Annotated in this window: 52 protein-coding genes and 1 tRNA gene (2 of these 53 running past the window's edge); 30 read left to right on the plus strand and 23 right to left on the minus strand. The window is 59.5% G+C overall.

What is annotated here, in order from left to right; genetic code table 11:
* Positions 1-23, plus strand: partial view of a hypothetical protein gene (locus tag BMZ40_RS19135; protein ID WP_143075553.1) — the final stretch only. The gene continues 319 nt to the left of window position 1, outside the view; the window shows 23 of its 342 coding nt (coding positions 320-342); the start codon falls outside the window, past its left edge; the stop codon is at positions 21-23.
* Between the two features lie 58 nt (positions 24-81).
* Positions 82-2,526, plus strand: coding sequence for an EcoAI/FtnUII family type I restriction enzme subunit R (gene hsdR, locus BMZ40_RS05880; protein ID WP_092373183.1), 2,445 nt, complete (start codon positions 82-84; stop codon positions 2,524-2,526).
* 166 nt (positions 2,527-2,692) lie between these two features.
* Here the strand turns inward: hsdR and ltrA are convergent, their stop codons facing one another.
* Complete coding sequence (gene ltrA, locus BMZ40_RS05885; RefSeq protein WP_245751041.1) at positions 2,693-3,949, minus strand: group II intron reverse transcriptase/maturase; 1,257 nt, start codon at positions 3,947-3,949, stop codon at positions 2,693-2,695.
* A gap of 720 nt (positions 3,950-4,669) precedes the next feature.
* A complete protein-coding gene (locus tag BMZ40_RS20150; RefSeq protein ID WP_143075554.1) occupies positions 4,670-4,873 on the minus strand; it encodes an Acb2/Tad1 domain-containing protein in 204 nt (67 codons plus the stop codon).
* Between the two features lie 68 nt (positions 4,874-4,941).
* Here BMZ40_RS20150 and BMZ40_RS05895 point away from each other — a divergent pair, with 68 nt between their 5' ends.
* Positions 4,942-5,517 (plus strand): DUF6680 family protein, encoded by a 576-nt coding sequence (locus tag BMZ40_RS05895; protein WP_092373186.1) that lies wholly within the window; start codon positions 4,942-4,944, stop codon positions 5,515-5,517.
* A 142-nt stretch (positions 5,518-5,659) separates the two neighbouring features.
* Here the strand turns inward: BMZ40_RS05895 and BMZ40_RS05900 are convergent.
* Positions 5,660-5,745, minus strand: a tRNA-Leu gene (locus BMZ40_RS05900).
* A gap of 139 nt (positions 5,746-5,884) precedes the next feature.
* Here BMZ40_RS05900 and BMZ40_RS05905 point away from each other — a divergent pair.
* Positions 5,885-6,094 (plus strand): hypothetical protein, encoded by a 210-nt coding sequence (locus BMZ40_RS05905; protein ID WP_092191288.1) that lies wholly within the window; start codon positions 5,885-5,887, stop codon positions 6,092-6,094.
* Here BMZ40_RS05905 and rsmG read toward each other — a convergent pair.
* Positions 6,065-6,709, minus strand: a complete 645-nt coding sequence (rsmG, locus tag BMZ40_RS05910; protein WP_092373187.1) for a 16S rRNA (guanine(527)-N(7))-methyltransferase RsmG — start codon at positions 6,707-6,709, stop codon at positions 6,065-6,067. The genes BMZ40_RS05905 and rsmG overlap by 30 nt on opposite strands.
* A 159-nt stretch (positions 6,710-6,868) precedes the next feature.
* On the opposite strand from rsmG, the gene BMZ40_RS05915 reads away from it, so the two are divergent.
* The 7 genes from BMZ40_RS05915 to htpX all read left to right on the plus strand — a co-directional run bounded on the left by BMZ40_RS05915 (position 6,869) and on the right by htpX (position 15,218).
* The gene (locus BMZ40_RS05915) at positions 6,869-7,792 is read left to right on the plus strand and encodes an ACP S-malonyltransferase (protein ID WP_092373188.1); all 924 of its coding nucleotides are present in this window, start codon (positions 6,869-6,871) and stop codon (positions 7,790-7,792) included.
* Between the two features lie 12 nt (positions 7,793-7,804).
* The gene (argS, locus tag BMZ40_RS05920) at positions 7,805-9,460 is read left to right on the plus strand and encodes an arginine--tRNA ligase (RefSeq protein WP_092373189.1); all 1,656 of its coding nucleotides are present in this window, start codon (positions 7,805-7,807) and stop codon (positions 9,458-9,460) included.
* 21 nt (positions 9,461-9,481) lie between these two features.
* Positions 9,482-10,186 carry an SPOR domain-containing protein gene (locus tag BMZ40_RS05925; RefSeq protein WP_092373190.1) on the plus strand — a complete coding sequence of 235 codons (705 nt, stop codon included), beginning with the start codon at positions 9,482-9,484 and terminating at the stop codon, positions 10,184-10,186.
* Between the two features lie 54 nt (positions 10,187-10,240).
* Positions 10,241-11,116 (plus strand): agmatinase, encoded by an 876-nt coding sequence (gene speB / locus BMZ40_RS05930; protein ID WP_092373191.1) that lies wholly within the window; start codon positions 10,241-10,243, stop codon positions 11,114-11,116.
* A gap of 2 nt (positions 11,117-11,118) precedes the next feature.
* Positions 11,119-12,288 carry a class I SAM-dependent RNA methyltransferase gene (locus BMZ40_RS05935; RefSeq protein ID WP_092373192.1) on the plus strand — a complete coding sequence of 390 codons (1,170 nt, stop codon included), beginning with the start codon at positions 11,119-11,121 and terminating at the stop codon, positions 12,286-12,288.
* Positions 12,289-12,378: 90 nt separating this feature from the next.
* Positions 12,379-14,133, plus strand: a complete 1,755-nt coding sequence (locus BMZ40_RS05940) for a long-chain-fatty-acid--CoA ligase (protein ID WP_092373193.1) — start codon at positions 12,379-12,381, stop codon at positions 14,131-14,133.
* A gap of 242 nt (positions 14,134-14,375) precedes the next feature.
* The gene (gene htpX / locus BMZ40_RS05945) at positions 14,376-15,218 is read left to right on the plus strand and encodes a zinc metalloprotease HtpX (protein WP_092373194.1); all 843 of its coding nucleotides are present in this window, start codon (positions 14,376-14,378) and stop codon (positions 15,216-15,218) included.
* Positions 15,219-15,295: 77 nt separating this feature from the next.
* On the opposite strand, the gene BMZ40_RS05950 is transcribed toward htpX, so the two are convergent.
* Positions 15,296-16,006 carry a DUF3047 domain-containing protein gene (locus BMZ40_RS05950; protein ID WP_245751042.1) on the minus strand — a complete coding sequence of 237 codons (711 nt, stop codon included), beginning with the start codon at positions 16,004-16,006 and terminating at the stop codon, positions 15,296-15,298.
* Between BMZ40_RS05950 and BMZ40_RS05955 the strand changes: the two genes are divergently transcribed.
* Positions 16,005-17,546, plus strand: coding sequence for a flagellar hook protein FlgE (locus tag BMZ40_RS05955; RefSeq protein ID WP_092373195.1), 1,542 nt, complete (start codon positions 16,005-16,007; stop codon positions 17,544-17,546). The two genes, BMZ40_RS05950 and BMZ40_RS05955, sit on opposite strands and share 2 nt — an antisense overlap.
* Here BMZ40_RS05955 and BMZ40_RS05960 read toward each other — a convergent pair whose 3' ends face one another.
* A complete protein-coding gene (locus BMZ40_RS05960; RefSeq protein ID WP_143075555.1) occupies positions 17,547-18,362 on the minus strand; it encodes a histidine racemase CntK family protein in 816 nt (271 codons plus the stop codon). It lies immediately after the preceding gene.
* A gap of 157 nt (positions 18,363-18,519) precedes the next feature.
* Here BMZ40_RS05960 and BMZ40_RS05965 point away from each other — a divergent pair, with 157 nt between their 5' ends.
* From BMZ40_RS05965 to BMZ40_RS05975, 3 genes are read left to right on the plus strand one after another with little or no spacing between them, the layout of a single operon-like run.
* On the plus strand, positions 18,520-19,311 hold the full coding sequence (locus tag BMZ40_RS05965; RefSeq protein ID WP_092373197.1) for an undecaprenyl-diphosphate phosphatase: 792 nt from the start codon (positions 18,520-18,522) through the stop codon (positions 19,309-19,311).
* Positions 19,312-19,316: 5 nt separating this feature from the next.
* Positions 19,317-19,937: a class IV adenylate cyclase gene (locus BMZ40_RS05970; protein ID WP_143075556.1), complete on the plus strand. Its 621-nt coding sequence runs from the start codon at positions 19,317-19,319 to the stop codon at positions 19,935-19,937.
* Complete coding sequence (locus BMZ40_RS05975; RefSeq protein ID WP_092373198.1) at positions 19,927-21,138, plus strand: aminopeptidase; 1,212 nt, start codon at positions 19,927-19,929, stop codon at positions 21,136-21,138. The genes BMZ40_RS05970 and BMZ40_RS05975 overlap by 11 nt, the downstream gene beginning before the upstream one ends.
* Before the next feature lie 21 nt (positions 21,139-21,159).
* Here the strand turns inward: BMZ40_RS05975 and BMZ40_RS05980 are convergent, their stop codons facing one another.
* Positions 21,160-21,510: an Hpt domain-containing protein gene (locus tag BMZ40_RS05980; protein ID WP_092373199.1), complete on the minus strand. Its 351-nt coding sequence runs from the start codon at positions 21,508-21,510 to the stop codon at positions 21,160-21,162.
* Between the two features lie 172 nt (positions 21,511-21,682).
* Between BMZ40_RS05980 and BMZ40_RS05985 the strand changes: the two genes are divergently transcribed.
* The 9 genes from BMZ40_RS05985 to BMZ40_RS06025 all read left to right on the plus strand — a co-directional run bounded on the left by BMZ40_RS05985 (position 21,683) and on the right by BMZ40_RS06025 (position 31,038).
* Positions 21,683-22,213, plus strand: a complete 531-nt coding sequence (locus BMZ40_RS05985) for a metal-dependent transcriptional regulator (RefSeq protein ID WP_092373200.1) — start codon at positions 21,683-21,685, stop codon at positions 22,211-22,213.
* 189 nt (positions 22,214-22,402) lie between these two features.
* Positions 22,403-22,654 carry a FeoA family protein gene (locus tag BMZ40_RS05990; protein WP_092191255.1) on the plus strand — a complete coding sequence of 84 codons (252 nt, stop codon included), beginning with the start codon at positions 22,403-22,405 and terminating at the stop codon, positions 22,652-22,654.
* A complete protein-coding gene (gene feoB / locus BMZ40_RS05995; RefSeq protein WP_177193041.1) occupies positions 22,638-24,815 on the plus strand; it encodes a ferrous iron transport protein B in 2,178 nt (725 codons plus the stop codon). Before BMZ40_RS05990 ends, feoB begins: the two co-directional genes overlap by 17 nt.
* Positions 24,815-25,069 carry a FeoA family protein gene (locus BMZ40_RS06000; protein ID WP_092191251.1) on the plus strand — a complete coding sequence of 85 codons (255 nt, stop codon included), beginning with the start codon at positions 24,815-24,817 and terminating at the stop codon, positions 25,067-25,069. Before feoB ends, BMZ40_RS06000 begins: the two co-directional genes overlap by 1 nt.
* Entirely contained in the window at positions 25,066-25,767 is a 702-nt protein-coding gene (locus BMZ40_RS06005) for a TIGR04283 family arsenosugar biosynthesis glycosyltransferase (protein ID WP_092373202.1), read from the plus strand. Before BMZ40_RS06000 ends, BMZ40_RS06005 begins: the two co-directional genes overlap by 4 nt.
* Positions 25,768-25,770: 3 nt before the next feature.
* Positions 25,771-26,433: a TIGR04282 family arsenosugar biosynthesis glycosyltransferase gene (locus BMZ40_RS06010; RefSeq protein WP_092373203.1), complete on the plus strand. Its 663-nt coding sequence runs from the start codon at positions 25,771-25,773 to the stop codon at positions 26,431-26,433.
* Positions 26,421-27,377, plus strand: a complete 957-nt coding sequence (locus BMZ40_RS06015; protein ID WP_092373204.1) for a phosphotransferase family protein — start codon at positions 26,421-26,423, stop codon at positions 27,375-27,377. The genes BMZ40_RS06010 and BMZ40_RS06015 overlap by 13 nt, the downstream gene beginning before the upstream one ends.
* 125 nt (positions 27,378-27,502) lie before the next feature.
* Positions 27,503-27,844 (plus strand): translation initiation factor, encoded by a 342-nt coding sequence (locus BMZ40_RS06020; protein WP_092373205.1) that lies wholly within the window; start codon positions 27,503-27,505, stop codon positions 27,842-27,844.
* Positions 27,844-31,038 (plus strand): PAS domain S-box protein, encoded by a 3,195-nt coding sequence (locus tag BMZ40_RS06025; protein ID WP_092373206.1) that lies wholly within the window; start codon positions 27,844-27,846, stop codon positions 31,036-31,038. Before BMZ40_RS06020 ends, BMZ40_RS06025 begins: the two co-directional genes overlap by 1 nt.
* Before the next feature lie 72 nt (positions 31,039-31,110).
* Here BMZ40_RS06025 and greA read toward each other — a convergent pair whose 3' ends face one another.
* The 3 genes from greA to ilvB all read right to left on the minus strand — a co-directional run bounded on the left by greA (position 31,111) and on the right by ilvB (position 33,767).
* A complete protein-coding gene (gene greA / locus BMZ40_RS06030) occupies positions 31,111-31,599 on the minus strand; it encodes a transcription elongation factor GreA (RefSeq protein ID WP_092373207.1) in 489 nt (162 codons plus the stop codon).
* A gap of 205 nt (positions 31,600-31,804) precedes the next feature.
* Positions 31,805-32,095: an acetolactate synthase small subunit gene (ilvN, locus tag BMZ40_RS06035; protein WP_092373208.1), complete on the minus strand. Its 291-nt coding sequence runs from the start codon at positions 32,093-32,095 to the stop codon at positions 31,805-31,807.
* Entirely contained in the window at positions 32,088-33,767 is a 1,680-nt protein-coding gene (ilvB, locus tag BMZ40_RS06040; protein WP_092373209.1) for an acetolactate synthase large subunit, read from the minus strand. The genes ilvN and ilvB overlap by 8 nt, the downstream gene beginning before the upstream one ends.
* Before the next feature lie 437 nt (positions 33,768-34,204).
* On the opposite strand from ilvB, the gene BMZ40_RS06045 reads away from it, so the two are divergent.
* Positions 34,205-34,756: a hypothetical protein gene (locus BMZ40_RS06045; protein ID WP_092191233.1), complete on the plus strand. Its 552-nt coding sequence runs from the start codon at positions 34,205-34,207 to the stop codon at positions 34,754-34,756.
* 215 nt (positions 34,757-34,971) lie between these two features.
* Here the strand turns inward: BMZ40_RS06045 and BMZ40_RS06050 are convergent, their stop codons facing one another.
* Complete coding sequence (locus BMZ40_RS06050; protein ID WP_092373210.1) at positions 34,972-36,513, minus strand: NAD(P)/FAD-dependent oxidoreductase; 1,542 nt, start codon at positions 36,511-36,513, stop codon at positions 34,972-34,974.
* A 25-nt stretch (positions 36,514-36,538) separates the two neighbouring features.
* Positions 36,539-37,204 carry an HAD family hydrolase gene (locus tag BMZ40_RS06055; protein WP_092373211.1) on the minus strand — a complete coding sequence of 222 codons (666 nt, stop codon included), beginning with the start codon at positions 37,202-37,204 and terminating at the stop codon, positions 36,539-36,541.
* A gap of 210 nt (positions 37,205-37,414) precedes the next feature.
* On the opposite strand from BMZ40_RS06055, the gene BMZ40_RS06060 reads away from it, so the two are divergent.
* Together BMZ40_RS06060 and BMZ40_RS06065 are read left to right on the plus strand one after the other, a co-directional pair.
* Positions 37,415-37,726: a J domain-containing protein gene (locus BMZ40_RS06060; protein ID WP_143075557.1), complete on the plus strand. Its 312-nt coding sequence runs from the start codon at positions 37,415-37,417 to the stop codon at positions 37,724-37,726.
* Between the two features lie 159 nt (positions 37,727-37,885).
* On the plus strand, positions 37,886-39,586 hold the full coding sequence (locus tag BMZ40_RS06065; RefSeq protein WP_092373213.1) for a potassium channel family protein: 1,701 nt from the start codon (positions 37,886-37,888) through the stop codon (positions 39,584-39,586).
* Between the two features lie 50 nt (positions 39,587-39,636).
* Here BMZ40_RS06065 and BMZ40_RS06070 read toward each other — a convergent pair whose 3' ends face one another.
* The 4 genes from BMZ40_RS06070 to BMZ40_RS06085 form a co-directional block, all read right to left on the minus strand.
* Positions 39,637-40,809 (minus strand): iron-containing alcohol dehydrogenase, encoded by a 1,173-nt coding sequence (locus tag BMZ40_RS06070; RefSeq protein WP_092373214.1) that lies wholly within the window; start codon positions 40,807-40,809, stop codon positions 39,637-39,639.
* 126 nt (positions 40,810-40,935) lie between these two features.
* On the minus strand, positions 40,936-41,829 hold the full coding sequence (gene epsC, locus BMZ40_RS06075) for a serine O-acetyltransferase EpsC (RefSeq protein WP_092191217.1): 894 nt from the start codon (positions 41,827-41,829) through the stop codon (positions 40,936-40,938).
* A 2-nt stretch (positions 41,830-41,831) separates the two neighbouring features.
* Positions 41,832-42,761: a cysteine synthase A gene (gene cysK / locus BMZ40_RS06080; RefSeq protein WP_092373215.1), complete on the minus strand. Its 930-nt coding sequence runs from the start codon at positions 42,759-42,761 to the stop codon at positions 41,832-41,834.
* Between the two features lie 108 nt (positions 42,762-42,869).
* The gene (locus BMZ40_RS06085) at positions 42,870-43,175 is read right to left on the minus strand and encodes an HU family DNA-binding protein (protein WP_092373216.1); all 306 of its coding nucleotides are present in this window, start codon (positions 43,173-43,175) and stop codon (positions 42,870-42,872) included.
* A gap of 159 nt (positions 43,176-43,334) precedes the next feature.
* Between BMZ40_RS06085 and BMZ40_RS06090 the strand changes: the two genes are divergently transcribed.
* Positions 43,335-47,900, plus strand: coding sequence for a glutamate synthase-related protein (locus tag BMZ40_RS06090; protein ID WP_092373217.1), 4,566 nt, complete (start codon positions 43,335-43,337; stop codon positions 47,898-47,900).
* 82 nt (positions 47,901-47,982) lie between these two features.
* Here BMZ40_RS06090 and BMZ40_RS06095 read toward each other — a convergent pair whose 3' ends face one another.
* The 5 genes from BMZ40_RS06095 to BMZ40_RS06115 all read right to left on the minus strand — a co-directional run bounded on the left by BMZ40_RS06095 (position 47,983) and on the right by BMZ40_RS06115 (position 51,858).
* Positions 47,983-48,297, minus strand: a complete 315-nt coding sequence (locus tag BMZ40_RS06095; protein WP_092373218.1) for a hypothetical protein — start codon at positions 48,295-48,297, stop codon at positions 47,983-47,985.
* 75 nt (positions 48,298-48,372) lie between these two features.
* Positions 48,373-48,972 (minus strand): GNAT family N-acetyltransferase, encoded by a 600-nt coding sequence (locus BMZ40_RS06100; protein WP_245751043.1) that lies wholly within the window; start codon positions 48,970-48,972, stop codon positions 48,373-48,375.
* A gap of 230 nt (positions 48,973-49,202) precedes the next feature.
* Positions 49,203-49,931: a GNAT family N-acetyltransferase gene (locus BMZ40_RS06105; RefSeq protein ID WP_245751044.1), complete on the minus strand. Its 729-nt coding sequence runs from the start codon at positions 49,929-49,931 to the stop codon at positions 49,203-49,205.
* 532 nt (positions 49,932-50,463) lie between these two features.
* The gene (locus tag BMZ40_RS19510) at positions 50,464-50,631 is read right to left on the minus strand and encodes a hypothetical protein (RefSeq protein WP_177193042.1); all 168 of its coding nucleotides are present in this window, start codon (positions 50,629-50,631) and stop codon (positions 50,464-50,466) included.
* Positions 50,632-50,859: 228 nt separating this feature from the next.
* Positions 50,860-51,858, minus strand: a complete 999-nt coding sequence (locus BMZ40_RS06115; protein WP_092373221.1) for an MBL fold metallo-hydrolase — start codon at positions 51,856-51,858, stop codon at positions 50,860-50,862.
* Between the two features lie 920 nt (positions 51,859-52,778).
* Here BMZ40_RS06115 and BMZ40_RS19145 point away from each other — a divergent pair.
* Complete coding sequence (locus tag BMZ40_RS19145) at positions 52,779-53,192, plus strand: hypothetical protein (protein ID WP_143075558.1); 414 nt, start codon at positions 52,779-52,781, stop codon at positions 53,190-53,192.
* Positions 53,193-53,283: 91 nt separating this feature from the next.
* Positions 53,284-54,330: a DUF3466 family protein gene (locus BMZ40_RS06120; protein WP_092373222.1), complete on the plus strand. Its 1,047-nt coding sequence runs from the start codon at positions 53,284-53,286 to the stop codon at positions 54,328-54,330.
* 280 nt (positions 54,331-54,610) lie between these two features.
* Here the strand turns inward: BMZ40_RS06120 and cas7c are convergent, their stop codons facing one another.
* A complete protein-coding gene (gene cas7c, locus BMZ40_RS06125) occupies positions 54,611-55,489 on the minus strand; it encodes a type I-C CRISPR-associated protein Cas7/Csd2 (RefSeq protein WP_092373223.1) in 879 nt (292 codons plus the stop codon).
* Positions 55,476-57,023: the 3' portion of a type I-C CRISPR-associated protein Cas8c/Csd1 gene (gene cas8c, locus BMZ40_RS06130; RefSeq protein WP_092373224.1), read on the minus strand. It continues 246 nt past the right edge of the window; the window shows 1,548 of its 1,794 coding nt (coding positions 247-1,794); its start codon lies off the right edge, out of view; it ends in the stop codon at positions 55,476-55,478. The genes cas7c and cas8c overlap by 14 nt, the downstream gene beginning before the upstream one ends.

Consider the following 57,023-nt stretch of genomic DNA (forward strand, 5'->3'; position numbering starts at 1 on the left):
AGTTACCCCTCTTTCGCCAATAAATCGACTAGCATTATCAGCATCCTAAGTGGGTAAAATCAGCACACTAGCGAGACCCAAATGAACGAAGCCGAAACCCGCCTCCTGCACATCGACCCGGCCCTCAAGGCCGCCGGCTGGGGTGTGGTCGAAGGCAGTCGCATCCGACCCGAGTATCCCATCACATTGGGCCGAATCCAGGGTGCGGGGCGGCGGGCAAGGGCTCTCACGGCCGATTACGTTCTGGAGTATCGCAATACCAAGCTGGCCATCGTGGAGGCCAAGGCTTGGGACAAACCACTGACCGAAGGGCTGGCCCAAGCCAAGGACTACGCCGGTAAGCTGGCCGTCCGTTTCACGTATTCCACCAACGGACAGGGCATCTATGCCGTAGACATGGAGTCGGGCAGCGAAGCAGAAATATCCGCCTATCCCACGCCTGAAGAGCTCTGGGGGCGGACCTTTGCCGTACAAAACCTCTGGCGGGACCGCTTTAAGGCCGTGCCCTTCGAGGACCGGAGCGGGTATTTTCAGGGTCGGTATTATCAGGACATCGCCGTTGAGCGGGTTCTGACCGCCATGGCCGACGGGCGGGACCGCATCTTGCTGACGCTGGCCACAGGCACTGGCAAAACCTTCATCGCCTTTCAGATCGTCTGGAAGCTCTTCCACAGCCGCTGGAATTTGCAGGATTGGCGGCGGGATGAAAAACCGAGCCGAAGACCGCGCATCCTGTTTCTGGCCGACCGCAACATTCTGGCGGATCAGGCCTACAACGCCTTTTCCGCCTTTGCCGAAGACGCCTTGGTGCGCATCGCGCCGGATGAGATCAGAAAGAAAGGCAAGGTGCCCAAGAACGGCAGCATCTTCTTCACCATCTTCCAGACCTTCATGTGCGGGCCGCCTACAGACGGAGAGCTGAGCCCCTATTTTGGGGATTATCCTCCCGATTTCTTCGATTTCATCGTCATCGACGAATGTCATCGCGGCGGCGCCAAGGACGAAAGCAGATGGCGCGGCATCCTGGAATACTTCGCCCCGGCCGTGCAACTTGGCTTGACGGCTACTCCCAAGAGGGACGTCAACGCCGACACCTACGCCTATTTCGGAGATCCGGTCTTCATCTATTCGCTGAAAGACGGCATCAACGACGGATTCCTTACGCCGTTCCGCGTCAAACAGATCGCCACCACTTTGGACGAATATGTCTACACGTCCGACGACATGCTGATCGAAGGCGAAATCGAAGACGGAAAGATTTACGGTGAGGCGGATTTCAACCGCATCATCGAAATCAGGGCGCGGGAGAAGAAACGGGTCGAAATATTCATGGCCCTCATTGACCAGCGTGAGAAGACTCTGGTTTTTTGCGCGAACCAGGATCACGCCCGGGCTGTGCGTGATCTGGTCAACCAGCTCAAATCCTACGGGGACCCAAACTATTGCCAACGCGTCACGGCCGATGACGGGATGCTTGGTGAACAGCATCTGCGAGCCTTTCAGGACAACGAAAAGACCATTCCCACGGTTCTGACCACATCGCAAAAATTGTCCACCGGCGTGGATGCCCGCAACATCCGTAACATCGTGCTCATGCGGCCCATCAATTCCATGATCGAGTTCAAGCAGATCATCGGACGCGGCACGCGCCTGTACGACGGCAAGGAATATTTTACGATTTACGATTTCGTGGAGGCCCATCACCACTTCAACGATAAGGAATGGGACGGCGAACCCGTAGAACCGGAAGCGTGTGATGTCTGCGGCAAATACCCATGTGTCTGCATCAAGGAGCCCCCGGCCCCGTGTCTGATATGCGGCGAGCAACCATGCGTCTGCCCCAAGCCGCTCTGTCCGGAATGCGGCCAACAGCCATGCGTATGTCCCAAGCAGCCATGCCCCAAATGCGGGTACAATCCCTGCCAATGCGTCAAAAGGGCCAAGATTAAACTATCCGACGGCAAGGAACGCACCATCCAACACATGGTGGCCACAAGCTTCTGGCATCCGGATGGAACGCCAATGTCCGCCGCGCAGTTCATGGAAGCGCTGTTCGGAAGATTGCCGGAATTCTTCCAGGACGAAGACGAACTGCGCAGCATCTGGAGCGTTCCGTATACCCGTCGCAGGCTCTTGGACGGTCTGGCGGAAAAAGGCTTTGGCAGGGAACAGTTAGCTGAAATGCAAAAGATCATCGACGCAGAAAAAAGCGACATTTTCGACGTGCTGGCTCATGTAGCCTACGCCGATGTACCCCTGACCCGAGAAGAAAGAGCGGCCAGGGCCAGGATCAGTATCCAGCAGTATTTCAACAGCAAACAGCAGGCCTTCCTGGACTTTGTCCTGGGCCACTACGTGAATGTCGGCGTGGAAGAACTGGACCAGACAAAGCTGACCCCTCTCTTGCGACTGCGCTACGGGAACTCGCTGAAGGATGCCATGGCCGATCTGGGCAAGGCGGAAGAGATCAACAAAATCTTTGTCGGGTTTCAGAGGTACTTGTATCAAACCGGACTGAGCGCCTGAAAAGAGACGCATCCGGCTTAAGCGTGCTTTGTGATGTGAATTCTTGGTCCTGAATGACGTCTTGAGGAATTTGGAGAAAGTGACGTTCCAGATGAATCGGGTAGGAGGCGGGGTCACCCCCGCCGTCCTCCCACACCACCGTGCGTACGGTTCCGTACACGGCGGTTCATGTAACACATTGAAGTTTACGGTAGTGATCAAGCAGTGACACGAGTCCTAATTTGTCGAAGTACTTCCTGGGTAAGGCCTCGTTCATGTGCGAGGCCCCCGAGTTCCACCACGGTCCATGCCCGTTGGTGGCGGACTTCCACGACCGTTCTTCGCTCAGCCCCCTCTGCATCAGTTTCCCGGCCCGTGTATATGACCTCTTCCACTGACGCCAAAGGATCAAACGCAGACGACGTCGTACCCACCCATCAAGTTCCTCGAACACGTTCTTCACTTCGGCCAGCTTGAAGTAGTTCACCCAGCCACGCAGCTTCAGCGAGAGTAAGTCAATCACCTTTTGCAGGGATCGACCGCGCCCCTTGCGGCATTCTTCGCGTACCGAGTCTTTCAACCGGGCGACCACCGCAGGAGCCACTTTCAGCCGTGGTTGTTTGTGAAACGTCATGCTGTACCCAAGGAACTTTCGGTTCCAGGGCCGGTCCACCGCGCTCTTGGCGGCGTTCACCTGAAGCTTCAGTCGGGTTTGCAGATACCGACTGACCGAGGCCATGACGCGCTCCCCCGAGCGGCGGGTGCGCACATAGATGTTGCAGTCATCCGCGTACCGGCAGAACGCATGACCTCGGCGTTCGAGTTCCTTGTCCAGATCGTCCAGCAGGATGTTCGACAGGAGCGGAGAAAGGGGACCCCCTTGCGGAGTTCCTTCCGATCGCTGGCTACACATTCCGCCCGTCATCAGCCCCGCTTGCAGGAACCGGCGGATAAGGCCAAGCACCCGCTTGTCCCCGACCTTGCGCCTCACACGTGCCATAAGCACATCATGGTTCACCCGGTCGAAGAACTTCTCCAGATCCATGTCCACCACGAATCGTTTGCCGGCGGCGACATGCTCCCGTGCCCTCAGCACGGCCTGATGCGCGCTTCTACCGGGACGGAACCCGTAGCTTGAATCGGAGAAGCCGGGATTGAAGATCGGCGTGAGCACCTGGTGCAGCGCCTGTTGGACCAGACGGTCCATGGCCGTAGGGATGCCCAGTTGCCGGGTACCGCCTCCAGGCTTGGGGATCTCGACCCCCAGGACCGGTTGCGGTTCGTAGCTCCCGTCCAGAAGTGACTTCTCGATATGAGGACCGTAATACCCCCAAACATCCTCGACACGCATGCCGTCGACGCCGGGGACACCCTTGTTGCTGCGCACGCGCTTGGCCGCCGTGCGCATGTTCTCGCGTTCGACCACCGCTTCCATCACGTCCATAGCCTTCGGCCAGGAGAGCCCCATCCTTCCCGTGACCCCATACGCACCACGCACCTGCTCTCGGGGATTCCGTCCCCTACCCTCGGTCATGGCGGCAGAATGTCTCTGCCCTTCTGCGCTACTGCTGGTCATCGAAATTCCGGCTCCTGCCCCATGTTACATGTTTGGTCCTTCAGTCCGGTCGAGGGACCTACTATGACCTCTGCTGACTTCTGGGCGCTCATCCCCGCGCCTCTCGACGCCGGTAGCACATGGCAAACGCCCAGATCTCCCCGGGTAATGCACACCCACCTTCCCCCTTATGCCCGCCGCATTTACGTCCGCGCCTTCCGTACAGGTACTGGACTTTGAAGATAATTGCCTTCTCATCCGACGCGACCGCCTCACATGCGATTTCTGTTCGTCGAGCCAGGGTTTTGCCTGCGGCTTCCTTCAGATTCCACCTCGCGGTGGACACCCTTGCCGTCCGGCTAACGCTTCCCCCTGTCGGGTGCGTAGAGGACTTTCACCTCCAAGTGAGTGCGCCCTGCCGGGCGCACAATAAAAAAGGTCCACGAATCTTTAAATTCGCGGACCTTTGTCATTCCTGGTACGGAGGCGAGACTCGAACTCGCAAGGGGTTGCCCCCGGAGGATTTTGAGCCTACACGAATTTTGATCATAACCATTTAGTTTTATAGTTAGTTTTCAAAGTTCGCTGGGATATGACTGGGATTTGTCTTTAATTGACTTGGTTAAAAACAATGCTTTTATTAGCCCACATTGAAACTTCCTCAAGCTTGGTAATTGCCAGAGAGCGCTCACGACTTGGATTAAGTGAAAGCAGAATGTCGTTAAGCTCCTTGCATTTGTCCCTTACGATTGTTATTTGCTCCACCGACAAATCAGTCGGCTTCACATAAACAAATGGATTTTTGTCTTCCATATAATTATGTTTATGGCAGCTTATTTGCTGCTTAATTTTATTTTACAATAAATTATAGGAGAGCGGAAGTGGATAACTCATTTTGGCAGATAATTAGTATATGCTCTAATGTTGCTGCAATTATTGCTTCACCGCTTGTCGCTTTATACATAGCAGACAGAATTAATAAATCAAATCAAGAAAGAGAAAGAAAAATAAACATCTTTCGTCAGCTAATGGCTACTAGACATCAAATACTTGGAAAGCAGCACGTTGAAGCGCTTAACATGATCCATTTTGAATTTTCTCAAGAAAAAAATGAAGAGAGAGACGTGTATGAAGCGTGGAAAGAATTGCACGATCATTTCAGCGATATTAATAATTTTGGTGAAAGAACAGAAATAACAGCACCAGAAAGGGAAAGACTACACTTAGACCTTCTTTCGAAAATGGCTAAATGTCTTGGCTATAAGTTTGACAGAGTCATTATAAACAAGGGCCATTACTATCCTGAATATTTAAGTCAAGTCGATGCAGACCTTTCTATGATCAGAAAAGGGCTAACTCGAATTTTTTCATTTGACACGCCATTATTTCCTGTTTGGATTTCAAATCTGCATCCACCTGAAACAAACGACACTCAAAAAGAAACCTTATCTGACTAAGTTTTTAATCAAACGCAGTGGACTTTATGGGCTTTGGCTGGGATTTACTGGAAAAATGCTGTTTTCGTATCGTTCTGATACAAAAGAAAAACCCGATAAACTTTCCTTGTTGGATAATTTATCGGGTAATTTCAAGGTCTTATGGTACCGGAGGCGAGACTCGAACTCGCAAGGGGTTGCCCCCGGAGGATTTTGAGTCCTCTGCGTCTACCATTCCACCACTCCGGCGTGAGGAGTCGTTCTTATTGAAGCCGATGTTCAAAGTCAACCGGATTCTTGATAAAAATCCATGTCCGCGAGCTTTGACCATGCGGGGCTCTTGTGGCAGGTAAGGCCGGTTGAACCTCGCAAGCCCAAGGATGCCCCAATGCTAAGTGAAAAATTCCTGAACGAATTCGAAGAATACCTGACCTCCGGCCAACTGGAGGAGGATTACGGCTATTCCGCCGAGGATCGCAAGATCGAGATTCTTGAATACCTCGAACGCTTCATGGACCTGGCCGAGGAGGTCGACAAGGTTGCGACGCGCCTGCTCATGCCCCATCTCTCAGAAGTCATGCCCCCCAAGGGCGAATAGCCGGAAATAACGTTTCTTCCCGGCCACCGGATACTCCCGAACCAGCTCCAGGCTGTAGCCTTCCACCGTGTCGGTGGACGACTCGTTGCTCATCACCAGCACCCGTCCCTGCGGGGCAAGGCAGCTTTTGACCTCGGCGAGGAGTTTCCGCCATGGCATGAAGGCCCGACTGACAATGAGATCCGCCGCGCGCCGCGCCGGGGGCAGGGCCTCCATGCGGGCGCAAATGACCTTGGTCAGCGGCAGTTTCATGTGTGCAACGGCCTGTTCCATGAAGATGGCGCGTTTTTGCCGTGGCTCCACCAGATAATATTCGCCCGACTGCCAGAAGACGCGCAGCGGGATGCCCGGCAGACCTGCTCCCGCTCCCAGATCCAAGGTCTGGGTGGGCTGGGTCCCCAAAGTGTACAGCAGATCGGCCAGATGCCAGGAGTCCTGGATCAGGGTGTCCAGGATCTCGGTCCAGGTCGAGGGGCCGACCAGGTTCATGCGGGCGTTCCACTTGACGAGCAGGCCAAGATAGACGCTCAAAAGGCGAGCCTGGTCATCGGTCAGGACCCGCCCCAGGCCTTTGGCCCTGGCGGCGACTTCACGGGCTTCGGGATGAGAATTCATATGCATTCCTTGTACACGGCAGGGATGGGGTGCGCGAGGCGGCACTTTTCAGGAGCCGCTTCAAGGGACACTGCCCGGAAGGCGCGGCCCCGGGGGATTTTCCCTTTACCTGCGTGGGGGCTGCGGATACAAGCAGCTCAGTTTTTGATTGGAGGAACAATGAGTACACAGAGCATCATTTTTCCCGGACAGGGCTCGCAAGAGCCTGGAATGGGCCGGGATCTGGCGGAACACTGGTCCGAGGCCATGGACTTGTGGAAAAAAGCCGAACGCCTGAGCGGCCTGCCGCTGCGCGAAATATATTGGGACGGCGACGAAAACGCCATGGCGGTGACGCGGAATCTGCAACCCGCCCTGACTGTTGTCAACATGAACCTGTGGTGTTTTCTGGCCGAAAAGCTGAGCCCCGCCGGAGTCGCCGGGCACAGCCTGGGTGAATTCGCGGCCCTGTTCGCGGCCCGGGTCCTGTCCGTCGACGAGATTCTGGAACTGGTCTGCCTGCGTGGCAAGCTCATGGACGAGGCCACGAACCAGGACGGACGCATGGCCGCCATCCTGAAGCTCAAGCAGGCCGTGGTCGAGGAACTGGTCGCGGCAGCCGCCAGCCTGACCGGACAGGAAATCCGCATCGCCAACTACAACACCCCGGGCCAGTTCGTGATCAGCGGACACGCCCAGGCCGTGGACCATGTCTGCGCGAACGCCAAGCCCCACAAGGGCCGGGCCCTGGTGCTGCCGGTCAGCAACGCCTTCCACTCCCCGTACATGAGCGAAGCCGGAGACGAACTGGCCAAATTCATGGACAGGCTGGATTGGCACGACCCGAAAATCCCGGTCTATCTGAACGTCACGGCCAGACCCGAAGCGGACGCGCGGGTCCTGAAAGAAACCGTGAAGCGCCAGATGACCTCTTCCGTGCACTGGACCCAGACCATCGAGAACCAGTATGCCGACGGCATGCGCTCCTTTGTGGAGCTGGGTCCCAAGGGCGCCCTGTCGCGCATGGTTTCGCAGATACTTAAAGACCGGGACGGGGTCGAAACCCTGTCCATCAGCACTCTTGAACAAGCCGCTAGCCTTTGAGGAGATTCTGGCATGAAAGCCAAAAACTATATTCTTGAAAAATTGACCGCACTCATGGCCGCCAAGGGCGCAGCCCTGCCTGCCAAGACCACCATCGAAGCCCCCAAGAGCGAGCAGCACGGCGACATGGCCACCAACATCGCCATGGTCATGCCCCGGGAGAAGGGGCAGAATCCCCGCGCCGCGGCCGAAGAGCTCAAAGCGGAGCTGCTGGCCATGTGCCCCGAGATCGAGGACATCGAGATCGCCGGGCCGGGCTTCATCAATTTCACCTTCAAGCCCGTCTTCTGGCAGGAAGTGGCGCTGGCGGCGCTCGAAGGCAACGAAGATTTCGGACGGATCAATATCGGCCAGGGTCGCAAGGTGCAGGTCGAATACGTGTCCGCCAACCCCACCGGCCCGCTGCATATCGGGCACGGACGCGGCGCGGCCGTGGGCGACAGCCTGACCCGCATCCTGCGCTTCACCGGACATGAGGTCGAGACCGAGTACTATCTCAATGATGCCGGCCGCCAGATGCGCCTGTTGGGTCTGGCCGTGTGGGTGCGCTACCAGCAGGCCTGCGGCATCGAGATCCCCTTCCCCGAAGATTGCTACCGGGGCGATTACATTAGGGACATCTCGAACGCGTTGCTGGCCGAACGCGGCAAGGCCCTCCTGGACCTGCCCGAGGAAGAAGCGCTGGACCTCTGCTATGAGCGCGGCATGACGGACATCCTGAACGGCATCAAGCAGGACCTCATCGATTTTCGCGTCGAACATCAGCACTGGTTCTCGGAAAAGAGCCTGGTAGACGGCGGCCAGGTCGAGGCATCGCTGAATCGTCTTCTGGCCGAGGGCCGGGCCTATGAAAAAGACGGCGCCCTGTGGTTCAGATCCACCGATCACGGCGATGACAAGGACCGCGTCCTCAGAAAGTCCGACGGCCTTTTGACCTATTTCGCCTCCGACATCGCCTACCACGACAACAAGATCGCGCGCGGCTTCGACATGATGGTCGACATCTGGGGCGCGGACCATCACGGCTACGTGCCGCGCATGAAGGCGGCCATCGAGGCTCTCGGCAAGGACCGCGAATCCCTTCAGGTCATCCTGGTGCAGCTTGTGAACCTGATCCAGGGCGGCGAACAGATCGCCATGTCAACCCGCGCCGGCAAGTTCGAGACCTTGGCCGATGTCTGCGCCGAGGTGGGCGTGGATGCAGCGCGTTTCATCTTCCTGTCGCGCAAGAGCGATTCGCACCTGGACTTCGACCTGGACGTGGTCAAGCAGCAGTCCATGGACAACCCGGTCTACTACGTCCAGTACGCCCATGCCCGCATCAGCTCGCTCATGCGCAAGGCCGAGGAACAGGGCGTGGCCCTGCCCGAGCCGTCCGGCGCGCTCATGGCCCTCTTGACCACGCCCGAGGACAAGGCGCTGTTCAAGGCCCTCGACGCCTTCGAGGACACCCTCGAACTTGCGGCCCGAACCCTCTCGCCGCATCATGTCAGCTATTACTTGATGGAACTTGCAGGGCTGCTGCACCGCTATTACACTGTGCATCACATTCTGTCCGGAGATGACCATGCACTCTTGCAGGCCCGCATCCTTCTCTTCCGGGCCGTGGCCGGAGTGCTCAAGGCCGGTCTTGATCTGCTTGGAGTAAGCGCGCCCGAGCGCATGTAGCCCGATCGGACTCACGGAACCATGATCACACGCAAATCAAGCACCACCAAAAAAAAGGACAAGAACAAGCTCAGCTTTCATCTGGGCCTGTCGGGGTTCCTGTCCCTGGCCGTGCTCGTGGTTATCGGCATGGCCTGGTCGTTCATTCTCGGCGTCATCGTTGGGCGTGGCTACCAGCCTGAAAAGATGGCCATGGAAATGGCCCAAAAGGTTCTCCCCGAAGACTTCCCCCTGCTGACCGAAAAGAACGAGGAAGTTCTGAAGGGAGAGGAGCTCGAATTCTTCGACAAGCTGAAGCAGGGACCCACTTCCGTGGCCCCGGCTCCGGCCCCGCAAGCCAAGGCTCCGACGCCTCCGCAGCCCAAGCCTCAGGCCGCCCCCGCGCCCAAGCCGGAGCAGTCGCCCATTGAGGCGGCCCTGCAATCCGCTGCCGCCGTGGTCGGTCAGAGCCCTTCGGCAGTGGCAAAACCAGCCAAGGAAGAGGTCTTTGTCTTCAACTATCAGGTCGCGGCCCTTGCTTCCATGGAGCAGGCCCAGACCTTCCTGAAAAAGCTCGATCCCGCGAAATTCAAGACATCCGTGGTCACGGCCACCCACGAGGGCAAGACCTGGTACCGGGTCTACGTGCATCATCAGGGCACCGTGGATTCGGCCCTGGCCCTGAAGGAACAGCTCAAGGGCAGCGGCATCGGCGGCGTTCTGCTGCGCTCCCGCACCCCGCTCTGATCCCGCGCCTTGCCACGGCCCCAGGGCATACCATCCTCTTTGACGGAGACAACAATGCATCACGAATTCTTTGACCTCGGCCCCCGGCAGGGACGAAACATCCACGTACTGCCCGTTCCTTACGAAGGCACGGTCAGCTACGGCACGGGCACGCGCCTGGGTCCGGAGGCCCTGTTCCGGGCCAGCGTGCAGATAGAATCCTATGATGCGGAGCTGGACCTCGATCTGACCGATCTGGCCCACTTCACCCCGCTGCCCGTGATCCATCCCCCGGCCACCGGCCCCGAAGGACTGCATCAGGCCATACGCGAACAGCTCGCGGAACTCGACGCGGCCAAGGATTTCGTCCTGACGCTGGGCGGCGAGCACTCGGTGCCCCTGCCCCTTTTCGAATTCTACCACGCGGCCCATCCCGATCTGGTCCTGCTGCACATCGACGCCCACGCCGATCTGCGCGCAACCTACGAGGACAGCCCGTATTCCCACGCCTGCATCATGGCCCGGGCCCGGCAAATGGGCATCCCCCTGGCCCAGATCGGCATCCGCTCCCTGTGCCGGGAGCAACGGGACTACATGCGCGCGCAGAACCCGGCGGAGCTCATGACCCTCTTCGCCTGGGACCTGCCCGCTCCCGGCGAGGCGGCCGAACGCATCCGGGCCTTTGTCGGAAACAGGCCCATGTACATCTCCTTCGACGTTGACGGCATGGACCCAAGCGTCATTCCCGGCACCGGCACGCCCGAGCCCGGAGGCATTTCCTACGCCTGGATGACCCGCTTCTGGAAGGAGCTGTGGCTCGACGGGCTGGGCCCGAAGCTGGTCGGCATGGACATGTGCGAACTCGCGCCCATCCACGGCTCTCAGGCTTCGGAAACGGCCGCCGTCAAACTCATCCAGCGCATCCTGACCGCCTGGCTCGGACTCGCCTAGATATGAACAGCGTGGGCGATCTGCTGACCCTCACGGTCGAAAAACTACTCTGGCGCGGACGTGGGCTGGCCCGTCTGGACTCCGGACAGGTGGTCATGATCGAACCCGGGGTGCTCCCGGACGAGGTCGTGAGCGTGCGCGTGACCAAGGCCGCCAAGGATTTCCTGCAGGCCGAGGCCGTGAGAATCCTAACCCCCTCGCCCCTGCGCGGAGTTCATCCCTGCCCTCACGCAGCGGACTGCGGCGGATCGCGCTTCGGCATGGTCGCCCCGGAAACAGGCACCCAGCTCAAAGCGGACATCCTGCGCGACGCCCTGCCCCGCGCCCTTGGCCGGGATCATGGCCTGCGCATCCCCGAGCTGCGCGTCGTGCCCAGTCCTGGGGGCTGGCGCTACCGCCTGCGCGGCCAGATCCATGTCCGCTCGGGCCGTCCCCACGCCATGGGACACGCCAGCAACGACCTTGTGCCCCTGACCGACTGCCTGCTCCTGTGCGAACCTCTGGCCAAGGCCATGCCCGGCCTTGCGAAAACCCTGCCGGACGGCCGCTTCACCATCGCGGCCAGCCCGGACACAGGGCAGACCGCAACGGAACAGGACGACGTGCTGCTGCCCTTTTCCTTTCCCGAGTTCGGCCTGACCCTGCAACTGCCGCCCAGTACGTTCTTCCAGGCCAACTGGGCACTGAACCAGCAGTTGGTGCGCAGCACCGTGGACGCCCTGGACGGCTTCGAGCGCGTCGCCGACCTCTTCTGCGGAGCGGGAAACTTCGCCCTGCCCCTGGCCAGCCGTGGCAAGACCGTGCTGGCAGTTGAAGGCTCCCTCCCGGCCGTGACCACCGGCACGCGCAACGCCGAGCGCCTGAACCTTGACTCCGTCACCTTCCGCGACGCGAATCTGGCGCGGCCCGCCGCCTGGAAGATGGTTGGCGACTTCGCCCCCCGCGCCGCCATCCTGGACCCGCCCCGCACCGGAGCCAAGGGCATCGGCAGCACCCTGCTCGGCATGCAGGGCCTTGAACGCCTGGCCTGGGTCTCCTGCGACGTGGTCAACACCATCCGCGACGCAAAACCGCTGCTTGCAGCCGGCTGGCGCATATCCTCCCTGACTCTCTTCGACATGTTCCCCGGCACCTGGCACATGGAAGTGCTCATGATCCTGGACCGTCCCTGAGATCCTCGCACCGCCCCGGCCTGCGAGACTTGCGCCAATACGCGGAGAACTGTAGGACATCCTTCACACTTCACAGCCGACGGGGGGCACATGATTGAAGAGGGGATAAACAGGCTCTGGCTCAAGCACTACGATCAGGAAGTCAGTCCGAACCTGGACTACGAAACCGTTCCGCTTTTTGAAATTCTGGAGAATGCGGCGGCCAGCTATCCGGACCGCCAGGCCATCATCTTCAACAACTGGAGCGTGAGCTACAAAAAGCTCAAGCGCCTCGTGGATCTTGCCGCCGCCAACCTGAAGAAGGTCGGGGTCAAGGCCGGTGAACGGGTGGCCATCATGCTGCCCAACTGCCCGCAGACGGTCATCAGTTACTGGGCCTGCCTCAAGATCGGGGCCGTGGTGGTCATGACCAACCCGCTCTATATGGAAAAGGAGCTGCTCCACCACTTCAACGATTCCGAAGCCAAGACACTCATCACCCTGAACCTGCTCTGGAAACGCGTGGACGCCCTGCGCTCGAAGCTGCATCTGCGACGCATCTTTGTGACCTCCATCGCCGACTGCCTGAATTTTCCGCTGAACACGCTCTACACCATCAAATCCAGACGCGAATACAAGCTCGAACCCATCCCTTTCGACAATTCGCACGTGCTGCCCTGGAAAGGCCTGCTGAAAAGGGCGACCATCGAAGCGCCGCATCCGGTCGATCCGGTCACGGACCTGGCCGCGTTGCAGTACACCGGAGGCACCACGGGCGTGTCCAAAGGCGTCATGCTGACCCACGCCAACCTCGGCTACAACGCCCAGCAGGCCCGGGCCATCCTGCATAGCATCAAGGACTCGGGCGAGGTCATGCTCGGCCTGTTGCCCTTTTTTCATATTTATGGGCTGACCGTCTGCGTCAATTTCGGCACCCTCATCGGCGCGACGCTGGTGCCCATGGCCAAGTTCGTACCCCTGGACGTGCTCAAGACCATCCATAAGAAAAGGCCGACCATCTTTCCCTGCGCGCCTTCGATCTTCATCGCCCTGCTCCAGCAGAAAAACCTGCACAAATACGACCTGTCCTCGGTGCGCTACTGCATCTCCGGCTCCGCGCCCATGCCCGTGCCGGTCATGGAAAAATTCAACACCCTGAGCAACGGGGCCAACATCATCGAAGGCTTCGGACTGACTGAGGCGTCCCCCATCACGCACCTGAACCCCCTGCGCGGCAACAGCAAGAACGGCTCCATCGGCCTGCCCTTTCCGGACACCGACGCCGCCATCGTTGACATGGAGGTTGGCTCCCTGCCCCTGCCCGTGGGCAAGATCGGCGAGCTCGTCATACGCGGCCCGCAGGTCATGCGGGGCTACTGGAAACGTCCCGACGAGACGGCCAGCGTACTGCGCAACGGCTGGCTCTATACCGGCGACATCGCCTACATGGACGAGGAAGGCTATTTCTTCATCGTCGACCGCAAGAAGGATCTGATCATCACCGGCGGATACAACGTCTATCCGCGCGAGATCGATGAGGTCCTGCACGAGCACCCGGCCATCAAGGAGGCGGTCAGCGTCGGCATCACGCACAGAACCCGTGGCGAGATCATCAAGGCCTACATCGTGCTGCACGAAGGCCAGACCCTGACCAAGGCCGAAATTATCGCCTTCTGTAAGGAAAAACTGGCCAACTTCAAGGTCCCGAAACAGGTCGAATTCCGGGACGAGCTGCCCAAGAGCATTGTCGGCAAGGTTCTGCGCCGGGTCATCCGCGAAGAGGAAGACCGCAAGGCCCACGACCACTGCGAGTGCAACGGGAACAACGACGACATCGAAACAAACGAGGATGAAAAGGATCAATAGCGCCCTGTAAAGCATCGCCCGGCGGCTCTTGACACCCTCCGGCCCGGTACTTAGTTTACCCTCTTCAAAGGGGAGTAGCTAGCGGTTCCCGGGCCATCCCGGCAACCGACCCGTGGTTCGTCAGTACGGCTTCAAGGCCCGGCCCCGGGAATCCGACACAGTTCGAGATCAGCCAGACCTTTATCCACATGAACACGGGTAAAGGTCTTTTTCTTTACCCCGGATTTAAACGGAGAAAAAAAATGAACCTGCTCAAGACCACGTTTCTCTTGACCCTGCTGACGTTGCTGCTTGTCGCCATGGGCGGCGCCATCGGCGGCAAGTCCGGGATGATGATCGCCTTTCTCATTGCCGGCGGCATGAACTTCTTTGCCTACTGGAATTCGGACAAGATCGTCCTCAAGATGTACAAGGCCCGCGAAGTGACCCGTGCCGACAGCCCGGATTTCTACGGCATCGTGGAAAACCTGGCGCGCAAGGCGAACCTGCCCATGCCCAAGGTCTACGTCATCCCCTCGGACAGCCCCAACGCCTTCGCCACCGGGCGCAATCCGCAAAATGCCGCCGTGGCCGCCACCACGGGCATCATGCGCATCCTCTCGCGCGAGGAGCTTGAAGGGGTCATGGCCCACGAACTGACTCACGTCATGAACCGCGACACCCTCATCGCGACCATCGCCGCGACCATCGCCGGAGCCATCTCCATGCTCGGCAGCATGCTCCAGTGGGCGGCCATCTTCGGCATGGGACGCGGCGACGACAAGGAAGGCGGCGGCAGCGTGCTCGGCAGCCTGGCCATGGCCATCATCGCTCCCATCGCGGCCATGCTCATTCAGATGGCCGTGTCCCGCTCGCGTGAATTCATGGCTGACGAAGGCGGCGCGAAAATGTGCGGCAACCCCAAGGCCCTGGCCCGAGCACTGGTGAAGCTGCAGCAGTCCGCATCCGGCGCGCCCATGCAGGAAGCAACCCAGGCCACCTCGCACATGTTCATCGTCAATCCGCTCACGGCGTCCAAGATGGCCAGCCTCTTTTCCACCCATCCCGCGACCGAGGACCGGGTAGCCCGCCTCATGGCCATGTAGGCCCGTGTTCATATCTCAGAAAAAGAGCCCTCTCCACGGCATATGGAGAGGGCTCTTTGTTTTTGTTGCGTCCCGGACTAGCGGGCCGAAAACCGGGGCTGTCCGTACCAGGCCCGGGCCCACCGTCCGGAATTGTCCGTATCGGTCATGATGGCCACGGCGTCGATTTTTTCGATATCCTCGCCGAAAGCCAACTTCCAGTCATCGCGAATGTTGCGTTTCTCGGTCATCATCCCGCCCAGAGCGCTTTCACCGCTGCGCACCGCGATCATGTGCGCGTTCGAGGTGAAGGCATTGGGCCACATGCTCCCCTTGGGCTCGGTGCTGGCCCAGACGTAGGACAGCGCCCTTGTCTTCCAGAAGGCCAGGCCCCCCTTGGCCACCACGTAGATCCTGGCCGGATAGTCATCGCCGTTTTTCTCGCGCTCGTTGATGCCCAAAAGCACATTGTCCACCTTCCAGGACCAGTTCAGCCACGGCGTGTCGCGAAGATCGACGGACTGCTCGAAAAAAAGCCCCGAGGCCGTGCCGTTGCTCTCGGCCAGCAGCAGTTTCTCCTTTTGCAGCGGTGTGTAGACGGTGCGCCCTGCGAATTCCTTCTCCTTCCAGCCCGGATGTCCCGGCGCATACAGGGCGGGCAGGTCGCCCGCAAGGGCCACGCACGCCCAGCCCAGGATCATTGCCCCGAGCAAAAGCAGCAGCCATGGAACCATTCCTGCACTTTGCAAGGCAGGCGGGAAATTTCTGCCTGATCGGTCACGCATTCTTTCAGTCCCGGAGGCATTCATGGGTATCTCCTCATCCCTTTATATCGGCACCACGGGGATCATGGCCCAGCAGAAGAACATGTCGGTCATTTCCGACAACATCGCCAACGTAAACACGGTTGGCTTCAAATCTTCGCACATGATCTTCAACACCCTGATGAGCCAGCAGATGGGCTCGGCCAGCGTCGGCAATCAAGTCGGCCAAGGCGTCGGCGTCAGTTCGATTCTGTACGACATGTCCCTGGGATCGCTGGAGCCGACCAACACGGCCACGGACATCTCCATCAGCGGCAAGGGATTTTTCATCGTCTCGGCCGACGGAAGCAGCGATCAGCGCTACACCAGGGCCGGCAACTTCCGCTTCGACGCGGAAGGCTATCTGCGCGACCCGCAGGGAAACATCCTGCAGGGCTACCGGATGCCCGCCGAATCGATCCTGGATACAGTCCCGGTCATCCCGCCTGCGGCAGGCGCGCCCATCACGGACATCCGCCTCGACATGCAGGAAGGCGGAGGTCCCGTCTCGGAACCCGAGGCGACCACGGAAATGCGCATGATGATCAACCTGGATTCTTCCTCGCAGGAGCGAAACGCCAGCGCCACCAGCCCGTTCACGGCCCTGTTCGACAGCTGGGACGCCACGCAGCTTGAGCCTCTGGACTCGGGGGCCTACTCGTACGAGTCAGCCATGAAGGTCTTCGATTCCGACGGCAACGCGCATGTAGTCAGGGCCTTCTTCGATCCCGTCGCGGACGGCACGAGCGTTTCCAACGGTAACCGCATGTGGGAATTTCTGGTCACCATCCCACCCGCCGAGGACGCCTCCGGCCTGGGCACCAAGAAAGGCGTGCTCATGGCCGGAACCCTGACCTTCACGGCATCGGGAGAGCTTTTGAACATGAGCGCCTTCGAGGGCTCCTCCGACGACAAGAGCAGCTGGATCCCGGTCGGTTTGTCCGAAGACGGCTACCCAGTCCTGAACGCAAACCTGGTCGGAGCGGAGCCCATCTCAAGCGCTTTCGACATGGGGCTGCGCTCGAATTCAGGCTGGAATCTTCCGGCGGGAATGAGCACCATGGCCGATCTGGGCACGGCGGCCTCGGATTTGCCGTCCCTGCTGAACGCGGACAGACAGACCCTCTCGACCACCAATTTCAACACCGGCTCAAGCACTCTCTACCAGTCCCAGAACGGGTACGAGCGCGGATTCCTGCAGTCGGTCAGCGTGGACACCAAAGGGGTGCTCGTCGGCTATTTCTCCAACGGCCAGAATCAGGGCCTCTACAAGATCCCCATGGCCGACTTCATCAATCCGCAGGGGCTCTTTCGCGAGGGCGGAAACCTTTTTTCCGCCACCAAGGACTCCGGAGCCGTCTCTCTTGGCTGGGCCGGTGAAGGCAGGCTCGGAAGCGTCATCACCAGCAGTCTGGAAAGTTCCAATGTCGATCTGGCCACCGAATTCGTGAACATGATCATCACTCAGAAAGGCTTCGACGCCAACAGCAAGGTCATCACCACGGGTGATCAGGTCGTGCAGACGGCCATTCAGATGAAGAGATAACTAGAGGAAGGCCTCGCCCCTGGCGACCAGGGTCACGGGGCCGAAAATCCAGGCGCCGGGGCCGTCAACGCCCACACGTACCCCGATCTCGCCGCCGCTGGGCTGCGTGACTCGCAGGTCGGTGGGAAAATTTTGCCCACGCCCCAGCCACAGCGCCAGGGCCAGGCTTCCGGAGCCGCAACCGGTCTCGTAATGCGTAGACGCGGTGGAACGCACCCATACCACGGGCTTGATGGCGCACGCCGGACAAATCCGGTACCAGATACAGCCCACGGCCTCCGCATCCAGAGCGTAGCGCGCCCGCAGGGTAGCGCTGGCCTGCTCGACATCCTCGGAAAACGGGTGCAGTTCCTCGTCAAGACACAGATGCGTTATGCCCGGCAGACGCACCAGCCCGATGCCCGGCTCCAGCTCCGAAACTCCGCCCTTGCCTTCTTCGGCACACGCTTCCGGCAGCGGCATCTCGACCCAGCACTCGCCCCCGTCAGCAGCGACCCGCAACGCCACCGGCCGGTCAACACCCGAGACCATGACCTCCCCGCACAAATCATCCCCGGTTCGGATCAACCCCACCTGTTCCCGGGCCATGACCGCCGCGGCCGCCCGACAGGCGTTGCCGCAGAATTCGCCGCCCATCATGTCGAGGCGTACCGGATCGGCCGCAAGATCCAGAAATCCGACCTGTTCGGCCTGCACGTGCCCGGCGCCCATGAGGGTGCGGGCCACCGAAGCCCGTTCCAGCGGCTCCACGGGATCGAGAATCAGGATGGTCGGGTTGCCGCCCGGAACGGCCTTGTAGAATCGCAGTGCACGCACGTCTCTCTCCATTGCGTTCGAAAAATTGACCAGGGCGGGAGTAGCCCCGGCAGCGAGGCAAAAAGGATAGCCGATGGAGTCCCGCCGGGCAAGGCGGTATTGACCCCTCTGTCGCCCGTGAGTAGGACGGTCTTTTCACTTTCATCCCCGAAATCACATGACATCATACCTGAACGCCATCATCCTGGGCATCGTCGAAGGCCTGACCGAATTTCTGCCCGTCTCCTCCACCGGCCACCTGATCATCGCGGGACACCTGCTCGATTTCACCGGCCCCAAGGCCGAGACCTTCAGCATCGTCATCCAGCTTGGCGCGATACTGGCCGTGGTCGCCCTCTACTGGCCGACCTTCTGGGGCCTTGTGCGCCCCAACGAGCGTCCTTTCAGCGGCATGCGCGGCCTGGTCCTGCTTTTTCTGACCTCGCTGCCGGCGGCATTGCTCGGGCTCTTCGCCCACTCGGCCATCAAGGAACATCTTTTTTCCCCGGTCACCGTGGCCTTTGCCCTGGCGGTCGGGGCCGTGGCCATTCTCTTGGTTGAAAGAATGCCCGCCAAAAACCAGGTCAAAGGACTCGACGCGATAACCCCGACCCTGGCCCTGGGTATCGGCTGCTTTCAGTGCCTGTCCCTGTGGCCCGGTTTTTCGCGTTCCGCCGCGACGATCATGGGCGGCATGATCCTGGGCGCCGAGCGCCGCACCGCCGCCGAGTACTCCTTTGTCGCCGCCGTGCCCATCATGTTCGCAGCCACGGGCTACGACATGCTCAAGAGCTGGCGGCTGTTCAGTCCTGACGACTTTCTGATCCTGGGCGTCGGCTTTGCCGTGTCCTTCGTGTCGGCCTGGCTCGCGGTCAAAGTCTTCATCGCGTTGCTGGGACGCCTGACCCTGCGCTCCTTCGCCTGGTATCGCCTGGCCCTCGCTCCGGTGGTGCTCTGGATCTTCTGGTGAACGGGGTGAGCATCGAACACGAGGCCAAATTCAGGCTCGGCGACTGCCGGGACATGGAGCCCCGTCTGCGAAAGCTTGGCCGCCTGCGCACGCCATGGCATTTCGAGTCCAACACCGTTTACGACCGAGACGGCGAACTGGCCGCATCCGGACGCCTGCTGCGCCTGCGCCGCGCCCTGACCTCGACCCTGACCTTCAAGGAACCCGCGCCCGGCGCCGGGACCAGCGGAGTCAAGAGCCGCATCGAACGGGAAAGCGACATCGCCGACCCGCGCGCCATGGACTCCATACTGCGCGGGCTTGGCTATGCGCCGCGCCTGCGCTACGAAAAATTCCGCTCCGTGTGGGAACTCCCGCAGGGCCTTGTCTTTCTGGACATCCTGCCCTTCGGCCATTTTCTTGAAATCGAGGCGCGTCCCGATTGCATCGGAACCATCGCGCAGGAGATGGGCCTCGATCCCGGCCACGCCATGGACAAAAGCTACCACAGCCTGCACCAGTCCTGGCGCAGACAACAAGGCCTTCCCCCCATGGAGGATTTCGTCTTCGACGAAGCCGAACACCACCGACTGACCACCAGCCTGGGCTGCATCGCCCGGCCTCAAGGAGAATACAATGCTGACTGATATCCAGCTCGAAAAATACGCGAAAGTCCTTTTCTGGGGCATGCAGAAAGCCCGTGTCACACCATTTGCCCCGGGAGACATAGTCCTTGTCCGCACGGACCTTGCGGCCCTGCCCCTGGCCGAAAAGATGCAGGCCCTGATCCTTGCGCAGGGGCTCAACCCCGTGCTGCGCATGAGCCCACCGAGCGCGCTGGAGAAAGGCTATTTCAGCCTCGCCGAACAGGAGCAGCTCTCCTTTGTGGTCCCCGGGGACCGCGAGCTCTATGAACGCCTCGGCGGCCTGATTTCCCTGCTTGCCCCGGACTCCATCACGCACCTCCGGGACATCCCGCCGACCAAGATCGTCACCTTCTCCCTGGCCCGCAAATATCTGCGCGACATCCTGGACAAACGCGAGGCCACCCGCCAGTTCGGGTGGACGCTCTGCCTCATGCCCACCCCGGCCCTGGCCGAAAACGCAGGGCTCACCCCCGAGGATTACGCGGCCCAGATCATCCGCGCCTCCTACCTGGACGAGGCCGATCCCGTAGCCACCTGGGAGGGGATTTTCCGTCAGGCCCACGGCGTCAAGGCATGGCTCAACGACATGGACGTGGACTACTACCACGTGCAGTCCGCATCCACGGACCTAAAAGTCCATCCCGGCGAGTCCCGCTGCTGGATCGGCATCTCGGGCCACAACATCCCCAGCTTCGAGCTGTTCATCTCTCCGGACTGCCGCCTGACCGAGGGCACCTACCACGCCGACCAGCCCTCCTACCGCAGCGGCAATCTGGTCAGCGGCGTGACCCTGGAATTTTCCAACGGCATGGCCCGGGTGGTCAAGGCGGATCAGGGTGAAGGGTTCGTGCGCTCGCAGCTGGAAATGGACCCCGGCGCGTGCAGGCTCGGGGAATTTTCGCTGACCGACAAGCGCTTTTCACCCATCAACGCCTTCATGGCGCACACGCTTTTCGACGAGAACTTCGGCGGAGACCACGGCAACTGCCATGTCGCGGTGGGAGCATCCTATGCCGACACCTACGCAGGAGACCCGACGGAACTGACGGATGAACGCAAAAAGGAACTGGGTTTCAACGATTCGGCCCTGCATTGGGATCTGGTAAACACCGAACCGAAAAAAGTGACCGCTTTCCTGCGGGATGGCAAGAAAACGGTCATTTACGAGGATGGCATGTTCACCATGCCCGACTTGGCCTGAGATCAGGCGGCAAAATCCGGATCAGGCTCCGGCGCAGAACTCGCGCATGGATTCAAGGGTCTGGTCGCAGGCCAGGACCAGCTCTGAACGCAAAAGAGCCATCTGCGCCTGCGATCCGGCCTTGGCGGCCTGCTCCAGCTCGGCGGCGAGCTGACAGAGCCGGGCCGCCCCCACTGTGGCCGAAGCGCCCTTCAGGGAATGCGCGGTGCGCTCGACCTGATAGAAGTCGCCTTGACTTGCGTACTCGTCCAGACTGTGGAGTTTTCGGGGAGCGTCATCCATGTAGAGCTGAAAAAGACTGGTCAGAAGGTCCCGGTCCCCGGACATGCGCTCCAGCGTCTCTTCAATGGAAAGTAGCGGTATGTTTGACAAATTTCTCTCCTGAATGTTCAAGCCGTATCGATCTTCAAAGTCTACTTTTTTTTTGATTATCTGAAAAGAACTTTGGCCTCACGTCTTTTTCCGACACATCTTCTCCTTGCCTCTTGCGCGCGAAATTTGTAGTCTTATCTAACATTTTTCGCAACAGCAAAAGGACTACACCATGGACCACATGTCCTCCAATCTGGAAGACTATCTCGAAGTCATATTTTCCCTGGAATCGCTCAATTCCGAGGCCAGGGCCAAGGATATCGCGGACGCCATGGGTGTGCAGAGGGCTTCCGTCACCAACGCGCTACAAAAACTCTCCCAGCGCGGGCTGATCAATTACCAGCCGTATAGTTCGGTGACCCTTACTCCCGAGGGATTCCGCACCGCCACCCGCATCGTGCACCGCCACAAGGTACTCTACGACTTCCTGCACACCTTCCTGCAGATCCGTCCCGAAGTGGCGGAGGACACGGCCTGCAAACTCGAACACCACATCGACGACGAGAGCCTGGAGACCCTGACCAAGTTCGCCCGCTTCATCATGACCTGCCCGCGCACGGGCAAGGACTGGCTGGAGGCGTTCACCCGATCCTGCAACGAACGCGGAACGTGCACCAACTGCGCCGAATGCATCAAGTCCTGTCTTGACCGACTGGACGACAAATGTCTGGACAGTTCCGAGCCGCGTTCGAAAACATCCTGAAATCGTCATGCATGCGCTGCGAAAATCCCATGAAATACACGACCGGACTTCCAAAATCCCTCGCGATTACCGGCTGTTGAACTCATTTCACGGCCCGGGGACGCCCTGCAACGCTTGACAAATTAGACGTACTAAATATTGTCTCTCGGTCTCGAACACGAGCCCGAAAGACCGCATCAAGGAGAGCCTGTGCCTACCATTGTCAATTTGCGTGAAATGCGCGTGGATCAACACGGCATCATAAGGACCATCGGCGCGCAAGGAGAGCTTGGCCGCCGTATCCGCGACATGGGCCTTGTTCCCGGCACGGAAATCACCGTCATCGGCCGGGCTCCGCTCAAAGACCCCGTGGCCCTGCGGCTCAAGGGCTTCACCCTGACCCTGCGCAACAGCGAAGCCGATTTCATCACCGTCGAACTCCCGGATGCCGAACTTGTCTGAACCCGTCATTGCAACCATCGCCCTGGCCGGCAACCCCAATGCAGGCAAGACCACCCTTTTTAACTCCCTGACCGGCTCGCGGCAGCATGTCGGAAATTATCCGGGCATCACCGTGGAGAAGAAGGAAGGGTATGTCGACACCCCGCACGGCCTGACCCGCGTGGTGGACCTGCCCGGCACCTATTCCCTGACCGCCTATTCCCAGGAAGAGCTCGTGGCCCGGGATTTTCTCATCCACGAGCGGCCCCAGGGCGTCATAAACGTCCTCGACGCCACCAGCCTGGAGCGCAACCTGTACCTGACCGTGCAGTTCCTGGAGATCGGCATCCCCGTGACCGTGGCCCTGAACATGGTCGACGCCCTGGAAGCCAAGGGCATGCGCATCGACTCGGACCGTCTGGCCAGCCTCATGAACGTACCGGTCGTGCGCACCGTAGCGCGTTCCGACAAGGGTGTCCGCGAAGCCCTGGACGCGGCCATGAACCACCCGCAAAAAGCCTGGCAGCCGCTGCACATCTCCTACGGGCCGGACCTTGACCCCGTGCTCAAGGAAATGACGGACCTGATCGAAGCCCGGGATTTTCTGACCCAGACCTACCCCCCGCGCTGGTTGGCGCTCAAATTTCTGGAAAACGACCTGGTCGTGCGCCAGCTTTTCGAGGCCGATTCCGAGTTGCACCGGGACATGCGCGACATGGCCGACAATGTCGCCCGGCACTGCGAGAAGACGCTCAAGACCCAGCCTGAATTCATTGTCGCCGACTACCGCTACGGCTACATATCATCCATATTGCGCCAGGGCGTGCTGACCATCCAGCCCGACCTGCAGGGCCGCGCTGACCTGTCGGACAAGATCGACAGCGTCCTGACCCATCAACTGGCAGGGCCGATCATCATGCTCGGCATCCTCTACGGCCTCTTCAGCGTGACCTTCGCCATCGGCCAGGTGCCCATGGGCTGGGTCGAATCCTTTTTCGAATGGCTCTCCTCCCTGGCCATGCAGATGCCCCCGGGTCTGACCAGATCGCTGGTCGTGGACGGGATCATCGCTGGTGTCGGCGGCGTGCTGGGTTTTGTCCCGCTCATCCTGATCATGTTCCTTGGCATCACTTTTCTCGAGGATTCCGGATACATGGCGCGCATGGCCTACATGCTGGACCGGGTCTTTCGCATCTTCGGGCTGCACGGCAGCTCGGTGGTGCCCTTCATCATCTCTGGAGGCATTCCCGGAGGCTGCGCCGTGCCCGGCGTCATGGCCGCGCGCACCCTGCGCAGCCCCAAGGAGAAGCTAGCCACGCTCCTGACCGCCCCCTTCATGGTCTGCGGCGCCAAGGTGCCCGTCTTCATCCTGCTCGCGGCGGCCTTCTTTCCGGAACATGGAGCCCGGGTCATGTTCCTGATCACCCTAGTCGGCTGGGCCGCGGCCCTCGTGGTGGCCAAGATGCTGCGATCGTCCGTCATTCGCGGACCGTCCACGCCCTTTGTCATGGAACTTCCGCCCTACCGCATGCCCACGACCATGGGCATGATCCTGCACACCTGGGAGCGCGGCTGGCAGTATATCAAAAAGGCAGGAACGGTGATCCTGGCCATCTCGGTCCTGATCTGGGCCATGATGACCTTTCCGGCCCTCTCTCCGGAAGCGGCCGCACCCATCGAGTCCCAGATCCAGACCCTGGAGCGGCGTCTGGCTACGGAACCGATTGAGGAAATCCGTCTGGCACTGCAAAACGACATTTCGGAACTGAACCTGCACATCAAGGAAGAGACCCTGGCCAACTCCCTGGCCGGACGCCTTGGACGCGCCATCGAGCCCGTCACGGCCTGGGCCGGGTTCGACTGGCGGACCAATATTGCCCTGGTGGGAGGAATCGCGGCCAAGGAGGTCATCGTCTCCACCCTGGCCACGGCCCACGCCCTGAGCGACGACGAGGCGCAGGCCTTCTCCGCGCGCATCGCCTCGGCTCCAAGCTGGAACACCAGTGTGGCGGTGAGCCTCATGATCTTCGTGCTGCTTTATTCCCCCTGCTTCGTGACCGTGGTCGCCATCGCCCGCGAGGCTTCGTGGGGCTGGGCCGTTTTCAGCGTCGTTTTCAACACGGGCTTTGCCTTTGTCCTGGCTGTGGCCACGTATCAGCTCGGCATGAGGATGGGGTGGTAATGTTTTTCTGCAAACTCAAAGACACGGCAAACGGGGTGCGCACCCTCTGCGACCTCAAGGACGGCGAAAAGGCGGTGGTCCGCTGCCTGGTCAAGTCACAGGGCTGCCACCTCAGCAAGCTCGCGGCCATGGGCATAACTCCGGGCACGCAGATCGAGATGATCTCCAACGCAAGCGGCCCCCTCATGGTGCTGGTCCGCTCATCGCGCCTGTGCCTGTGCCGCAGCCTGGGCAAGTCCATCGTGGTGGAATGAAGATCTCCGTCGTCATTCCGGTCTACCGCGAAGAGGGCATCGTGGCCTTTCTGGAAGACCTCCTGCGACGGACACAGATCGAACGGACAAGCGACGAAGTCGAAATAACGGTCGTCGACGGCGCGCCCGAAGCCGACACCCTGGCCCGTATCGGCGACATGCCCGTATCACGGCTGTCCTCCCCGCCCGGCCGGGGAGCGCAGCTCAACCGAGGGGCTTTGGCCTCCGGGGGCGAAGTCCTGCTTTTCCTGCATGCCGACACCATCCTGCCCGAAAACGCCTTCAGCCTCATCCGCCAGACCCTGCACGACAAATCCGTCTCCGGCGGAGCCTTCAGCCTGAGCTATGTCCCCCGCACGCCAGGACTGTCCTTCATCACCGCGCTGGCCAACCTGCGCTCACGGCGCACTCGCGTGCCCTACGGAGATCAGGCCATCTTCGTGCGCCGCAGCGTTTTCGAGGAGCTGAACGGACTTTTGCCAATACCGATCATGGAAGACCTCGAATTCATGACCCGCCTGCGCAGACACGGACACAATATCCGCATCCTGGCCATGCCGGTGCGCACCTCGGCCCGGCGTCAACTGCATGAGGGCATCCTGCGCTGCACCCTGCGCAACCTCTGCCTGCGCCTGCTCTACCACTGCGGAATTCCGCCACGAATCCTGGCCGGTCTGTACCGCAGGCACGGAGGTTAAGCCGTGCGCGTACTCGTCTTCACCAAATATCCGCAGCCAGGCCGGGTCAAGACCAGGCTGGCCCGGACAGTGGGGGCACAGCTTGCCGCGAGCCTGCAGGAAGCGTTCATCCACGATGAACTGCACATGCTGGCCGAGCTTGGCGCAAGCGTGACCCTGTGCTGCGACCCTTTTCGCCCCCTGGCCGACTACGAGCGCCTGTTCGGCCCGAATTTGCGCTACATGGCGCAACAGGGCGCGGATCTTGGGGAGCGCATGCTCCACGCCCTGCACGCGGCTCTGCTGGAAAGCGACGGCGCGGTGCTCATTGGAAGCGACCTGCCCGATCTTCCGGCATCGCACCTGACAGAGGCCTTCGCAGCCCTGAAGAGCACGCAGGTTTGCCTTGGTCCGGCCACCGACGGAGGATTCTACCTTCTCGGCCTGCGAGAGCCTCTGCCTTCCGGCATTTTCGAGGGAGTGAACTGGAGCAGTGAACTGGTCCTGAAGCGAACCCTGGACAACTGCCGCGCCAAAGGTCTGACCCACCATCTCCTGCCGCCCTGGCCGGACGTGGACACCGCCCACGATCTGGCCGCCTATGCCGCCCGCAACCGAAACAAAGAGACCCGCTCCATGGACCTCATCCGCAGCCTGGGATTGCCGGAGGAAGCATGGAAGACCTGATCCGCTCCTTTCTTGTCGATCACGACTGGGTGCAGGATGCGCCGAAAGTCAGCTTCCTGGCCGCCGGCGAGTACAATCAGAATTTTCTGGTGCAAAGCGGAGACACGCGCCTCGTCTTTCGCATCAATCGTGGCAGCCAGCTCGGTCTTGCCGATCAAATCGGATATGAATTCAAGGTTTTGCAGTACATCGAGCCCTCCGGAGTGACACCGCGCCCCCTGCGTGTGCATCCGGATCCCCGTCCTTTCGGGGGCGGCGTCATGCTCATGCAGCATCTGCCCGGAGAAGCACTGGTCTACGAACGCGACCTCGCGCGCGCGGCGAACATCTTCGCCCGCATCCACGCCCTGCCGCCCTGCCCGGATTTGCTGATCCAGGAGGACCCCATCGCGGCCATCGCCTCGGAGAGCCTGGCGCTCATAAACCGCTATCCTGATCACGCCCTGACCAAGCAGCGCGGCAAACTGCTTGACTATCACCAGCACATCGTACGCCTGGGCGAGGACAACCGCGCCCTCTTCGCGGCCGATCGTCTTTGCGTGGTCAACACGGAAGTCAACTCCGGGAATTTCCTGATCTCCCCGGGGAGTGCGTATCTGGTGGACTGGGAAAAGGCCGTGATCTCCAGTCGCCACCAGGATCTGGGCCATTTTCTGTCGCCCACGACCACCCTGTGGAAAACCGAGACGATCCTCACCCAGGAACAGAAGGACAAGTTCCTGAAAGCCTATCACCGCCATCTGACTGATCCTCCGGCCCTCGAAGAACTCATGCGCCTCGGCCGGATCATGGAGCAGGTCATCATCCTGCGCGGCCTGTCCTGGTGCTTCATGGCGCACCACGAGTACACTCATGCCGCCAAGCCCCTGACCGATGCCCTGACCCGAAGAAAAATCGAGCTCTACATGCGCGACCTCGATCGAATCATCGCTTCCGCTCCTTGAGCCGATCCTGTACGCTCGGCCGCTGTATGACGAACATCTTGTCATCAGACCGACTTTGACGCATTGTCCTACACCGGTGCCAAAGCCGCCTCGATTTTCTCCATGAACATGCAAAGGATGCCTTCATGTCCCGCGATTCCTTCAAAACCGTCTACTCCACGGAAAAACCGACATGCCGCAAATGCGGACGTGTGGACTGCGTCTGCGGCCAGACCCGGCCTCCGGCCCAGGGTCCGGTACGGGTCGGCCGGGAAACAAAAGGCCGCAAGGGCGCGGGAGTCACGGTCGTGACCGGACTTACCCTGCCTGAAACAGAGCTCAAGGCGCTGCTGTCGGACTGCAAGAAGCGCCTGGGCTGCGGCGGCACTCTGCGGAACGGAGTCCTGGAATTCCAGGGAGAGCACCGCGACACCCTGCTGGCCTTTTTGAAAGATCGCGGCATCGCCGCCAAGAAGTCGGGGAGCTGATGACGGCAAGCATCTCCCTGCAACGTCAACTCGACCACCTGAACCGCGCCCAGCGTCACGCCTCCATCGGCTCCTTCGAGCATGACATGGATACCGGCGCGACCTTCTGGTCCGATGAACAGTACCGCCTGCTCGGATTCAATCCGGGCACGGTGACCCCATCCCTGGACAAGTTCCTTCACCTCCTCGAATCCGGCAGCCGGGCACGCTTCCTGCGCAGGGTAAGCGTCTGTTTCGCCACAAGACGCGAACTGCGCACCGAACTGCGCTACACCCCGCAAAACGGCTCCCCGCGCTTAGCCCAGATCCGCGCCGAATTCGAACCCGACGCAAGCGGTCAGCTGCGCATCATCCGGGGCACCTTTCAGGACGTGACCGCGCGCAGAGCTGTGCAGTCCGCGCTACGCCAGAGCGAGTCGCGCTACCGGACCATTTTTGAAAATGCCCTGGAAGGAATTTACCAGACCACACCCGAAGGCACATTCCTGAGCGCCAACGCCTCCATGGCCAAAATCCTGTGCTACGACGACCCCGACGACTTGATGGCAGGCATACAGGACATCGGCCGCGATCTCTACGCCGACCCCGCCGACCGCAGACGCTATATGGAGCTTCTGGAAGAGCATGTCCGGGTCATGGGCTTCGAGACGCAGGTGCGGCGCAAGGACGGCAGCCTGATCTGGGTGACCCTCAACTCCACCTTGATCCGGGATGCAGGCACCGGTCGGCCCTGTCTGATCGGAACCATGGAAGACATCAGTACACGCAAGCGCTACGAACTGTCGCTGATCGAATCGGACCAGCGCTTTCGCAACCTGCTACAACAGATAAGCTGCATCGCCGTGTCCCTCGACAATCAAAACCGGATCATCTTCTCCAATCCCTTTCTGCAGCAGCTGACCGGGTGGAACGCGGCGGAACTTGGCGGCCGCGACTGGTTCGAGGTCTTCATCCCCCCGGACCAACGCGAAGCCATGGCCAGAGTCCTCACGGACACGCAAGAACCGGAAAGCATGGACGCGGAAATCCTGACCCGCCTGGGAGCGCGCCGCCTCATACGCTGGAACACCGTGCCCGACATCAACGTGCAGGGCGAAACCACGGGCGTGACCTGCATGGGCGTGGACATCACCGCGATCAAAATGGCCCGGGACACCCTGAGCAAAAGCGCGCTGCTGCACTCCATGCGGCTGCGCATCGACGATGCGGCCCATTCGACCTCGGATTTTGCCAGCCTCATGCGTACCGTGCACCAGATCCTGGGCGAAACCATCGACGCCAAGAACCTGATCACCGCCCTCATCAACACGGACAAGAATTCGCTGGAATTTCCCTACTGGGTGGATGAAATGACCGATGTCAGCGAAGCGGCCCCGCGCATCGACGATCTGAACGATCCGGAGAACCGTCGCCTGACCCTGGAGCTCTTGCGCGGCAACGTCCCCAACATACTGAGCGCAGCCGACATGACTGCTCTGACCAGAACCGGACAAATCCGGCTGGTGGGCGTGATTCCCCAGAGCTGGATGGGCGTCCCGCTCAAAGTGCGCGGCAAGGGCATCGGCGCCCTCATCGTGCAGAACTACACGACCCCGACGCAGTACACCCGGGACGACCTGGACATCCTGCTCGAAGTCTCGGAGCAGATCGCCCTGGCCATCGAACGCCAGCGCCATGACGAACTCTCCCAGACTGCCGAGGAAATTTTTCACGACATCCCATCTGGTCTTTTCATCTACAAATGCATCGAACCGGGCCAGTTGATCCTTGAAACCGCCAACCCGGCCGCCCTGCGTCTCATCCACAAGCGCCTCGAAGAGGCCAGGGGCATGCTCTTCACGGACATCTGGCCGCGCGGCACCCTGCTTGAGAGATACCTGCACTGCCTGCGCACGAAAGAGCATTTCGACAAGGAAGCGCATCTCTACGAAGACGACCGCATCCGAGGCTATTTCCGCATCCACGCCTTTGCCCTGCCCGGAGAAAAGCTGGCCGTGGCCTTCGAGGACGTCACCGAACGCGAGCTTGTCCAGCAGGCCCTCATCCGAGCCAAGGAGGCCGCCGAATCGGCCAACCGGGCCAAGAGCGAGTTCCTGGCCAACATCAGCCACGAGGTGCGCACGCCCCTGAACGGGATCATGGGCATGCTGCAACTGGCCATGCAGTCCGAGGCATCACCGGAACTTGCCGAGTACATGCACACGGCCCTGGCATCGTCCCGCAACCTTTTACGGGTCCTGAACGACGTGCTCGACTTCACCAAGGTGGATGCGGGAAAAATGGAACTTCTGGAGCGGGAATTCGATCTGGATGAGCTGCTGAGCCAGGCCGTGAACTTTTTCAAGGCCTTGGCCCTGGACAAGAAAATCAGCCTCGTGCTTTCGACTCCGCCAAATCTGGGAAGGTTTGTCGGTGATGAAGGACGCCTGCGCCAAATCCTCTTCAACCTGATGGGCAACGCCCTCAAGTTCACGGACGCTGGCAGCGTGACCCTTGAAGCCTGGCCCGTGGGCGAGCGTGCCGGAAAGACGCGCATCCTGTTCACCGTGCAGGACAAAGGGATCGGCATCCCGATGGACAAGCTGGATTATGTCTTCGAATCCTTCACCCAGGTCGACGGAACCTATTCGCGACGCTATCAGGGAACGGGGCTCGGCCTGCCCATCGTCAAGCGTCTGGTGACGCTCATGGGCGGCAACATCTCGGTGGAGAGCATGGAAGGCGAGGGCACGACCATCCTCTTCGTCCTCCCCCTGTGGGCGGCACCGCCGCTGAAGGCACATGTACCGGCGCGGCCAAAGCCCATCAACACCGATGTCGGCCCGCTTGGCATTCTGCTGGTGGAAGACGACATGGTGAACATGACCATGGCCAAACGCATGCTCGAAAAACTGGGACACAGCGTCATCTGCGCCCGCAACGGCCTGGAAGCCCTGGACTGCCTGCATGCCCCTGGCGTGGACGTGGTGCTCATGGACATCCAGATGCCGGAAATGGACGGAATCGAGGCCACGGAAATCATCCGAAACAACCCTCGCTTCATCCACTGCGCCCAGATCCCCATCATCGCCCTGACCGCCCATGCCATGGGCGGTGACGAGGAAAAATTCCTGTCACGCGGCATGAACGCCTACCTGTCCAAACCTTTCGACCACATCCGCCTGTTGGAACTGCTGCATCGCTTTTTCGGCTGATCGATGGTGCGCACCAAAAAAAACCTCCGCAGGAAATCCCGCGGAGGCCGTTCATTGCAGTACCCGTAAAGGCTATTTCAGGCCGGCCGTGCCATTGAAGCTGACGGTGATCACCTCGTAGTCCACACGTCCTTTCGGAACCTGAACCGAGATTTCATCGCCTTCCTGCTTGCCAAGCAAGGCGCGCCCCACCGGAGACTCGATGGAGATGGTGCCCTTGGTGTGATCGGCCTCGTCGGGGCCGAGCAGGGTGTAGGTCTTGCGCTCTTCGGTCTCCATGTCCTCGACGGTCACCGTGGCACCGAATACCGCGCGGTCGCTCTGCAACGTATCGATGTCGATGACTTCAAAACGAATCATCCGCGATTCGATGTGGCTGATCCGGGCCTCCAGCATGCCCTGGCGTTCACGCGCGGCGTCGTATCCCGCGTTCTCGCGCAGGTCGCCCTCTTCCCGGGCTTCCTTGATGGCCTGAATAATGGCCGGACGCTCTTTCTTGAGGGCGTCCAGTTCCTTTTCCAAACGCTTGAAGCCTTCTACTGAAATGGGAATCCTGTTCATCATCATCCTTTGTGTGCAAAAATCGCATTAAGCCAATAAAAAAAAAAGATGCTTTGCCCACCAATTGGCTTGTGGCGGGCAAAGCGAGAGCAACATTTTCAAAAGCAAACCAAGAACCTGACTAGTGCATCCACGGTTGCGGGTCAAGGGGCTTGGCAAACCATTCCGACATCGCGACCCGGCAAGGAGCCGGAGGGACGGATTTTCATTCCCTCATGACCTGGCCGAGCTGGGCAAAGGTCTCCTCGGCAGCGGGCCGCAGCCGCACATCGTGCACATCCTGCAACTTGCGCATCTGTCGGATCATCTGCTCCAGACGGTCATCCTCGTTGACCAGAAGCCAGATGCGGCTCTCCTCGCCGCCGTCCGTGGGCAGGCAGAGAATGGCTTCGACGTTGAACGCGCGGCGGGAAAAAAGACCGCAGACATGGGACATGACCCCGGGATGGTTCTTGACCAACACATCGAGGACGGTGCGTGACGTGTTGCTATGCATGGCATTCACCTCCGAGCATGATTCTGTTGGCGGCCCCGGGAGGGACCATGGGCCAGACTTTCTCGTCCCGGTCCACCGGGACATGGATCAGGGTCGGGCCCCTATGGGCCAGGGCCTCGCTCAGCACGGCATCGGGATCGGCGGCTCCGGCCAGGTCCCAGGTCTTCCATCTGAAACCAGTGGCAATGAGCGAAAAATCGACGCTCACGTCGTAAATGGATGAAAAATAATTGGCCTTGAAAAAAAGCTCCTGCTGCTGGTGCACAAGGCCAAGGCAGGCGTTGTTCATGAGGATGACGGTCACGTCCACGCCCTGTTCGGCGGCCGTGGCCATCTCCTGGATGTTCATGAGCAGGCTGCCGTCGCCGCTGAAGCAGACGACCTTGCGCTCGGGAGCGGCCAGGGCCGCACCAATGGCTGTGGGCAGGCCAAAACCCATGGTGCCGAGCCCGCCCGACGTCAGCCAACCGGTCCCCGGCATGAAAGGATAGCTCTGGGCCGTCCACATCTGATGCTTGCCCACGTCCGTGACCACGATGGCGTTTTCTCCGGCCAGTTCCCCGACCCGGCGGATCAGTTCCTGCGGGGTGTCGTGCCCGCCCTGCTCCGGGACCTGGGAGGGAAAGGCCAGCTTCAGGGCCTCGATGTACCCGATCCATTCCTGGCGCTCGGCCGGTGCGATCCTGGGCAAGAGAGCGCCGACGACTTCGCGCACGTCGCCAAGGATCGCCACGGAGGCGGCCCTGAGCTTGTCCAGTTCGCTGTGGTCTATGTCGATGTGAATGACCTTGGCCTGAGGACAGAACTCCTGCACCTTGCCCGTGGCCCGGTCGTCGAAGCGCACCCCGGCGGCCAGGATCAGATCGCAGGCTTCAAGCGCCATGTTGGTGTGGCGCTGGGCATGCATGCCGAGCATGCCCATGTTCAGCGGGTGGTCATGGGGCACGGCGGTCAGTCCCATGAGCGTCGACGTCACGGGCATGGAGGCCCGTTCGGCGAGGGTCAGCATCTCCTGACCCGCGCCCGAGGCGACCACCCCTCCGCCGAGCCACAGAATGGGTCTACGGGCGGAATTGAGCATCTCCACGGCCGTTTCCAGATCCCCGTCGAAACAGGTCGGAACGGGTTCGCGTTCGCCGATCTCGGGCCAGTGCGCAAAATCGGCCATCTCCAGCTGGACGTCGCGCGGGATGTCGATCAGCACCGGTCCGGGACGGCCGCTGGTGGCGATGGCGAAAGCCTCGGGGATGATGTGCAGCAGGTCCCGGGCCTCGCGCACCAGAAAATTGTGTTTGGTGATGGGAATGCTCATCCCGTAGGTGTCCACCTCCTGGAAGGCGTCGGTGCCGATCATGGCTCGGGGGACCTGGCCGGTGATGCAGATGACGGGGATCGAATCGAGTTTGGCGTCGGCGATGGCGGTCAGGATGTTGGTCGCGCCGGGCCCGGAGGTGGCGAAACAGACTGCGGGCAAGCCGGTGACCCTGGCCATGCCCTGGGCCAGAAAACCCGCGCCCTGCTCGTGCCGGGTCAGGACGTGACGGATGCGTGTGCTGCGGGAAAGTGCGTCGTAGAGGGGGAGGTTTGCGCCGCCGGGGATGCCCGCGATGGTGCGGATGCCCTGACGTTCAAGAAGGCTGATGGTCAGCTGCGCGCCGGTCATGGAAAACATCGTGCACTCCTTTTTTCAGCTCGTCTGTAGACCGGCGGAGGGTGAGCTGAAAAAGGAAAACCCCCGCCGGCGCCTGCGCTGGCGGGGGAAGAATTCGTCCGTATCCCGTTACAGCGTCAGGGCGTCCATAACGACGCATACTACTACGACTACTACTAGGCTTACGGAGACGTCGGTAGTGATGCGGTTCATGGGGCTCTTCCTTGGGATTTGGATAATCGAGTATCGAAAGAGATTTTTAGGCTGTTCAAAAAAAACTGTCAAGCAGGCGCTTGACCCCGGGGACTCCGGCAGGACAGAAAAAGCTTGCCCGGCCACGCCGGTCCATGACACTCGAAAACAATGCCGGACCTTGATTCAGAAACGGTTTGCGGGCATGGTGCTCTTGCGGCCGACAGATTTATCGTATCGAACTTCAACCACTCACAGGAGGGCTCATGCCCACATCGGAATACACGCTTTTCAGCGGCGGCGCCCAGGGTACTGAAACGGAATTTGGCCGTCTGGCCGAACAATACGGCATTCAGGAAGTGACCTACACCTTTGAAGGCCATAAGATCGAGCGGACCCGAGGGCTGCGCGTGCTGACCCCCGAAGAGTTGATGCGCAAGGATGTGAGCCTGAGCTATGTCTCGAAGCTCCTGAACCGGACTTTCACCAACGCCCCCATGATGCGCAGTATCCTGCAGACCGTCATGTACCAGATCGAGTCCGGCTACGAGATCTTCGTGGTCGGAAGCATCATGGAAGACGGCACGGTCAAGGGCGGAACGGGCTGGGGCACGGAGTTCGCCAAGATCTGCAACAAGCCGCTCTACTGCTTCGGCCAGGTCCGCAATTCCTGGCACAAATGGACCGGTGAGATCTGGGAACGCTGCGAAACCCCGACCATCACCAGCCACCATTTCTGCGGCACGGGCACCCGCTTCCTGGAAGACAACGGCCGCCAGGCCATCGCCGACCTCTTCGCAAAATCTTTCGCGAAATAGCTCGGCTGCGCAGTGGCGCAGCCTGCCTTTTTCATAGGTCCTATAGGTCCCATAAGACCCATAGGACCTATTTTTTCAGCTGCCCAATCGCAGCTTTCGCCACCGCCAAACCATCACCGACCTCTTCGCAAAATCTTTCGCGAAATAGCTCGGCAGCGCAGTGGCGCAGCCTGCCTTTTTCATAGGTCCTATAGGTCCCATAAGACCCATAGGACCTATTTTTTCAGCTGCCCAATCGCAGCTTTCGCCACCGCCAAACCATCCATGGCCGCCGAAACAATACCTCCCGCATACCCGGCCCCTTCGCCACACGGAAAAAGACCGCGCACCTGCGGATGCATGAGCGTCTCGCGATCGCGCGGGATGCGCACCGGCGAGCTGGTTCGCGACTCCACGGCCAGAAGCGTCGCTTCGGCGCTGTCGAAGCCCTTGTGCTTCCCGCCCAGAATGGTCAGCCCCTCCTGCAGAGCCCTGGTCACGAAACCGGGCAGCAGCTCGTGCAGCGGCGCACCGTAGATGCCCGGAATGTACGATGTCGCGCCCAGATTCTCCGACACCCTGCCCTGCAGAAAATCATCGGCCCGCTGGGCCGGAGCGCGCTGGGTCCGCCCGTCTCCGGCGCGGAACATGGTCTGCTCGACCTCGGCCTGAAAGCGCAGCAGCGCCAGCGGATCGTCGCCCGGCACGTCGGAAGGACGGATCTCGGCCACCAGCCCCGCGTTGGCGAAGGGAGCCTTGCGGCTGGCCAGGCTCATGCCGTTCAGGACCAGCTCCCCCGGAGCCGTGGATGCCGGGACCACAAACCCGCCAGGACACATGCAGAACGAAAAGACGCCCCGCTCGCCCGTCTGGCAGGACAGGCGGTAGCTGGCCGCAGGCAGAGCCGAATGGCGCGGGCTGTGATGGTAGAACATCCGGTCGACAAGTTCCTGCGGATGTTCAATGCGCACGCCAAGGGCGAAGGGCTTGGCCTCGATGAGCACCCCTCGTTTGAGCAGAAGGTCATAGATGTCGCGGGCCGAATGCCCGGTGGCCAGGATCACCGCGTCGCCCTCCACCGTCTCTCCCCCAGCCAGGCGCACACCGCGAACCTCCCCGGAATCAAGGACCAGATCGGTCACATGCGCCTCGAAATGAATCTCTCCGCCAGCGGCGATGATGACGTCGCGCATGTTGCGCACCAGCTTCGGCAGCACGTTGGACCCAAGATGCGGATGCGCGTCCACGCCGATGTCCGGGGATGCACCGTGGGCCACGAAAAGATCGAGAATGCGGTCCACATCGCCACGCTTCTTGGACCGGGTGTAAAGCTTGCCGTCGGAATAGGTGCCCGCCCCGCCTTCGCCGAAGCAATAGTTGGAGTGCGGGTTGACCAGTCCTTCGGAGTAGATCTTCTTGACGTCCTTGAGCCGGGCGCGAACATCGCGGCCGCGCTCCAGCAACACGGGTTTTATGCCTGCCTCAAGCAGGGTCAGGGCCGCGAAATATCCGCCCGGACCGGCTCCGACCACGACCACCCGCTCCCCGCCCAAGGGCCTTGGCGTGAACACCGAGGGGGCCGTGTCGCTTCCGCCCACGGCGATGCGCAGCAGAAAACGGGGCATCTTGGCCCGCGCATCCACCGAGCGGCGCACCACGCGCACCCTGACGCCGCCGTCGTCGTCCATTCCGGCCTTGGCCAGGGCCTGGGCCCGAATGTACGCCGCGTCATCGATATTGTCCGGCTCCACCAGCAGATCGACGTGAATTAATTCCATGAGGTGTCTCCGTATTGAAATATTTTTAAAACCATTCTTCGCGGCTGGCCAAAGCCTGTATCAGCGAAGGATAAATTCGGGCCGCGCCCTCGCGCACGTCGGGCTCCGGCGTGGCCAGATCGGGGATCATCATGGCGCGCGCCCCGGAGGCGATGGCCGCGCGCATGCCGGGGTTGGAATCCTCAAAGATGACGCAGTCCCTTGGCTGCACCTTGAGAGCGGCGCAGGTGCGCAGATAGATGTCTGGATCCGGCTTGGACCGCTCGATCTGCTCGATGGTCATTATCGACGCAAATCGGAACAGCGCAGGCCAGGCCTCGCGATTGCGCTCGACCATCTCGCGCCTGGAGGATGTAGCCAGGGCCAGCGGCACTCCCTGTCCGTCAAGCCAGGTCACAAGTTCGAGTGCTCCGGGCATGGGCGGAATGGCGCATGCCCGGCGTTCCTCTTCGCGCACCGCTTTCCAGTTTGCCCGAAATTCCGCCAACGGAAAATCTTTAAACCAATGCGTGAGCTTTTGTTCGCAAAGAACATTGGGAACCCCTACCAGATGGGCATAGAGGCTGTCATTCAAGTCGAATCCCAAACGGGCCGACTCGCGCTGCCAGATCCGCTTCAGGGTGGCCTCGGTATCCAGAAGCAGCCCGTCCATGTCAAAAAAGACGGCCGCTGGTCGTTGCGCTTTCTTCATCGCGTTGGAGCTAAGCGCGAACCGAGGAAGTGGCAAGGGGAATTGCGTCGCCGCTGGCGGATCGTCTTTACAGGCGGATTTGCCGGGGATACTCGTTGTGCATGTTCGCGGTCAAAACCGCCCAGACCGCTCGGAGCATGCAGGAAAAATGATCGGGGGCCATCGCTTGCCTGATTGTTGAAAAATTCAAAATTCACAGGCCGTTCAAAAATGATCACCTACAAGGAACTCATCGCGGCAAAAGCCGTGCTGGAATTGCCCGATCGCGTCTCATTGCGGGAAATCAGGGCCTCCTACATAAACCTGCTCAAGCGCTGGCATCCCGACACGTGCGCAGAGGACGGAGAAAAATGCAGCGAAATGACGCAAAGAATCGTGTCAGCCTACAGGATGGTCCTCGCCTACTGCGAAGCCTACGAATATTCCTTCGAAGATCAGGAACTCAGACGCCATCTCTCCAATGAGGAATGGTGGCTGGAAAAATTCGGCGAAGACCCGTTGTGGTCAAAAAATCAAAAATGACAGCATGTTAATCCGTCTCATACCACCAAACCCCTCCCTTCCAGGCCTCCAATCTCCGCCTCGCCCCAATCCACCCCACCTGGCTCCTGAAGCCGCCTTGATCCTCCCTGCCCGTTAAGCTAGAGTCTTAAAATTCCATCGAAAACAGCGAGTGCAGCAATGAAATTTCTCGTCTCTCAAATGGCGGCCCTGGTCAAAAGTGGCCAACAGAAGGCCAATACACGGCTGATGGTCCGTTTTCTGTTCATCCTGTTCAGCTTCTTTGCCGCCTTCACCGTCCTGTTCCACTTCCTGATGGCCTACGAAGGTCAGACGCATTCCTGGATCACCGGCCTGTACTGGACACTCACGGTCATGAGCACCCTTGGCTTCGGCGACATCACCTTCACCTCCGATCTGGGACGTTTCTTTTCCATCTGCGTGATGCTGAGCGGCGTCGTGTTCATGCTCATCGTGCTGCCCTTCACCTTCATCCAGTTTTTCTACGCACCCTGGCTTGAGGAACAGAACAAGGCCAGGGCTCCGCGCAAGGTCCCGGAAACCATGTCGAACCATGTCATCCTGACCTTTTGCGACGCGGTCACCCTGACCCTGGTGGAAAAGCTCAACCAGTACGGCATCCAGAGCGTGATCCTGGTCCAGGGTCTGCAAGAGGCCCTGAACCTGCACGAGACGGGCCTGAACGTGGTCCTCGGAGAGCTTGACGACCCGGAAACCTATCTGCGGCTGCGGGTGCGCGAAGCGGCCATGGTCGTGGTCATGAACGAGGATGTGGCCAGCACCAACATCATCTTCACCATCCGCGAGGTCGCGGACAAGACCCCCGTCATCACCAATGCCGACCAGGAGGACTCCGTCGACATCCTGGATCTCGCGGGCAGCACGCACACCTACCAGTTCACCAAGATGCTGGGACAGGTCCTGGCGCGGCGGGTCATGGGGGTCAGCATGAAGGCCAATGTCATCGGCAACTTCGCCGAACTGCTCATCGCCGAGGCGCCCGCCATGAACTCTCCTCTCCAGGGGCGAACACTGGCCGAGAGCAGGCTACGCGAACTGACCGGCGTGAACGTGGTCGGCATCTGGGAACAGGGCCGCTTTCAGCTGCCCGATCCCATGACCGCGATCGGCGCGTCCACGGTGCTGGTCCTGGCGGGTTCCGAGGCGCAGCTCGACACTTATGACTCGCTCATGGGCGCGACAATGCTCAGCAAGGAACACAGCGGGCCGGTGGTGGTTCTGGGCGGGGGCAGGGTCGGCATGTCCGTGGCCAAGACCTTGAACGAAAGGGGCGTGGACTACCGCGTGGTGGAAAAAAAGACGCTCAGGAACACGGAGGATTCGAGAATCATCCAGGGCAGCGCGGCCGATCTGGACATTCTCATCCTGGCCGGAATCAACGAGACGCCGTCCATCATCATCACCACCCACGACGATGACCTGAACATCTTCCTGACCATCTACTGCCGCCGTCTGCGGCCCGACGTACAGATCATCAGCCGGGCCAGCCTGGACCGCAACATCAACACCCTGCACCGCGCAGGGGCCAATCTGGTCATGTCCTTTTCGTCCCTGTTCACGACCACGATCCTGAACCTGCTCAACCCCGACAAGCTGCTCATGCTCTCCGAAGGGCTGAACATCTTCCGCTCGGAGCCGAGCCCGGCCATCGTGGGCAAGCCCCTGCGCGAACAGAAGATCCGCCAGTCCACCGGGTGCAGCATCATCGCCATCAAGCGGGGCGAGGAAATGCTCTTGAACCCCGAGCCGGACACCATCGTGTCCAAGAATGACGAGCTCATCCTGATCGGGACGGCGCAGGCGGAGAAAAACTTCATCGAGCAGTACCCGGCCGCCTAAAAAACGGCCCAAGCGCGCTCACAAACCGGCGCACCTGGCTTTCTTCTTCATCACTTCGCAGAGGAACCTTCGTCCATGGCTCGGCGCAGGATGCCCAGCAACTCGCCCTTGTCCAGCACGATCGGATTTCCGTGCATGCTCGATGCCCGCGAAGCCTTTTCGACCACCTCTTCCATGACCTCCTCGGTCAGTCCCAACGCCCCAAGTCCGCGAATGCCAAGGTCGGAGCAAAGTGACCGCGCGAATTCCAGTCCGTCTTCGGCGCAGGCGGCCTCCATGCCGGTCAGCAGCCGTCCGACCTCGTCGTATCTGGCAAGTGCCGGGTGTTCCGGGGCCACGTGACGCAAAACGCGGATATTGGCCTCCATGACATGAGGCAGCAGGGCCGCGCAGATCTCGCCATGCGCCGCGCCGAGCATACCTCCCAGGGGAGCGGCGAATCCGTGCACGGCTCCGAGCTTGGCGTTGGCCAGGGCCATGCCCGAGAACAGGCTGGCCAGGGCCATGTCCGAACGCGCGCGCAGGCTGGCCCCGTCCCGCACCGCGACGCGCAGCGAACGCGCCGCCCGCGTCAAACCGTCGCGACAGAGCGGATCGGTCAGAGGACTGGCCGCATGCGACACGAAGCACTCCATGAGCTGGGTCAGGGCGTCCATGCCGGAGGCGGCGGTCTGCGCGGAGGGCAGGGACACGGCCAGTTCGGGATCGACGATGGCCAGGGCAGGGATCAGATTCGGCGCGCGCAGACTGGCCTTGACCCCGTGCGCAGGGGAAAGGAGCACGGCGTTGGCCGTGACCTCGGACCCGGTTCCGGCCGTGGTCGGCACCGCGACCATGGGCAGGGGCTCATGCTCAAGGGGCGTGCCGCGTCCGACCACCTCCAGGTAATCGAACAGGTCGCCCGTATTGGCGACCAGGGCGGCCAAGGCCTTGCCCGCGTCGATGACGCTCCCGCCGCCGATGGCCACGACCACATCGCAACTGGCCTGCCGGGCGGCTTCGGCCTGCGCCGAAATGAATCCGGTTTCGGGCTCGCCGCCGACGGCCACGCAGAGCACGTCGTCCATAACGTCCTTCAGCTCCTCAAGCAGCCAGTCGCAGCGCTCGGGGCGGCTCCCGGTCACTAGCAGGCAGCGCCTGCCCAAGTGAGAAGCGTGCGTGGCCACGCCCGCCCTTGAACCAATGCCGAAAACCACGCGCGCGGTGGAAAAGGAATATATCATGTCGCCTCCAGAACTTCCCTTTTATGCCCTCGCGCAGCCGTCCACAAGCGGGAGCGTTCCGGCCGGTGCAAAAAAAAACCGCAATCTCTTGCGAGTGCGGTTTTTAAAATGTGAAATCAGCCGGTTCTAGAGGTTGCGATACACCCTGCTTCCGGGAGCCACGTCGTCCACGACCCAGACATTACCGCCGATGACCGCGCCCTCTCCGATGGTGATGCGCCCGAGGATGGTCGCGCCGGAATAGATGGTCGCGTTGTCCTCGACGATGGGATGACGGGCGATGCCCTTGACCAGATGTCCGTTCTCGCCCTTGGGGAAGCTCTTGGCGCCCAGGGTCACGCCCTGATAGAGGCGCACGTTCCGGCCGATGATGCAGGTCTCGCCGATGACCGTGCCCGTGCCGTGGTCGATGAAGAAGGACTCGCCGATGGTCGCGCCGGGATGGATGTCGATGCCGGTGGCCGAATGGGCCATCTCGGTGATGATGCGCGGTATGAGCGGCACGCCCAGAAGATAGAGCTCGTGGGCGATGCGGTAGTTGGTCACGGCCCGGATGGACGGGTAGCAGAAAATCGTCTCGCCCGGATTCTTGGCCGCCGGATCACCGGCGAAGGCGGCCTGCACGTCCGTGGCCAGCATGTGACGGATGCGCGGCAGGGTCTTCAGGAATTCATTGGAGAGGTTTTCGGCCCTCACCTCGCATTCAACGGAACAGGAGTTTTCGTCCTTCTCGCAGGCGAAGCAAAAACCGCGCTCCACCTGCTGGGTCAGTTCGCGGCGTACCTTCTCAAGCTTCGAGCCCACGAAATAAGCCATGTTCTGGGGCGTGATGAAGGATTCCTTGAAAAAACCCGGAAAAAGCACGGAGCGCAGCCGTTCCACGATCTCCGAGAGAAGCTCCACCGAAGGCATGGGCGAACCGAAAGACGGCTGGTGATAGACGCCTCTGTAAGATTCGGGAGCACAGAGGCTTTCCACCACTCCGCTCAGGACATTGTCGATCTTCAAATATTTGGCCATGCTCAGCTCTTGGATGCAAAAAGTTCAGTGGACAGATAGCGCTCGCCCGTGTCGCAGATGATGGCGACGATGAGCTTGCCTTCCATTTCCGGTTCCCGGGCAAGCTGCAAGGCAGCCCAGACATTGGCACCAGAGGATATTCCGCACAGGATTCCCTCTTCGCGGGCAAGGCGACGGGCCATGATCATGGCGTCCTCGTTGGAAACGGCGACTATGCGATCAATGGTGCCACGATCAAGGACTTCGGGAATGAAATTGGCGCCGATGCCCTGGATCTTGTGCGGTCCGGCCTGCCCGCCGCTCAGCAGAGGCGAGGCCGCCGGTTCCACGGCTACGGCCAGAAAACCCTGCTTGCGGCGCTTCAGGGTGCGCCCCACCCCAGTGATGGTCCCGCCCGTGCCCACTCCGGCCACCAATACGTCGATGCGTCCGTCGGTGTCGTGCCAGAGCTCTTCGGCCGTGGTCCGCTCGTGCATGGCCGGATTGGCCGGATTGACGAACTGGCCGGGCATGAACCCGTCCTCAAGGGACGCCAGGATCTTTTCCGCCTCGGCCACGGCTCCGGCCATGCCCGCCGACGCAGGCGTCAGCACGAGCTCCGCGCCCATGGCGGAAAGAAGCATGCGCCGCTCAACGCTCATGGACTCGGGCATGGTCAAAATGAGATGATAGCCGCGCACGGCGCAGACAAAGGCCAGACCCACGCCGGTGTTGCCGCTGGTGGGCTCGACAATGACCGATCCGGGACGAAGCCTGCCGCTGCGTTCGGCCTCGTCGATCATGCTCAGCGCGATGCGGTCCTTGATCGAGGACAGCGGGTTGAAAAATTCGAGCTTGACCACGACATCGGCCAGGCAGCCGGTGGTCAGGCGGTTCAGGCGAACCAGGGGGGTATTGCCGACCAGGTCGGTCATGGAATTTGCAATCTTCATAAAGCCTCCTGAAAAGGGCTGACGGCGCGAAAATGAACCAGGACGGGGGGTAAGTCCAGGCAAAAAAAATCCGGCCCTAGGCCGGATAGAAGCATGAAAAAATAAATCTTACTCCAAACCCTTGGTTATGAAATCAAGAGAAGTGAGAGCATCTTTCAGGCGCTTGCCGGGAGAAAATTTAATGTCTTTTCCCGGATGCGGGTCCTCGCCCTTGCGCGAGGCGCGTTCGACCACGGCCATGGTCCCGATGCCCGGCAGGTTGATCTTGTCCCCCTTGCTCAAGGACTCGGTGATACTCTCCATCATGGCGTCCACGACCCGTTCGGCCTCCTCCTCGGAGTAGCCCATTTCGGCCTTGAGGCGCTTGATGAGATCTGCTTTTTCGACATGAATCTCGGCGTTTTCCACTGCCATAAACGTCACCTCGCATTGGTATGGCTCATTAGATAGACAAAACCGCCCGCGCGGTAAAGAGCTTCACAAAGCTTTGTGAAATATTTATTGAAATGGCCCCCAATACTGCTTGAGGCTATGGGGGGTTATCCTTGCCTTGTCAATCCCGGGAGATCCGCAATGAATAGACCACACCTGCTCGTCGAAGAACGTGACGCCTGCGCCATAATCGCCTTCGTGGACAAACGCGGCCGCGCCACCCACGCCAATATCGTCAAAACCATCGACGCCCTGAAGAAAATGGCCCACCGCTCCGGCGACATCAACAGCGAAGGCGACGGCTGCGGCATCCTGACCGACATTCCGCGCTCCATCTGGGGGCAAAGGCTGGAAAATGCGGGACTGAGCCGCCACCTGAGCGAAAGCCGGGGCTTTTTCGTCGGCCACTTTTTTCTGCCTGCGGACGCAGCCGAGCAGGCCGGAGATTTGAAGGAGCGGCTGCGCGCCATCCTGACCGCATCCGGCGCGGAAACTCTCCTGGAAGTGGACGACCAGATGCACGCTGCCGAGCTCGGGCCCATGGCCCGGACCGAAGCGCCTCTTTTTCTGCAAATCTGCGGCCTGGTCCGCGACGACAACCGGCAGGAAGGCGGCAAGCGCCTCTTCAACATCCAGATGGAACTGGAGCGCGCCCTGCCCGATGCGCATGTCTGCTCGCTCAGCCTCGACAGCGTCATCTACAAGCTGCGCGGCACTCCCGACCTTCTGATCCGGGTCTACCCGGACCTGCAGAACCCGGACAGCAAATCGCTGATCACCCTCGGCCACAGCCGCTATTCCACCAACACCCTGCCCACGGCCCACCGCGCCCAGCCCTTCTCGCTGCTGGGACACAACGGGGAGATCAACACCATCGAGAAGCTGCGCAGCTCGGCCCGCGCGCTCGGCATCATGCCCACGCCCGGAGGCAGCGACTCCCAGGACCTGAACCGCATCCTCGAAGGGCTCATCCATGTGCACGGCTTTGAATTCATGGAAGCACTGGAGATGGTCTTCCCGGCCATCCACACCGAAGTGGAACGCATGCCCGCCGATCTGCGCCGCATGTACGGCTTCTACCGCTGGTTCTTCGCCCCTTCCGCCCAGGGCCCGGCGGCCGTGGTTTCGAGGTTCGGGGACATGTGCATGGGCAGCGTCGATGCCCTGGGCCTTCGCCCGCTGTGGTTCGGGGAGAGCGACTACGACTATTTCCTGTCCTCGGAGAAGGGCGTGGTCGATCTGCAAAGCACCATTCACGATCCGCGCCCGCTGGCCCCGGGCGAAAAAATCGCCATCATTTCCGGCGCGGGCAAGCGCGGCGAGGTGCTTGACTATTGCGCCCTGCAGGAGCGCCTGAAGCGTCTGTTCGAACAGGGACGACTGACCCCGCTGGCCGACAATCTGCACCGCAAAATCCCGGAATCCATCCTGAACTGCCCGGAAGGAGCCTGCCACGAGCTGCGCCGCTTCTTCCGGGACCGGCCCGTGTTCGACGACGGGGACTGCCCGGCCGTCTCGGCCCTGCTGGCGGCTTTTGGCTGGCACAAGTACGACCAGAACATGCGCAAACACGTCGCGGCCACGGGCAAGGGGCCCATCGGCTCCATGGGGCATCAGGGCCCGTTGTCCTGCATGGACGACGAAAGCCTGTCCAACGTCAGCGACTATTTCAAGGAGAACGTGGCCGTGGTCACCAACCCGGCCATTGATCGCGAACGCGAGGCCGAGCACTTCTCCACCGCCGTCATCCTCGGCGACCGCCCGGACAACCCGGACCGCCCGCCTGTGGGGCTACGCCTCAATACCCCCATCCTGCTCGGCGGCGAGTTCAGCCCCGCCCTGTCCTCCCTCGATATCCTGTCCGTATGCCGGGAACACGGCACGCACACCCTGGAACAGGTCCTTGATTTCTTCACCGCCCAGCAACGCGACCCCTCGCGCATAGCCATCCTCGACGCCACCTATGTCCCGGACCAGGGGCTGGCCAGTCGGCTGGACGAGCTTGAGGACGAAGCCTCCCAGGCCGTCGGGCGCGGCGCCGCCATCCTCGTTCTGGACGACAGCGCGAGCTTTGTGGACGGACGGGTCTACATCGATCCGGGCCTGACCACGGCCTGGCTGCACCGCGCCGCCGAAACGGGCCGCATCCCCCGCCTGCCCTCGATCATCGTGCGCAGCGGAGCCATCCGCAACCTGCACGATATCATGTTCGTGCTTGGTCTCGGCGCCGCCGCCGTGAACCCCTACATGCTCTGGAAACAGGCCTACGCCCAGGCCGAGAGCGCCGAAGGGCTCCAGCGCACCCTCTCCAACACCCTGACCGCGTTGCAGACGGGCGTGGAAAAGATCATGTCCACCATGGGCATCCACGAGCTGTGCGGATATGGCCGGATCTTCTCCTCCATCGGCCTCAAGCGGGAGCTTGAGGAAGTTTTCGGATGCGCCAACTTCTGCTCCTCCTCATCCGCCGGGCTTGGCTACGCGGAACTCGAAGCACAGGGCCGCAAGCGCGCGGAACTGGTCCTCCAGGGGCTCGAACGCAAGCTCGCGGGCGATCCCAGGCGCAACGCCAGAACCGGAAAAATCCTGCGCTCCGTGGCCGTGGGCAAGACCGGCTATCTGCAGATGGCCGAAGCCCTGGACGAAGTGGACCGGGACAACCCCGTCGGCCTGCGGCATCTGCTCGACATCACCACCCGCGACACCGCGCCCCTGCCGCTTGAAAACGTGGACATCTCCATCGGTCGGCACTCCATGCCGCTCCTGATCTGCGCCATGTCCTTCGGCTCCCAGGGGGAAAGCTCCTTTCGGGCCTATGCCGAGGCCGCGCGCAAGACGAACATCGTGTGCATGAACGGCGAGGGCGGCGAGATTCCGGACATGCTCGGCAAATACCGGGAAAATCGCGGTCAGCAGGTCGCCTCGGGACGCTTCGGCGTGTCCATGGAACTTTTAAACTCCGCCCGCTACCTTGAAATCAAGGTCGGCCAAGGCGCCAAACCCGGTGAGGGCGGCCACCTGCCCGGCTCCAAGGTCACGGAAATGGTGGCCCAGGCCCGGCACTGCAAGCCAGGCATCGCGCTCATTTCACCGTCCAACCATCACGACATCTATTCCATCGAAGATCTCTGCCAGATCATAACCGAACTCAAGACCGCAAACCCCGAGGCGCGCATATCCGTCAAAATCCCGGTCACCAGTGGCGTGGCCACCATCGCCGTGGGCGTGGCCAAGGCCGGGGCGCACATCGTCAACATCAGCGGCTTCGAGGGCGGCACGGGTGCGGCCCGCGAACACGCCAAGAAATATGTCGGCCTGCCCGTGGAGATCGGCGTCACCCAGGCCCACCGAGGGCTGGTCGAGGCGGGACTGCGGAATCAGGTCGAGCTGTGGTGCGACGGCGGCGTGCGTTCCGGAGCGGACGTGGTCAAGCTCATCTGCCTTGGCGCGGACCGGGTCGGGGTGGGCACGGTCGCGCTCATGGGCGTGGGCTGCATCAGCTGCGAGCAATGCCATCTGGACATCTGCCCGCGCGGCATCTCCACCCAGATCCGCACCGTGGAAGAGGCCAAGGCTCGCGGCGTGAAACTCTTCAAGCCGCTGCAAAGCGAGGTCGAAGCCGAGAATCTGGCCCGCCTGCTGCGCGCGTTTGGCGACCAGATCCGTCACATCCTGGCCGGACTCGGTGAAAGGAGACTGGCCGATCTGGTCGGGCGTACGGACCTTCTGGTCCAGGCCCGGGGCCATGATCAGGTCGACCTGACCGACCTCCTCGTGCCCGCGCCCATGGACTCCGTGAAATCATACTGTCCGGTGCCGCGCATCGTGCGCAGGCCGCTGGACAACCTGACCCGGCTCATCTCCGACATGGCCATCTCCACCCTCGGCCAGGAGTGCGGGTTCGTGCAGTACAAGGAAGAGAACGTGCGCTCCGTGGACCGCGCCGTGGGCACCTATCTGGCGGGAGCCATGGTGCGGGAGCGCGCGGCGGACGACCGGGGCAAGGTGGAACTGCTCCTGACCTCCTCGGTTCCCGGCAATGGGCTGTGCGCCTTCAATATCGACGGGATCGGCACCGTGGTCGAGGGCGGCGGGCAGGACGGCATCGCCAAGGGGGCGCGCGGCGGCGAGGTCTGTATCCTCAAAGGCGTGAACATCCTCGGCCAGCGCGTGGACGGGTCCGTGGGCAAGTCCCTGGCCTACGGCGCGCTTTCCGGCACGATCATGGTCCAGAACCAGGCCGACTCACGCGCCTGCGTGCGCATGTCCGGAGCCGATGCCATCTTCGGAGGACGCATCACCGCGCCCGTCGACGACGAACTCGGGAACATCGCCTCGCGTGCGCATCTGAAGGGTTTCGCCTTCGAGTACATGACCGGCGGCCGCGCCGTGGTCCTGGGCGATCCGGGCCCCTGGATGTGCGCTGGCATGACCGGCGGCGTCATCTACCAGTGCCTCTACCCGGAATGGAACTTCGGCCGCGAAAATCTGCAGCGCCGCTTTTCGAGCGGAGCGCACGTGGTCATCAAAAACCTGGACGAGGACGATATCGCACAGGTACGGGAGTTGCTGGACAAGTATGTAGGCACCCTGGAGCAGAGCTTCCAGAACGACGAGGCGCGGATCGTGCGCGGGCTGGCGGATGAGGCTCAGGCGCGCTTCGTCAAGATCGTGCCGGGGCGAGGCACGGGCATCAAGCCGGAATGAAAGGGCACATGGCGCCGGGACATCCAATCCGGCGCCATGCCGCCATACATTGACGGACGGCGTGCGGCGCGACCGCTGGGAGTCAAATCAGGCTGAAACCGCCGTACATGATCCCGGCGAAAATGCCGAAATTGAAGGCGCTGATCCAGGTCGTCCACGTGTAGCGACTCTTGTATATGGCCACCGCAATGACCCCGACAGTGATGAGTATGACGACCAGCCATTCCAGGCTGCCCCCGCCCCACTCCAGCAGATCCCTGGCGACGTAGATCTGCCCATACCCGAGCAACCCGCCATGCAACGCCGAGACCACACCGAAATGACTCAAGAAATCGTCGATAGCCTGGATGAACAGACAGATGATCACGGCGCCTAGGGCCAAGATGAATTGCGTCATGCTCCTCTCCTGAACTGCGCATAAGGCTTGACGGACATTCCAGACAAAACCCTTGCAATAAACAGGTTACACCAATCAACTCCTTTTCAGCAGCGGCGCCTTGAGCCGCATCCTGGAAAAATTCGATTCCGGTATCTTGACTCCCAAGACGGGTCTGTCCCGGACTTGCATGGCGGCTTGTGGGCGGGGAACGTATTCACAGCAGACACGGGGAAGTCTATCCAGGACGCACTCCCCGCAGGAATCGATGAGCGTCAGATCCAGGGTGAGAACAACGTGTTCGCGCTCATCCTCGAAGCCCTTCTTGGCGAAGAACCTGATGGCCGCCGCATTGTCGGCATCCGTATCTACGACAAACTGGCAGGCCCCGGCGTTGATCATGCGTTCCTGCAACTGTTCGTAGAGTTTGTGGGCCACGCCCATGGACTGGAATTCCCTTTCCACTCCCATCCAGACGATATAGCCGTACGCCCATGAATCCTTGCATGTGAGGGTGCCGATGATGAATCCAGCCAGGGTGTCGCCCACATGAGCCACGAGACTGAGCCCTGGTTCGGTGCTGAAGTGTCCGACCACCTCCCGTTCGTCCCAGGTACTGTACAAAAAGGGATAGAGCTCTTTGGTGAAAAGACGCTCGCCCATATGATAGACCTCGGCCAAGTCGTCCAGTTCCATCTCACGGATGCAAATTTTACTCTCAGAACAACTTTTTGCGCCCATGTAATAACTCTCTTTTTTACCATTGTACGGCAATTTTATGATATATTCGCGATAATTTCCGATTATTACAACTCTAAAATATAGACTTAGCGATGCATGATTTAGCTGTATTTACTATCTTATTTGCCCTGATACTCGAAATACTTGCAATAATAAATCTTGAGAGTAATACTTATACTGCAATCTCATTTGATATTTTTTGAATTTGCGCTCAATGTTGCGTCAACCGGCCCAAACAGAGCGCCATGAACCAGGCTGGTCAATGTGGCAATCCTGTTCCAGGATCGCAGTCCGGCGGAAAAATTCTTCCATGAGCGTCTGGCGGCCTTGGAGCGCGGTTCGCATTCAGGGCAGTCCTTGACGCCAGCATCCGCAGCGGCATTCTTGCCGCCGCCCAGACTCAAGGTCAGGACCACATGCTCCCGCTCATCCCGGAAGCCCTTCTTGGAAAAGAACCGAATGGCGGCGGTATTGCTGGCGTCCGTGTCCACCACAATCTGGTGCGCCCCGGACTCGGCCATGCGCAGGGCCACCCTGCCGTAAAGCTCATGGGCCACGCCGAGCGACTGAAACCTGCTGTCCACACCCAGCCAGATGATGTAGCCGTAGATCCGTGATGTCTTGGTGATAAGGGAGCCGATGATGAACCCGGCCAGTTCGCCGTCCACATCGGCCACGAGACTGAGCCCTGGTTCGGTGTTGAAATGCCCGACCACCTCCCGCTTGTCCCAGCTGCTGTACAGGAAAGGATAGAGTTCCTTGGTGAAGAGTCGCTCGCCCAAGTGATAGACTTGAGCCAGGTCGTCCAGCGCCATCTCGCGAATGGAGATCCGGGGGACTGTGCGGGGCGGGGTGCTCACAATTTTTGACTCCCACTGCTTCACCATGGCGGACCAATTTCGCGAGGGTTCCATGCTTTCCTCCGTTGTCTGCATGATTCGATCACCTGATTTTGCTCATTTTCTGTTCCCTAATATTTTACTCTTATGCCAAAGCAATCTTATGCCCATACTTCTACCGAGCACATTCCGCGAATGTAATGCATAACAATATTAAAATATGAATGCCCATAATACGTATCTGTACGTATTATGGGCATTCAACGCCCTGGGTATTTAACCCGTCAATCAAATATAATACTGAAATAATTGTTTTTTATTTTTCAGAAGGCTGTCATCTGAGAGACAAGCGGCGTACTACTTAAAAAAGTGACGAAAAAAATACAATATATTGAAATATAATGACAAATGAAAAATAACACTAGGTAGTACGTAGTTTTCGAACAGCACCACTCTTTCTCGATTTTTCAAAGCATGATCCGTGTCGGATCGCTTGTCCCCGGGGTTCTCCGGCAGAGAAAATGAGCCTTCGGTCGCATGCAACCGTCTGTTTGGACGGCAATATGCCCGACCCGTCCATGAGGACCAAAGGCTCATCGTTCCAAAATCACAAAGGCAGGCCCATGGCGATAACGGCCACGGCAACACAAACCGGAGTGATCAGAAAAGCGGCCACAAAACGCCGCAGTCGCCTCTCCTTGATACAGACGGCACACATCCCCTTGCTGTCATCGGCAAAGTACAACCCGCATTTTGGACACGCATAGATAGTCATGAGAAAGCCCTCCATTTATTTCCCGAATGACTATCATTTTTTACGGACTTTACCATCCATTATCGATGAAAACGGTAATAAATATGCACATATACTGATATAAAAATATTAAATCATACTTATAAAAAGCAGTATATAATCATATTTACTACGTAGTTTATACTTATAAAACTGAAACGCAGCTAAAGATTTAAGTCCGTATCTGATCCCGGAGTCCACAAACACCACTTATTGCCGTGAAGTCCCGGCCGGAGATTCCCCGGTGCCGATCCCTTCAGTGTACGAGGATGACGCGTTGCCTGACAGACCTGCAAAATACGTCCGTACGTCTGTCTCTGAATCTCCATACCTGGCGTGCCATCCTGCCGGAACAGGCATTTCCTCGTAAAGCTCCACTCGCCTGGCCTCAAGCAGCCGTACGGGACGTCCCATCCATTCGGCGGCGCAGTACACGCGCCTTCCCGCATGTTCCGACAGAGCCCTCAGCCACTTCAGACCGTCCACGCAGCGCAGCAAATGGTGATCAAGGATGACGTTCCCGACGTTTTTGACCAGGCGAACGGCATTGCGCCAAGCCTGCTCGCGCTCCGCCGCGCCCAGTTGGGCGCGGTACAGAGGCGGACCAGCAGCGAGCACGGTTGTCGGCCGCCACTCGATGATGTGGTCCACGGCGCGATCGTCCAGGAGCTGAATGTCGGAGGCATGCACGAACACACGGCCGTGACCTGTGATTCGGGTCATCATGACCGAGCCACCACGACTTTCGCAAGCGCCATGGGGATAAAGGGGCGAAAAGGAGATGTCCCCCAGATCCAACCCTTGCGCCACGCGCAGTTTAAGACCGAATATGCGCATGAGCGTATCGAAACGCGTGCGCATGCCGGGCGAAAGCGAGGTCGCGGATGGACACCAGCAGCGCCGCAAGCCCGTGGCTGGCGGGAGATGACGGATATCCAATTGGTAGGGATTGGCGCTTGCCAGGGGGATGTGGTCGCCGTGAAAATGGCTGACGACAACGTCCGTGGCCGTTCTGAGCTCAGCCAGGATCCGCCTTCTGACCGCGATTCCCATGGCGATCTGCAAGGGATGCGGCAGCAGTCCGTGGCGGACGTAGCCAAGGGCTATGCCGGGATCGATGACGATGCGCCGCCCCGGCGTTTCGACCACGCAACACAGGCCGCGAACCCCCAAGGATTCCGTGCCGAGTATGTCGATAGTCATACCCATGGCCAGGCTCCGCCGTATTGCCCATGTTTCGGCTGACCGGACTTGAGCGCCCCCGCAGCATTTTCGATCATGAAATCCCGCTCTCTTGGCAACGCTAAAATTGATAAGACATCCGTGGCCAAATGCCCAGACGGCCGGCACGGCAAGCCGTGATCCGAGCCTTCTCAATGAAAAATTTCAGACAGGACCAGAAACATACAAAACAAAATTACGCATAAAAAGAAGTAGTTTTTTTCATAAAAAATTGAAAATATTAAAAAAAAAATATCGCATTAAGCATATTATTGATGCAATGATTTTTTTTTGTTAAATCAAATACAATACTCATTATTACCATTGACATCCATTCATAAATAAGTATTTGATAAAATCATTGATATTTTTCATTCATTTATAATTTTTTGCATATTTTTTTTATCACTGCGTTCAGTGTATGTAATAAAAAAACGATTCGACCGGGCGCACCATCATGTTCGTTCGTCCAACCCATCTGAAAGCTTCCACCTGTGAATCCACGATCCCTCTTCGTGAGCAGTCGCCACACATTTGCCCGAAAACAGCCTTGCCGCCCGAGCAAAAACCGGTCGCAGCTCCTGACACTGACGTCATGAATTTCACCATGACGTCCGCATCTCAAAGCTGACCCACTAAAACGCGAGATAGGGCCAAGCCATGGCTGCCGACAACCGCCAACTCTTTGCTCATCCGCGAAACGGGAGATGGGAACCATGATAAAACAGTATCACACTGGAGGTGGAAGATGAAAAACATTTCATTCATTTATACTGAAAACATGAATGTTTAAAACAAAGTTATTTGTTTTAAACACAAACAGTCATGAGTAAACTCAAAATTTAAATCATATAACAAGACTCACCACGAATTTAATACATACGTAATAATTATTGGAGGAATACAAAATGCTAAAACATATACTTATCCTAATTATTTTCTGTTTTCCAATAAATGTTTTTGCCGAAGAAGCAAATTACATAGTCATCAATCAAGGATCAGAGTCTCGTTGCATGTCGGCCTTATCAAATGATAAATTTTGCGAGGACGATTATAAAGGAAATTATTATCTTGGAACTGGCGATTGCGTAACTATTGAAGATGATCGTGTTAACAGCGGCCACTTGATATTGCGTGCGGATTGCCTAGGATTACACTGCCCATTGTATCGTTTTAGTAAATATATATACGTATATGGAAAAAATCCTGACTCTCCAGAACCTGTACTCGGAACCGTAACTTTTTTATCAGACGGCTCACGCATCAACCAAATGATTTGGCTACATGATTCCAAGCAGTCATTTTTCCCTCTACGCAAATAAAACAACTTAATTTACATCAAAAACTCCATGAGAGCTGTTATGAATTCATCTATACAAATAATCCAATTAATTTATTCACAAGGAGATTATTATGCGCAAATTCATGCATTTAATTTTCTTCAGTGTTATCGCAATGCTCTGCTTGCATGTTCAGGCGCAGGCAGATTCTTGTTTCAAGATGATCAACATTGACTCCGAGGACAGCGCTTCGTTTTTTGCTTACAGTGTCAACGCTGATGGCCAGGTGGTCGGAGAACGCTGGTGCGCATCTCAAAGTCGGGCATCACTTTGGGACCCCGCCAACGGAATGAGAGATCTCGGTATTCTTCCGGGTGCGATCAGCAGCACTGCGTACGGCATCAACAGCCAGGGGAATGTCGTGGGCGGTTGCAGCACTCCCGAAGGCAAGCAGGCTTTTCTGTGGGATTCCGTAAACGGCATGAGGGATCTTGGAAATCTTCCCGGCGGGACCCACAGCGTCGCTTACGACATCAACAGTCACGGCCAGGTGGTCGGTTACAGCGGCATCCCCTCGAAAAAGAGCGCTTTTCTTTGGGATCCGGCAACAGGAATGAAGGAACTGGGAAACCTCAAGGGAGGAAATCAGAGCAGGGCCTACGGCATCAACGACCACGGTCAGGTTGTGGGATTTAGCGGCAATTCGGCATGGGGCCGGGCATTTCTATGGGACGAAACATCCGGGATGAAGGACCTGGGCTGCCTCCCTGGTGGAACCGAAAGCAAGTCATACGGCATAAACAACAGCGGTCAGGTGGTAGGATTCAGCTCCACTCCTGCGGGAAACAGAGCCTTCCTGTGGGATCCGGCCAGCGGAATGAAGGATCTGGGAACGCTCCCCGGCGGAATTGAAAGCAGGGCCTTCAAAATCACGGACGATGGAATCGTGGTTGGGTTCAGCGTCTGTTCCTCCGGGCACAGGGCGTTTATCTGGGATTCCGTAAACGGGATGCGGGATTTGAACGTCCTGCTTGAAGAGGAGTGTAATAAGGAGGGACGCTTATTGACCGATGCCCGAGCCATCAGAAAAGACAGAACGGGCAATACACTCATCGCCACCCGGCATTGCAATGGCTGCTGCATTGTCGAAAACGTCATGATGAGCAGCCTTGGAAACTGAAGTCAGGGCGCCTTGAATTCCTGTGGCGTTTAGAATCAGCCCCGGTTTTCACACCGGGGCTGATTTGTCCGGAGTAAGACAACAGCATGAAACTAATCAGAGTATGCAATAAGTTTCAATCCACACCCCCCTTGAAGGGGCGACTCCGGACCGGCGTACCCGCCTCCATCAAAGTTTCAATCCACGCTCCTTGTTGTGAAGCGACATTTTCAGTGCGAACGCATTCACCTCCTCATTGTGAAACGCAACAGCGGCACTGACCGGGAACACGCGTTTCAAGCTACAGTTTTTCAAGCAAGGTGACACTACCTGGAAGATCTTTTTTAATATGCAGCCTGTAGTCGGCATAGGAACGGGCTGGCACCGCTTCGGCCCCACCAACGGACTCAACCGTGATTGTGTTGAACAGCACATGCGCGTGGGCGTTGCCCAATTTATTGTCATGTCTGAAAATGAAAAGCTTTCTGGCGGCCATTTTGCCACGAGCGGCTGAACGGTCGTGTTCGAACATGTTCAGGAGAGACTCCCACAGCAAGGCCACATCCTCTTCGGAAAATCCGGTCTGAGCGGCCAGGGCGGCAGAGACGAAGCCCTCCATGCGGTACAGCGCATAGGGCACGACATACTTGCTGCCCATGGTCCTGTTTTCTCCGTGCTGCACGTCAGCCTCTTTGCTCGTGGTCACGGCCATGCGGATGATCTTGACCTCCTGAGGGACAATGGCATCAACGCTGCGGGCGAAAGTGAACTGCACCGGACCGCGCACCTGACCACAGTTCACCTCGGTGGTCATGACCGCTCCGAAACTGCGGACGTCATAAAAATTTGCACACATCCACTCCGTGAGCCGTCTTGAATCGTCGCCGCATTTTGGCGGTTTCCTGCTCTGCGGCTCAAGATCGCAGGCCGTATAGGCCATACGGTGCTGGTCGTTGAGGACGGCTTTTTCGCGGACATAGATATTGAAACCTTCCTGACCGCCTTTGCGCAACTCCACGTAATTGCGCACTTTTCGCTTCAGACACACGTCCGTAACCAGGCCAAATCCGGTCTCGGGGTCTATGCGCGGCATGTTGCCAGCATCCGGGTCGCCGTTGGGATTGCCAAATTCCACGTCGAAGAAAAAGACAAAATCATATCGATTATCAATGATACCCATGCGAAGGCTCCTGATTGATTTTTCCGTGGCAAACATTCTTTTGCTGATAATAACCTATATTGAAAATTCCTTGCTCCAGCAGGGTGAGATGAGCCGGAAAAGTGTCGATGCCCTGCAGTACGTCACGAATTTTTTTGGTGTACGCATTTTCGAATACGCCTTTCTTGAAATGCTGCCGGGAACACCGCAAAAGTTCAGGAAAAACACGGGAAGGGGTTGCGGAAGCGACATTGAAGTATCGGTCACGAAACGCTCCGCCAAGCTCATACCCCAATACGCCCTGCTGCTTCTTTTCCAATATCGCAAACAATCGGCCCAGAAGATAAGGGCTGTCTGTCCGCGCTTCATCAAGAGATTCACGAATGTCACCCGCAATTTCAGGATGATTGCGCAGAAGACAGGCTTTCAGCGTGGCAGCTCGCAGGTATGTGACCTGCCTGTCCGTACGGATTCGGCTCAGCACGATGGAAAACAGAGATTTCGGATAGCAGGATCCGGTCAGGATGCTGCGAACGAGGGCACCACCGAGGATGGGCGGAATGGTGTCGAACTCATTGCCATGCGGACTTTTTCGGCCCTGATGGCTCGCCGTCGCGCAGAGCAACTGCCGGATGGAAGGAAGTCTTGGCTGCGAATCGTATTGCCTTTCGATGGCAAGGGCCGCGTAATGCCGGGCCACCGCATGCACGAGCTCGCCGAGAGGACTGCAATGCCAGAAACGGACCACGAGGCGCGCCCTGTTCGCCTGAAGCCCGAGGATATGGCACTGGCTCTCCAGCTCCCCGTCGCCAAGCGAACCAGGCCCCGACTCTGCCTTGCTCAGGGCCATGAGCATTTCTCGGACCGCTTGCGCGGTCATTGCGCCCGTTGCGCGTGAACACTGCTCTTCACCTGAAGCGTCATCCGCGGCCTGCGGCAACATCAGCGTACGTATCGCGTCTTCCGCTCCGGGCGAGTCCGCCCAGAAGACGGTTGTCGTGCCGCCAATCTGGATGCTATGCCCGTTGTCCTTGTGGAGCAGATGATTGAGCGCAGTCGTGTAGGCAAAGGCGGCCTCTTCACCTACCGGAGCGTTGTAACTCTGCTCCTTGCCATAGGAAGAGAACGCATCCTTATTGAACGAGACAAGAGCCGCGCCTGTGGTTTGCGAGTCCTTGACCTCTTTCAAGGGCTGATGAATCCGGGCGATGTTTTGCACACAACCCGTGACAAGACATTTTGCCTTGATCTTGAACTTGTTCTGGCCCCAATTCAGCCAGTTTTTTTCCCAGTATTTCCGAAAAGCCGGTCTTTCATGGACCAGACAGGAATCGCCCTGCAGTTTGAAAGCGATGATCCCCGAGATGACAGCGTCCTGGTGCTCCCAGTCCGAAACCGTCCTCGGATTCCAATCCCGCAGGAATTTTAGCACGGCAAGAATGCCCACATCCTGCGTCGCGTTGCCCAATTCCTCGACGATGTCGCGAAATGCCCGTCCATGCTCTGGAGCCAGCCTGTCACCTTCGATGCCCAGAGAATATTTCGCCTTGTCCAC

Origin of the sequence: Desulfomicrobium apsheronum (assembly GCF_900114115.1) — a bacterium.
Lineage (GTDB): Bacteria > Desulfobacterota > Desulfovibrionia > Desulfovibrionales > Desulfomicrobiaceae > Desulfomicrobium > Desulfomicrobium apsheronum.

What these genes read in the sequence shown, in the direction of transcription:
- BMZ40_RS05905 (WP_092191288.1), top strand. Translation starts at nt 5,885, where the DNA reads ATGCTAAGTGAAAAATTCCTGAACGAATTCGAAGAATACCTGACCTCC.
- argS (WP_092373189.1), top strand. Translation starts at nt 7,805, where the DNA reads ATGAAAGCCAAAAACTATATTCTTGAAAAATTGACCGCACTCATGGCC.
- BMZ40_RS05985 (WP_092373200.1), top strand. Translation starts at nt 21,683, where the DNA reads ATGGACCACATGTCCTCCAATCTGGAAGACTATCTCGAAGTCATATTT.
- BMZ40_RS05955 (WP_092373195.1), top strand. Translation starts at nt 16,005, where the DNA reads ATGGGTATCTCCTCATCCCTTTATATCGGCACCACGGGGATCATGGCC.
- BMZ40_RS06100 (WP_245751043.1), bottom strand. Translation starts at nt 48,972, where the DNA reads ATGGAACTGGACGACTTGGCCGAGGTCTATCATATGGGCGAGCGTCTT.
- ilvN (WP_092373208.1), bottom strand. Translation starts at nt 32,095, where the DNA reads ATGCATAGCAACACGTCACGCACCGTCCTCGATGTGTTGGTCAAGAAC.
- BMZ40_RS06120 (WP_092373222.1), top strand. Translation starts at nt 53,284, where the DNA reads ATGCGCAAATTCATGCATTTAATTTTCTTCAGTGTTATCGCAATGCTC.
- htpX (WP_092373194.1), top strand. Translation starts at nt 14,376, where the DNA reads ATGAACCTGCTCAAGACCACGTTTCTCTTGACCCTGCTGACGTTGCTG.
- speB (WP_092373191.1), top strand. Translation starts at nt 10,241, where the DNA reads ATGCATCACGAATTCTTTGACCTCGGCCCCCGGCAGGGACGAAACATC.
- BMZ40_RS05940 (WP_092373193.1), top strand. Translation starts at nt 12,379, where the DNA reads ATGATTGAAGAGGGGATAAACAGGCTCTGGCTCAAGCACTACGATCAG.
- BMZ40_RS06025 (WP_092373206.1), top strand. Translation starts at nt 27,844, where the DNA reads ATGACGGCAAGCATCTCCCTGCAACGTCAACTCGACCACCTGAACCGC.
- hsdR (WP_092373183.1), top strand. Translation starts at nt 82, where the DNA reads ATGAACGAAGCCGAAACCCGCCTCCTGCACATCGACCCGGCCCTCAAG.
- BMZ40_RS05915 (WP_092373188.1), top strand. Translation starts at nt 6,869, where the DNA reads ATGAGTACACAGAGCATCATTTTTCCCGGACAGGGCTCGCAAGAGCCT.
- BMZ40_RS06020 (WP_092373205.1), top strand. Translation starts at nt 27,503, where the DNA reads ATGTCCCGCGATTCCTTCAAAACCGTCTACTCCACGGAAAAACCGACA.
- greA (WP_092373207.1), bottom strand. Translation starts at nt 31,599, where the DNA reads ATGAACAGGATTCCCATTTCAGTAGAAGGCTTCAAGCGTTTGGAAAAG.
- ilvB (WP_092373209.1), bottom strand. Translation starts at nt 33,767, where the DNA reads ATGTTTTCCATGACCGGCGCGCAGCTGACCATCAGCCTTCTTGAACGT.
- cas7c (WP_092373223.1), bottom strand. Translation starts at nt 55,489, where the DNA reads ATGGGTATCATTGATAATCGATATGATTTTGTCTTTTTCTTCGACGTG.
- rsmG (WP_092373187.1), bottom strand. Translation starts at nt 6,709, where the DNA reads ATGAATTCTCATCCCGAAGCCCGTGAAGTCGCCGCCAGGGCCAAAGGC.
- ltrA (WP_245751041.1), bottom strand. Translation starts at nt 3,949, where the DNA reads ATGGACGTGATGGAAGCGGTGGTCGAACGCGAGAACATGCGCACGGCG.
- BMZ40_RS06070 (WP_092373214.1), bottom strand. Translation starts at nt 40,809, where the DNA reads ATGATATATTCCTTTTCCACCGCGCGCGTGGTTTTCGGCATTGGTTCA.
- BMZ40_RS20150 (WP_143075554.1), bottom strand. Translation starts at nt 4,873, where the DNA reads ATGGAAGACAAAAATCCATTTGTTTATGTGAAGCCGACTGATTTGTCG.
- BMZ40_RS06065 (WP_092373213.1), top strand. Translation starts at nt 37,886, where the DNA reads ATGAAATTTCTCGTCTCTCAAATGGCGGCCCTGGTCAAAAGTGGCCAA.
- BMZ40_RS19510 (WP_177193042.1), bottom strand. Translation starts at nt 50,631, where the DNA reads ATGACTATCTATGCGTGTCCAAAATGCGGGTTGTACTTTGCCGATGAC.
- cysK (WP_092373215.1), bottom strand. Translation starts at nt 42,761, where the DNA reads ATGAAGATTGCAAATTCCATGACCGACCTGGTCGGCAATACCCCCCTG.
- epsC (WP_092191217.1), bottom strand. Translation starts at nt 41,829, where the DNA reads ATGGCCAAATATTTGAAGATCGACAATGTCCTGAGCGGAGTGGTGGAA.
- BMZ40_RS06085 (WP_092373216.1), bottom strand. Translation starts at nt 43,175, where the DNA reads ATGGCAGTGGAAAACGCCGAGATTCATGTCGAAAAAGCAGATCTCATC.
- BMZ40_RS06000 (WP_092191251.1), top strand. Translation starts at nt 24,815, where the DNA reads ATGTTTTTCTGCAAACTCAAAGACACGGCAAACGGGGTGCGCACCCTC.
- BMZ40_RS06090 (WP_092373217.1), top strand. Translation starts at nt 43,335, where the DNA reads ATGAATAGACCACACCTGCTCGTCGAAGAACGTGACGCCTGCGCCATA.
- BMZ40_RS06105 (WP_245751044.1), bottom strand. Translation starts at nt 49,931, where the DNA reads ATGGAACCCTCGCGAAATTGGTCCGCCATGGTGAAGCAGTGGGAGTCA.
- BMZ40_RS06045 (WP_092191233.1), top strand. Translation starts at nt 34,205, where the DNA reads ATGCCCACATCGGAATACACGCTTTTCAGCGGCGGCGCCCAGGGTACT.
- BMZ40_RS19145 (WP_143075558.1), top strand. Translation starts at nt 52,779, where the DNA reads ATGCTAAAACATATACTTATCCTAATTATTTTCTGTTTTCCAATAAAT.
- BMZ40_RS06095 (WP_092373218.1), bottom strand. Translation starts at nt 48,297, where the DNA reads ATGACGCAATTCATCTTGGCCCTAGGCGCCGTGATCATCTGTCTGTTC.
- BMZ40_RS06055 (WP_092373211.1), bottom strand. Translation starts at nt 37,204, where the DNA reads ATGAAGAAAGCGCAACGACCAGCGGCCGTCTTTTTTGACATGGACGGG.
- BMZ40_RS05975 (WP_092373198.1), top strand. Translation starts at nt 19,927, where the DNA reads ATGCTGACTGATATCCAGCTCGAAAAATACGCGAAAGTCCTTTTCTGG.
- BMZ40_RS06060 (WP_143075557.1), top strand. Translation starts at nt 37,415, where the DNA reads ATGATCACCTACAAGGAACTCATCGCGGCAAAAGCCGTGCTGGAATTG.
- BMZ40_RS06005 (WP_092373202.1), top strand. Translation starts at nt 25,066, where the DNA reads ATGAAGATCTCCGTCGTCATTCCGGTCTACCGCGAAGAGGGCATCGTG.
- BMZ40_RS06050 (WP_092373210.1), bottom strand. Translation starts at nt 36,513, where the DNA reads ATGGAATTAATTCACGTCGATCTGCTGGTGGAGCCGGACAATATCGAT.
- BMZ40_RS06015 (WP_092373204.1), top strand. Translation starts at nt 26,421, where the DNA reads ATGGAAGACCTGATCCGCTCCTTTCTTGTCGATCACGACTGGGTGCAG.
- BMZ40_RS05925 (WP_092373190.1), top strand. Translation starts at nt 9,482, where the DNA reads ATGATCACACGCAAATCAAGCACCACCAAAAAAAAGGACAAGAACAAG.
- BMZ40_RS05965 (WP_092373197.1), top strand. Translation starts at nt 18,520, where the DNA reads ATGACATCATACCTGAACGCCATCATCCTGGGCATCGTCGAAGGCCTG.
- BMZ40_RS06115 (WP_092373221.1), bottom strand. Translation starts at nt 51,858, where the DNA reads ATGGGTATGACTATCGACATACTCGGCACGGAATCCTTGGGGGTTCGC.
- feoB (WP_177193041.1), top strand. Translation starts at nt 22,638, where the DNA reads ATGCCGAACTTGTCTGAACCCGTCATTGCAACCATCGCCCTGGCCGGC.
- BMZ40_RS05935 (WP_092373192.1), top strand. Translation starts at nt 11,119, where the DNA reads ATGAACAGCGTGGGCGATCTGCTGACCCTCACGGTCGAAAAACTACTC.
- BMZ40_RS05950 (WP_245751042.1), bottom strand. Translation starts at nt 16,006, where the DNA reads ATGAATGCCTCCGGGACTGAAAGAATGCGTGACCGATCAGGCAGAAAT.